This is a genomic window from Brevundimonas sp. GW821-FHT02A10 (genome assembly GCF_059422025.1).
The window spans coordinates 1-55,807 of the sequence record NZ_JBWKWC010000005.1 but is presented as its reverse complement, the minus strand read 5'-3'; the positions used below and the strand labels follow the sequence as shown (position 1 = coordinate 55,807).

General features: G+C 67.6%; 56 protein-coding genes (1 of these 56 cut by a window edge). 29 read left to right on the top strand and 27 right to left on the bottom strand.

All coding sequences use genetic code 11. From position 1 onward, the window contains the following. Together AC07U0_RS14085 and AC07U0_RS14080 are read right to left on the bottom strand one after the other, a co-directional pair. Positions 1–347, bottom strand: partial view of a GDSL-type esterase/lipase family protein gene (locus tag AC07U0_RS14085; RefSeq protein ID WP_494720638.1) — the 5' end (the start) only. The gene continues 466 nt to the left of window position 1, outside the view; 347 of the gene's 813 nt are visible here — the first part of the coding sequence; its start codon is at positions 345–347; its stop codon lies off the left edge, out of view. 26 nt (positions 348–373) lie between these two features. Beyond that, entirely contained in the window at positions 374–1,258 is an 885-nt protein-coding gene (locus tag AC07U0_RS14080; protein ID WP_494720637.1) for an SGNH/GDSL hydrolase family protein, read from the bottom strand. A 480-nt stretch (positions 1,259–1,738) separates the two neighbouring features. On the opposite strand from AC07U0_RS14080, the gene AC07U0_RS14075 reads away from it, so the two are divergent. From AC07U0_RS14075 to AC07U0_RS14065, 3 genes are all read left to right on the top strand, one after another. Continuing rightward, on the top strand, positions 1,739–2,443 hold the full coding sequence (locus AC07U0_RS14075; protein ID WP_492947472.1) for a CoA transferase subunit A: 705 nt from the start codon (positions 1,739–1,741) through the stop codon (positions 2,441–2,443). A 2-nt stretch (positions 2,444–2,445) separates the two neighbouring features. Continuing rightward, positions 2,446–3,096 carry a 3-oxoacid CoA-transferase subunit B gene (locus AC07U0_RS14070; protein ID WP_494720636.1) on the top strand — a complete coding sequence of 217 codons (651 nt, stop codon included), beginning with the start codon at positions 2,446–2,448 and terminating at the stop codon, positions 3,094–3,096. Between the two features lie 171 nt (positions 3,097–3,267). Then, positions 3,268–4,074 carry a toxic anion resistance protein gene (locus AC07U0_RS14065; protein WP_494720635.1) on the top strand — a complete coding sequence of 269 codons (807 nt, stop codon included), beginning with the start codon at positions 3,268–3,270 and terminating at the stop codon, positions 4,072–4,074. Here the strand turns inward: AC07U0_RS14065 and AC07U0_RS14060 are convergent, their stop codons facing one another. The 8 genes from AC07U0_RS14060 to flgK form a co-directional block, all read right to left on the bottom strand. Next, entirely contained in the window at positions 4,075–4,728 is a 654-nt protein-coding gene (locus tag AC07U0_RS14060; protein WP_494720634.1) for an ABC-type transport auxiliary lipoprotein family protein, read from the bottom strand. After that, on the bottom strand, positions 4,725–5,663 hold the full coding sequence (locus AC07U0_RS14055) for an MlaD family protein (protein ID WP_494720633.1): 939 nt from the start codon (positions 5,661–5,663) through the stop codon (positions 4,725–4,727). The genes AC07U0_RS14060 and AC07U0_RS14055 overlap by 4 nt, the downstream gene beginning before the upstream one ends. A gap of 15 nt (positions 5,664–5,678) precedes the next feature. Further along, positions 5,679–6,488, bottom strand: a complete 810-nt coding sequence (locus AC07U0_RS14050; protein WP_494720788.1) for an ABC transporter ATP-binding protein — start codon at positions 6,486–6,488, stop codon at positions 5,679–5,681. Next, positions 6,488–7,606: an ABC transporter permease gene (locus tag AC07U0_RS14045; RefSeq protein ID WP_494720632.1), complete on the bottom strand. Its 1,119-nt coding sequence runs from the start codon at positions 7,604–7,606 to the stop codon at positions 6,488–6,490. Before AC07U0_RS14045 ends, AC07U0_RS14050 begins: the two co-directional genes overlap by 1 nt. Positions 7,607–7,714: 108 nt before the next feature. Beyond that, positions 7,715–9,160, bottom strand: coding sequence for a UdgX family uracil-DNA binding protein (locus tag AC07U0_RS14040; protein WP_494720631.1), 1,446 nt, complete (start codon positions 9,158–9,160; stop codon positions 7,715–7,717). Continuing rightward, complete coding sequence (locus AC07U0_RS14035; RefSeq protein ID WP_494720630.1) at positions 9,160–10,401, bottom strand: putative DNA modification/repair radical SAM protein; 1,242 nt, start codon at positions 10,399–10,401, stop codon at positions 9,160–9,162. The genes AC07U0_RS14040 and AC07U0_RS14035 overlap by 1 nt, the downstream gene beginning before the upstream one ends. A 73-nt stretch (positions 10,402–10,474) precedes the next feature. Next, positions 10,475–11,404, bottom strand: a complete 930-nt coding sequence (locus AC07U0_RS14030) for a flagellin (protein ID WP_494720629.1) — start codon at positions 11,402–11,404, stop codon at positions 10,475–10,477. Beyond that, positions 11,401–13,524, bottom strand: coding sequence for a flagellar hook-associated protein FlgK (gene flgK / locus AC07U0_RS14025; RefSeq protein ID WP_494720628.1), 2,124 nt, complete (start codon positions 13,522–13,524; stop codon positions 11,401–11,403). Before flgK ends, AC07U0_RS14030 begins: the two co-directional genes overlap by 4 nt. Before the next feature lie 395 nt (positions 13,525–13,919). Between flgK and AC07U0_RS14020 the strand changes: the two genes are divergently transcribed. The 8 genes from AC07U0_RS14020 to AC07U0_RS13985 all read left to right on the top strand — a co-directional run bounded on the left by AC07U0_RS14020 (position 13,920) and on the right by AC07U0_RS13985 (position 23,041). Beyond that, positions 13,920–15,740 (top strand): flagellar hook-length control protein FliK, encoded by a 1,821-nt coding sequence (locus AC07U0_RS14020; RefSeq protein WP_494720627.1) that lies wholly within the window; start codon positions 13,920–13,922, stop codon positions 15,738–15,740. Positions 15,741–15,744: 4 nt separating this feature from the next. Then, positions 15,745–16,455, top strand: coding sequence for a flagellar hook assembly protein FlgD (locus tag AC07U0_RS14015; protein ID WP_494720626.1), 711 nt, complete (start codon positions 15,745–15,747; stop codon positions 16,453–16,455). 44 nt (positions 16,456–16,499) lie between these two features. After that, positions 16,500–17,972: a flagellar hook protein FlgE gene (flgE, locus tag AC07U0_RS14010; RefSeq protein ID WP_494720625.1), complete on the top strand. Its 1,473-nt coding sequence runs from the start codon at positions 16,500–16,502 to the stop codon at positions 17,970–17,972. 170 nt (positions 17,973–18,142) lie between these two features. After that, entirely contained in the window at positions 18,143–18,427 is a 285-nt protein-coding gene (sciP, locus tag AC07U0_RS14005) for a CtrA inhibitor SciP (RefSeq protein ID WP_207867961.1), read from the top strand. 143 nt (positions 18,428–18,570) lie between these two features. Next, positions 18,571–19,773 (top strand): tRNA 2-thiouridine(34) synthase MnmA, encoded by a 1,203-nt coding sequence (gene mnmA, locus AC07U0_RS14000; protein ID WP_494720624.1) that lies wholly within the window; start codon positions 18,571–18,573, stop codon positions 19,771–19,773. Then, positions 19,766–20,347, top strand: coding sequence for a hemerythrin domain-containing protein (locus AC07U0_RS13995; RefSeq protein WP_494720623.1), 582 nt, complete (start codon positions 19,766–19,768; stop codon positions 20,345–20,347). Before mnmA ends, AC07U0_RS13995 begins: the two co-directional genes overlap by 8 nt. A gap of 288 nt (positions 20,348–20,635) precedes the next feature. Continuing rightward, entirely contained in the window at positions 20,636–21,856 is a 1,221-nt protein-coding gene (locus AC07U0_RS13990; RefSeq protein ID WP_494720622.1) for an RtcB family protein, read from the top strand. 117 nt (positions 21,857–21,973) lie between these two features. Next, entirely contained in the window at positions 21,974–23,041 is a 1,068-nt protein-coding gene (locus AC07U0_RS13985) for a hypothetical protein (protein ID WP_494720621.1), read from the top strand. 18 nt (positions 23,042–23,059) lie between these two features. Here the strand turns inward: AC07U0_RS13985 and AC07U0_RS13980 are convergent, their stop codons facing one another. From AC07U0_RS13980 to AC07U0_RS13970, 3 genes are all read right to left on the bottom strand, one after another. Beyond that, positions 23,060–24,394 carry an APC family permease gene (locus tag AC07U0_RS13980; protein WP_494720620.1) on the bottom strand — a complete coding sequence of 445 codons (1,335 nt, stop codon included), beginning with the start codon at positions 24,392–24,394 and terminating at the stop codon, positions 23,060–23,062. 86 nt (positions 24,395–24,480) lie between these two features. After that, positions 24,481–25,611 carry a zinc-binding dehydrogenase gene (locus AC07U0_RS13975; RefSeq protein WP_494720619.1) on the bottom strand — a complete coding sequence of 377 codons (1,131 nt, stop codon included), beginning with the start codon at positions 25,609–25,611 and terminating at the stop codon, positions 24,481–24,483. A 33-nt stretch (positions 25,612–25,644) separates the two neighbouring features. Continuing rightward, the gene (locus AC07U0_RS13970) at positions 25,645–26,151 is read right to left on the bottom strand and encodes a winged helix-turn-helix transcriptional regulator (RefSeq protein ID WP_492032096.1); all 507 of its coding nucleotides are present in this window, start codon (positions 26,149–26,151) and stop codon (positions 25,645–25,647) included. A 191-nt stretch (positions 26,152–26,342) separates the two neighbouring features. Here AC07U0_RS13970 and AC07U0_RS13965 point away from each other — a divergent pair, with 191 nt between their 5' ends. The 3 genes from AC07U0_RS13965 to AC07U0_RS13955 all read left to right on the top strand — a co-directional run bounded on the left by AC07U0_RS13965 (position 26,343) and on the right by AC07U0_RS13955 (position 29,048). Continuing rightward, positions 26,343–27,206, top strand: coding sequence for an acyl-CoA thioesterase (locus AC07U0_RS13965; RefSeq protein WP_494720618.1), 864 nt, complete (start codon positions 26,343–26,345; stop codon positions 27,204–27,206). 112 nt (positions 27,207–27,318) lie between these two features. After that, on the top strand, positions 27,319–28,512 hold the full coding sequence (locus AC07U0_RS13960; RefSeq protein ID WP_494720617.1) for a thiolase family protein: 1,194 nt from the start codon (positions 27,319–27,321) through the stop codon (positions 28,510–28,512). Between the two features lie 191 nt (positions 28,513–28,703). After that, complete coding sequence (locus AC07U0_RS13955) at positions 28,704–29,048, top strand: VOC family protein (protein WP_494720616.1); 345 nt, start codon at positions 28,704–28,706, stop codon at positions 29,046–29,048. A 3-nt stretch (positions 29,049–29,051) separates the two neighbouring features. Here the strand turns inward: AC07U0_RS13955 and AC07U0_RS13950 are convergent, their stop codons facing one another. After that, on the bottom strand, positions 29,052–29,597 hold the full coding sequence (locus tag AC07U0_RS13950) for a hypothetical protein (RefSeq protein WP_494720615.1): 546 nt from the start codon (positions 29,595–29,597) through the stop codon (positions 29,052–29,054). Between AC07U0_RS13950 and AC07U0_RS13945 the strand changes: the two genes are divergently transcribed. Then, complete coding sequence (locus tag AC07U0_RS13945) at positions 29,590–29,994, top strand: hypothetical protein (protein ID WP_494720614.1); 405 nt, start codon at positions 29,590–29,592, stop codon at positions 29,992–29,994. The genes AC07U0_RS13950 and AC07U0_RS13945 overlap by 8 nt on opposite strands. 322 nt (positions 29,995–30,316) lie before the next feature. On the opposite strand, the gene AC07U0_RS13940 is transcribed toward AC07U0_RS13945, so the two are convergent. Further along, a complete protein-coding gene (locus AC07U0_RS13940) occupies positions 30,317–31,924 on the bottom strand; it encodes a sensor histidine kinase (protein ID WP_494720613.1) in 1,608 nt (535 codons plus the stop codon). 189 nt (positions 31,925–32,113) lie between these two features. Then, positions 32,114–32,770 carry a thiamine phosphate synthase gene (gene thiE / locus AC07U0_RS13935; RefSeq protein WP_494720612.1) on the bottom strand — a complete coding sequence of 219 codons (657 nt, stop codon included), beginning with the start codon at positions 32,768–32,770 and terminating at the stop codon, positions 32,114–32,116. A gap of 127 nt (positions 32,771–32,897) precedes the next feature. On the opposite strand from thiE, the gene AC07U0_RS13930 reads away from it, so the two are divergent. Both AC07U0_RS13930 and bfr read left to right on the top strand, forming a co-directional pair. Beyond that, a complete protein-coding gene (locus AC07U0_RS13930; protein WP_492032089.1) occupies positions 32,898–33,083 on the top strand; it encodes a (2Fe-2S)-binding protein in 186 nt (61 codons plus the stop codon). Positions 33,084–33,239: 156 nt separating this feature from the next. Next, entirely contained in the window at positions 33,240–33,740 is a 501-nt protein-coding gene (bfr, locus tag AC07U0_RS13925) for a bacterioferritin (RefSeq protein ID WP_494720611.1), read from the top strand. Here the strand turns inward: bfr and AC07U0_RS13920 are convergent. Together AC07U0_RS13920 and AC07U0_RS13915 are read right to left on the bottom strand one after the other, a co-directional pair. Further along, positions 33,737–34,462: an ABC transporter permease gene (locus tag AC07U0_RS13920; protein ID WP_494720610.1), complete on the bottom strand. Its 726-nt coding sequence runs from the start codon at positions 34,460–34,462 to the stop codon at positions 33,737–33,739. The two genes, bfr and AC07U0_RS13920, sit on opposite strands and share 4 nt — an antisense overlap. Next, a complete protein-coding gene (locus tag AC07U0_RS13915; RefSeq protein WP_494720787.1) occupies positions 34,459–35,403 on the bottom strand; it encodes an ABC transporter ATP-binding protein in 945 nt (314 codons plus the stop codon). Before AC07U0_RS13915 ends, AC07U0_RS13920 begins: the two co-directional genes overlap by 4 nt. A 104-nt stretch (positions 35,404–35,507) precedes the next feature. Between AC07U0_RS13915 and AC07U0_RS13910 the strand changes: the two genes are divergently transcribed. From AC07U0_RS13910 to AC07U0_RS13885, 6 genes are all read left to right on the top strand, one after another. After that, complete coding sequence (locus tag AC07U0_RS13910; RefSeq protein ID WP_494720609.1) at positions 35,508–36,008, top strand: DUF2975 domain-containing protein; 501 nt, start codon at positions 35,508–35,510, stop codon at positions 36,006–36,008. Beyond that, positions 36,008–36,244, top strand: coding sequence for a helix-turn-helix domain-containing protein (locus AC07U0_RS13905; protein ID WP_494720608.1), 237 nt, complete (start codon positions 36,008–36,010; stop codon positions 36,242–36,244). The genes AC07U0_RS13910 and AC07U0_RS13905 overlap by 1 nt, the downstream gene beginning before the upstream one ends. A gap of 62 nt (positions 36,245–36,306) precedes the next feature. Then, positions 36,307–36,864, top strand: a complete 558-nt coding sequence (locus tag AC07U0_RS13900) for a tryptophan-rich sensory protein (protein ID WP_494720607.1) — start codon at positions 36,307–36,309, stop codon at positions 36,862–36,864. 114 nt (positions 36,865–36,978) lie between these two features. Then, a complete protein-coding gene (gene efp / locus AC07U0_RS13895; protein WP_494720606.1) occupies positions 36,979–37,548 on the top strand; it encodes an elongation factor P in 570 nt (189 codons plus the stop codon). Between the two features lie 107 nt (positions 37,549–37,655). Continuing rightward, a complete protein-coding gene (locus AC07U0_RS13890; RefSeq protein ID WP_494720605.1) occupies positions 37,656–38,462 on the top strand; it encodes an inositol monophosphatase family protein in 807 nt (268 codons plus the stop codon). 52 nt (positions 38,463–38,514) lie between these two features. Next, positions 38,515–39,570 (top strand): glycerophosphodiester phosphodiesterase, encoded by a 1,056-nt coding sequence (locus AC07U0_RS13885; RefSeq protein WP_494720604.1) that lies wholly within the window; start codon positions 38,515–38,517, stop codon positions 39,568–39,570. 9 nt (positions 39,571–39,579) lie between these two features. On the opposite strand, the gene AC07U0_RS13880 is transcribed toward AC07U0_RS13885, so the two are convergent. The 4 genes from AC07U0_RS13880 to AC07U0_RS13865 all read right to left on the bottom strand — a co-directional run bounded on the left by AC07U0_RS13880 (position 39,580) and on the right by AC07U0_RS13865 (position 43,435). Then, a complete protein-coding gene (locus AC07U0_RS13880; RefSeq protein WP_494720603.1) occupies positions 39,580–40,596 on the bottom strand; it encodes a threonine aldolase family protein in 1,017 nt (338 codons plus the stop codon). Positions 40,597–40,603: 7 nt separating this feature from the next. Continuing rightward, on the bottom strand, positions 40,604–41,596 hold the full coding sequence (locus AC07U0_RS13875; RefSeq protein ID WP_494720602.1) for a mechanosensitive ion channel family protein: 993 nt from the start codon (positions 41,594–41,596) through the stop codon (positions 40,604–40,606). 75 nt (positions 41,597–41,671) lie between these two features. Continuing rightward, the gene (locus AC07U0_RS13870; protein WP_494720601.1) at positions 41,672–42,127 is read right to left on the bottom strand and encodes a MarR family winged helix-turn-helix transcriptional regulator; all 456 of its coding nucleotides are present in this window, start codon (positions 42,125–42,127) and stop codon (positions 41,672–41,674) included. A 15-nt stretch (positions 42,128–42,142) separates the two neighbouring features. Further along, positions 42,143–43,435 carry a S41 family peptidase gene (locus AC07U0_RS13865; protein WP_494720600.1) on the bottom strand — a complete coding sequence of 431 codons (1,293 nt, stop codon included), beginning with the start codon at positions 43,433–43,435 and terminating at the stop codon, positions 42,143–42,145. 162 nt (positions 43,436–43,597) lie between these two features. Here AC07U0_RS13865 and AC07U0_RS13860 point away from each other — a divergent pair, with 162 nt between their 5' ends. Further along, on the top strand, positions 43,598–45,979 hold the full coding sequence (locus tag AC07U0_RS13860; protein WP_494720599.1) for a pectinesterase family protein: 2,382 nt from the start codon (positions 43,598–43,600) through the stop codon (positions 45,977–45,979). 4 nt (positions 45,980–45,983) lie between these two features. On the opposite strand, the gene AC07U0_RS13855 is transcribed toward AC07U0_RS13860, so the two are convergent. From AC07U0_RS13855 to AC07U0_RS13845, 3 genes are all read right to left on the bottom strand, one after another. After that, the gene (locus AC07U0_RS13855) at positions 45,984–46,787 is read right to left on the bottom strand and encodes a pyrroline-5-carboxylate reductase family protein (protein WP_494720598.1); all 804 of its coding nucleotides are present in this window, start codon (positions 46,785–46,787) and stop codon (positions 45,984–45,986) included. Further along, a complete protein-coding gene (locus AC07U0_RS13850; RefSeq protein ID WP_207868002.1) occupies positions 46,787–47,290 on the bottom strand; it encodes a type III secretion system chaperone family protein in 504 nt (167 codons plus the stop codon). The genes AC07U0_RS13855 and AC07U0_RS13850 overlap by 1 nt, the downstream gene beginning before the upstream one ends. Before the next feature lie 99 nt (positions 47,291–47,389). Further along, positions 47,390–47,689, bottom strand: a complete 300-nt coding sequence (locus AC07U0_RS13845) for an accessory factor UbiK family protein (protein WP_492947431.1) — start codon at positions 47,687–47,689, stop codon at positions 47,390–47,392. Between the two features lie 204 nt (positions 47,690–47,893). On the opposite strand from AC07U0_RS13845, the gene lgt reads away from it, so the two are divergent. The 5 genes from lgt to AC07U0_RS13820 all read left to right on the top strand — a co-directional run bounded on the left by lgt (position 47,894) and on the right by AC07U0_RS13820 (position 52,869). Then, the gene (gene lgt / locus AC07U0_RS13840) at positions 47,894–48,808 is read left to right on the top strand and encodes a prolipoprotein diacylglyceryl transferase (RefSeq protein ID WP_494720597.1); all 915 of its coding nucleotides are present in this window, start codon (positions 47,894–47,896) and stop codon (positions 48,806–48,808) included. 44 nt (positions 48,809–48,852) lie between these two features. Then, positions 48,853–49,878 carry a class I SAM-dependent methyltransferase gene (locus AC07U0_RS13835; protein ID WP_494720596.1) on the top strand — a complete coding sequence of 342 codons (1,026 nt, stop codon included), beginning with the start codon at positions 48,853–48,855 and terminating at the stop codon, positions 49,876–49,878. After that, positions 49,875–50,651: a peptidoglycan editing factor PgeF gene (pgeF, locus tag AC07U0_RS13830; protein WP_494720595.1), complete on the top strand. Its 777-nt coding sequence runs from the start codon at positions 49,875–49,877 to the stop codon at positions 50,649–50,651. Before AC07U0_RS13835 ends, pgeF begins: the two co-directional genes overlap by 4 nt. Positions 50,652–50,932: 281 nt before the next feature. Further along, positions 50,933–52,402, top strand: coding sequence for a methyl-accepting chemotaxis protein (locus tag AC07U0_RS13825; protein ID WP_494720594.1), 1,470 nt, complete (start codon positions 50,933–50,935; stop codon positions 52,400–52,402). Between the two features lie 2 nt (positions 52,403–52,404). Next, complete coding sequence (locus tag AC07U0_RS13820; RefSeq protein ID WP_494720593.1) at positions 52,405–52,869, top strand: chemotaxis protein CheW; 465 nt, start codon at positions 52,405–52,407, stop codon at positions 52,867–52,869. Between the two features lie 25 nt (positions 52,870–52,894). Here the strand turns inward: AC07U0_RS13820 and AC07U0_RS13815 are convergent, their stop codons facing one another. Both AC07U0_RS13815 and AC07U0_RS13810 read right to left on the bottom strand, forming a co-directional pair. Beyond that, positions 52,895–55,246 carry an arylsulfatase gene (locus tag AC07U0_RS13815; protein WP_494720592.1) on the bottom strand — a complete coding sequence of 784 codons (2,352 nt, stop codon included), beginning with the start codon at positions 55,244–55,246 and terminating at the stop codon, positions 52,895–52,897. 83 nt (positions 55,247–55,329) lie between these two features. Beyond that, positions 55,330–55,590 carry a DUF3297 family protein gene (locus AC07U0_RS13810; protein ID WP_494720591.1) on the bottom strand — a complete coding sequence of 87 codons (261 nt, stop codon included), beginning with the start codon at positions 55,588–55,590 and terminating at the stop codon, positions 55,330–55,332. Positions 55,591–55,807 lie beyond the last annotated feature (217 nt).

The following is a 55,807-nucleotide window of genomic DNA, read 5'->3' as shown; positions in this document are numbered from 1 at the left end:
TCGACGGGCGCATCCAGCACCGGCAGCGGGTGGTTGGCCAGGTCGGTCAGGGTCACCCCGACCACCCCGATGGGTTCGATGCGGATATCGCGCGCTGGAAACCGTGCCCTCAGCCGGGTCTCCAGCGATCCGGTAATCAGCCGCCCGGCCGTATGGCTGTCGCCGAACTGGACGATCCGCACCACCCCGCCCCAGCGGCCGTCGAGGGCGCGGAACAGGGGCGTCAGCTCGAACGCCTGACACAGACCGTCAGGACACGATCGGCTCTGCGGCGACGGCAGGGGCGTCCATGGCCGTTCCTGCGCCACGGCAAAGCCAGGAACCGCGGCGAACGCGGCCGCTGACAAGACCGAAGCCAGAACCAGCCCCCGGATCACGCCCCGGCGCCGCCCGCGCTCGCTTGAGCCGGAGCCGCAGCCTGCGGAGACGCCAGACCGGCGTCGGCCCTCAGCCGCTCGACCACCGGCTCGCTGATCCGCAGATAGCCGGCCATCGACATGTGGATGCCGTCGTTGGCCCGCATCAGCTGACGGCGGCCGCTGTCATGGGCGGTCAGATAGGCGTCGTAGTCGCCATCCCCGTCCGAGGTGAGGGCGACGGTCGAGATATAGGGCACGTTCAGCGCCTTCATATGGGCGGCGACGACCTCGTTGATCAGGGTCATCTTGGCGTCGAAGCTCTCGCGCTTCATCTTGGGCAGGCCGACCCAGTAGACGGCGATGTCGCGGCTGCGCAGCAGGGCCACCAGATCGTCGACCCGCTTGCCATAGGCGGCCTTCCAGCCTTCGGAGCCGAAGGCGTGGATCTGGCCGTCCACGCTGATGCCCTGGGCGTCGTTGGTGCCGAACAGGATGACGGCGACGTCGACCGGGGTCTCGGCGATCTGGCGCTCGGTCTTGGCCTGGATGTCGACATAGTCGTAGCGCGACAGGCCGGTGGAGACCTCGGAGAACTTGGTCACGGTCACGCCGGGCGCGCCGTTCAGGTCGCGATACAGGCCCGCCCACAGGCCGTCGCCCATGGAGTCCCCGAACACCCCGACGCGCAGCTTGCCGCTGGCCATCCGCACCTTCAGCGGTGTGATGGCCGGGCCAGTCGAAACATTGGCGACCGGCTGGACCGGCGCGCTCACCGGCTCAGGCCCCGCCGAGGCATTGGCGGTCGAGCCGAACAACAGGGTCGGATGCTGCAGCCAGTTGCGACCGTCAGGGGTCAGCACCAGGCCGATGCCCACGCCGACCAGAAGCGCCGCCGTCAAGGAATTGATGTTCGCCCGCACGCCCCACCCGCACGTTTACTGACCCGACAGCCATAACCGATCCCCGGATCGCCGCCCACCGCCTGCGCGTCGCGAGCGAAGAAAAAGGTTAACTGTGGCGTCCGGAACTTTCGGCTTGGCGCCGGGATGTCAGGTGGGGCCTGACCGGGTGCGGGGGCGACGGCCTTTCAGCAGGCACGCCCGAGGGTCGTGCTAGCCTTCTCGACCAACGATCCTGATCGGAAGCGAGACGTTGAGTGGCAGGGTTTGGCAGTCTGTCAGTATGTTTTTGCCGACTGACACTGACATCCTTCGGGAGACGGGTTGGCACGGTTTGGCACGGTTTGGCGCCTGTTTTTCGAGTCACCGTGCCATTTCGCCTTGGCCCCCAGCGGGCTACGATCCGGCTTGCGAAGCGGTTCGGGCCGGACTATTCACCGGACCCAAGAATATTCATCAAAGAGTGAAAAAGGGAAGCGTATGGGGAAGATCGTCGCTGACGCGAAGGCGGCCCTCGAGGGCGTGGCCTTCGACGGCATGACCGTCATGTCCGGGGGCTTCGGCCTGTGCGGCATTCCGGAGAACCTGATCGCCGCCCTGCGCGACAGCGGGGTCAAGGGCCTGACCGTCATCTCCAACAATGCAGGCGTGGACGGCTTCGGCCTCGGCCAGCTGCTGGAGACCCGCCAGATCGCCAAGATGATCTCCTCCTACGTCGGTGAGAACAAGGAGTTCGAGCGCCAGTACCTGGCCGGTGAGCTGCAGCTGGAGTTCAATCCGCAAGGCACTCTCGCGGAGCGCATCCGCGCAGGCGGCGCCGGCATCCCCGCCTTCTTCACCGCCACCGGCGTCGGCACCCTGGTCGCCGAGGGCAAGGAGGTCCGCAATTTCGACGGCCGCGACTACGTCATGGAGACCGGCCTCGTCGCCGACCTGGCCATCGTCAAGGCGTGGAAGGCCGATGAGCGCGGCAACCTCGTGTTCCGCAAGACCGCCCGCAACTTCAATCCGATGATGGCCACCGCCGGCAAGGTCACCCTGGTCGAGGTCGAGGAGATCGTCCCGACCGGCTCGCTGGATCCGGACCAGATTCACACCCCCGGCATCTACGTCGACCGCCTGTTCAAGGGCAGCTTCGAAAAGCGCATCGAACAGCGCACCGTCCGTCAGAAAGAGGTCGCATAACCATGGCCCGTACTCGCGAACAACTGGCCGAACGCGCCGCCAAGGAGCTGCAGGACGGCTTCTATGTGAACCTGGGTATCGGCATCCCGACCTTGGTCGCCAACTACATTCCCGAAGGCATGGAGGTCACCCTCCAGTCCGAGAACGGCATGCTGGGCATGGGCCCCTTCCCTTGGGCCGGTGAGGAAGACCCTGACCTGATCAACGCCGGCAAGCAGACGATCACCGAGATCCCGGAGTCGTCCTACTTCAGCTCGGCCGACAGCTTCGCGATGATCCGCGGCGGCCATATCAACCTGTCGATCCTGGGGGCCATGGAGGTCGCCGAGAACGGCGACATCGCCAACTGGATGATCCCCGGCAAGCTGGTGAAGGGCATGGGCGGGGCCATGGATCTGGTCGCGGGCGTCAAGCGCGTGGTCGTGGTCATGGATCACGCCAACAAGCACGGCGAGTCCAAGGTCCTGAAGGCCTGCACCCTGCCCCTGACAGGCACGGGCGTGGTCAGCCGCATCATCACCGACCTGGCCGTCTTCGACGTCAAGCCGGACGGCGCGGGGCTGGAGCTGATCGAACTGGCCGAGGGCGTAACCCTCGACGAGGTCGCGGCGAAAACCCAGGCGGCCTACACCGTCTCGCCTTCCCTCACGTAAGCGTTCCTTCGCCTAACCGCCTGACGTTTAACCAAATCTCGCAACTGGCACGCGATCCCGCTTGGCAAACGGGCCGTTCCCTGACGATAGTGGTTAAGGGAGATGGGCGGCATGTCGGCAACCAATACGCATCGAATCTGGCCGGGTCTTCCCGCTCCGGATGAGGCGCGCGTGGCCCAGCTCTCGCCCGAGGCCGTCTCCGACGGTTTCGGCGAGGACGCCCGCAAGGGTCTCGCGGCCCTCGCAGACCGGGTCCGGGCCGAGATGCGCAGCGGCGAGCTGACCGAAGCCCTGGCCGTCATCCATCACCTGCGCGCCGGTCTGGAGAGCCTGAACCCCGCCGATCTGGAGCCCCGCAAGGGCCTCGGCGGCCTGTTCGACAGCCGCAAGCGCCGCCTCAAGGCCTTCCGCGACCGCTTCGCCGAGGTGACCCGCACCCTGGCTGAATCCCTGGACGACCTGCAGGTCCGGGTCGGCGCCGTCGCCCGCCGCTCGGGCACCCTCGAGCAGCTCTGGACCGACATCCGCCACGGGGTGCTGGAGATGGACGACTTCGTCGCCGCCTGCCTGAGGAAGATCGCTCCGGTTCAGACGACCGAACCCGGCGCCCAGCCGGTCCTGCATCCGGTCCACCAGCGCGGCCACCGCCTGGCCGACGCCCGCGACGCCGGCGTCCGCCTGCTGCCCCAGGTTCGCGTGGGCCAGAACGCCGACGGCCAGGCCGCGCGGCGGCTCAAGATGGCCTGCGACGCCATGATCGAATGGCACCACGAATGGGCCGACAACCTCGGGGTCCGGGCGCTCGGCGTCAAAGGCCCGAAGAAGACAAAGAAGGTCGCGCCCGATCAGGCCCGCCTGACCACCTCGCGCCAGACGGTGCTGGCCATGCTCGACGCCGCGGCCCGCGAGGTCGAGACGGCCCGCCAGCGCCGCGTCGAGGCCGACGGCCGTATCGAGGCCGCCCGCAAGGCGATCTGACTATCGGGCAGTCGGGCGCGCCGCCGGGGTCGCCACGGCCGCCGGAGCGCTGTTCGCGGTCCAGTCCACGATCTGGTTATCCAGATCCCGCGAGGCGATGTCGAAGGCGTCGACGATGGCCGAGACCCGGTTCTCCGTCGCCGGCTGGGAGACGGTGAACACCTGCTCGCTGGTCACATTGCGCTCGGGCAGCACCGTCAGCCGGGCCCGGGCCGTGATCACCACCGTCGGGTTGCCGCCCGGGGCGTCATAGCGGGCCTCGAACTTCGTCACGTCCACGGTCAGGACCCGGGTCGCCACGCCGGGCTCGCGCCGCCCGATCAGCCGCACCCGGGGATGGGCGTTGAAGGCCTCTTCCAGGGCGTCGTTGAACAGGATCTCGGCCGGAGAGACCCAGCGCGCGCCCTTGATATAGGCCGTCTCATTGCCCGTGACGCCGAGGATGCGGTCGCCCTTGGAGGCTTCGGGGAAGTCGATACGGCGCAGGGCCACGGGGATCGGCGTCGTCGCCCCGGGCGCGACCGCCGCCGGCTCCGCGCCTGTCCCGCCGAACCGGTAGAGCTGCACCGGCTTGGGCGAGGACAGAAGCGCGCAGCCTGACGCCACAAGGGCAAGGCCGGCGATGGCGAGGATACGGATCGGGTTACCGGTCACGGCTGGACCTCCATTTCCTTGGATGCGGGACGGCCGATGAAGTCGCGCGGGCTGGCGCGCACGTCGTCGATCAGGCTCTGCAGTGAGGCCGTGGCCTCGTTCAGTTCCTCGATGGTCTGGGTCAACTGCGGCAGGCCCGTGGTCGAGAACTCGCCCAGCGGCCGCTCCAGCGCATTGGCCGACCGGTTGATCGAGGCGATCGCCGTGCGGGCGTCCTCGGTCGCCTTGTTGATGTTGGCGATGGCTTCCCGACCATCGCCATTGACCACCGTACGGGCGTCGACGGCCAGCTGACGGTATTCCTCAACCGCCGCATTGGCCTTGGCGAGGGCGGCTTCCAGCTCCTTGAACATCCCCTTGCGGGCCTCAAGCTCGGTCGACAGGGCCTCGATGTTCTTCAGACTGGTGGAGAAGGAGCGGATGTTGTCGTCGGACATGACCCGGTTGATCCGGTTCAGGGCATCCACCGTCTGGGCCAGCACTGTGCCCGAGCCGGACAGCAGTTCGGCGATCGGCGACGGCTGGCTCTGGATCACCGGCACGACGTTCTCGGGGTACTGGCTCTTGAGCAGGGCGCTGCCTTCGGTCCCGGCGGTGATCTGGATGTAGTTCAGGCCGGTGATGCCCTGCGGCTCCAGCTGGGCGCGCGAGGAGACCCGGACCGGGGTGGTGCCGTTCAGGCGGACCCGGGCGATGACCTGATCGCCCTTCTTGGGATCGAGGTTCAGATCGGTGACCTCGCCAACGCGTATGCCGTTGAAGTGGACCTCGCCGCCCTCCGACAGGCCGCGCACGGGCCCGTAGAAGACGATGTCGTAGACGTCGTAGTCCTTGTTGAACTGCAACCGAGCCATCCAGATCGTGAACAGCGCGAGGGCCAGCAACAGGAAGACCGTTGCGATGCCGACGGCGGCGTAGTGTGCGTCTCTTTCCATAGTCGTCCGCTCTCCTCAGGCGGCCTTTGTGGCGGCGCGACCGCGCGGCCCCAGGAAGTATTCCTTGATCCACGGATGATCGGAACGCTCCAGTTCCTGAACCGTGGCCTTGGCGACGATCCCCTTGTCGGCCAGCACCGCGACCTTGTCGCAGATGGCGTAAAGGCTATCGAGGTCGTGTGTGATCATGAAGACGGTCAGGCCCAGGTCGTCCGACAGGGTGCGGATCAGTTCGTCGAAGGCCGCGGCGCCGATCGGGTCCAGCCCCGCCGTCGGTTCGTCCAGGAACAGCAGTTCGGGATCGAGCGCCAGGGCGCGGGCCAGGCCGACGCGCTTGCGCATTCCGCCTGACAGTTCGGCCGGCTTCTGATGGTGCGACTCCGGCTTCAGACCCACCATGGCGATCTTCATCTCGGCCAGTTCGCGGATGGTCTCGCGCGGCAGCTTCGTATGCTCCACCAGCGGCGAGGCGACGTTGTCGAGCACGCTCAGCGACGAGAACAGGGCGCCCTGCTGGAACAGGGTCCCGGTCCGGCGCTCGATGTCGGCCGATTGGTCCGAGGTCAGGTCCGAGGTGTCGTGACCGAAGATACGGATCGTGCCGCCGTCAGGCTCCTTGAGCCCGATGATGGTGTTGAGCAGCACCGTCTTGCCGGTGCCCGACCCGCCGACCACGCCCAGGACCTCGCCGCGCTGGACGTCGAGATTCAGGCCGTCATGGATGACCTGATCGCCGAACTGGCTGACCAGACCGCGCACCTCGATGAGGTTGTCGGGCGTCTTGTCGTTCGCGGACGCTTCGGCCTCAGGAGTCTTCGCCTTGATCACAGGTTCAGCTCCAGGAAGATCAGGGCGAAGACGGCGTCGAGCAGGATGATGGCGAAGATGGCCTGAACCACGGCCGCGGTGACGCGCCGCCCCAGGCTCTCGACGTCGCCGGCGACCGCCATCCCCTGCCGGCAGCCGATGGCGGCGATGACGATGGCGAAGACCGGCGCCTTGACCATGCCGACGAACAGATGGGTCGCCATCGTATTGTCCTGGCCCAGTTGCTGGATGAAGAAGGCGGGCCCGTAGCCGAGCTGGCTCCAGGTCACCAGCATGCCGCCCAGCAGGCCCGTCAGGATGCCGACGAAGGTCAGGAGCGGCATCATCACCAGCATGGCGGCCAGCCGCGGAATGACCAGGGCCTGGAAGGGATTGACGCCCATGACCTGCATGGCGTCGACCTCCTGGTTCATCCGCATCGAACCGATCTCGGCCGCGAAGGACGAGGACGAACGCCCGGCGAGCAGGATGGCGGTGATCAGGACCGCCAGTTCGCGCAGGGTGGCGACGGCGACCAGCTGTACGGTGAACACGCCGGCCCCGAACTGGGTCAGCAGGTTCGCGCCCAGGAAGGCGATGACGGCGCCGATGAAGAAGTTGGTCACCGCGATGATCGGAATGGCGTCCAGGCCCGAGCGTTCGCCCTGGCTGAACCAGGCGGGCCAGCGGATGTCGGAGGGATGGCGCACGGCCGTTCCGGACGCGGTGATCAGACGGCCCAGGAAGGCCATCGACAGGATCATCTCGCCGCCGATGTCGTACACGCCGTGGCCGATCTTGGCGAAGGTGCGGGTGAAGGCGTCGGGGCGTTTCGGCGGTGGCGCGCTCTCGCGCTCCAGCTTTTCGACCATCGTATAGATGCGGCCCGCCTCGGGTCGCGAGGACCAGGCGTCGGCCGGCAGGGACTTGTCCGTCGCCTGGGCGATGATCAGGGCGCCGGCTGTGTCGAACCGCCCCAGATCCGAGATGTCGATGCGCGAGACCGTACGGCCGGACAGCTGGTCGCTGAGCCGGCGCGCCGCCTGGCCCAGACCGCCCGTGGTCCAGTCCCCGGTGAGGCGCAGAACCGCGCTGTCGCCGCCCGACTCATCGATCTCGAAATCCGCTGCGCTCATCCCCTCCCCTTTAGCCGAGCCCGCGCCGAACGCCCATGGCGAAGCCGGTCCCGAGGCCTGTGAACGCCCATATGGTCAAGTTGTTCAGTCGACCGTGGCAGTTACGCGTCACAGCAGCTGACGGACGCGTTTCAGATCCCGGATAAAGGCGGCATGTTCACGGCCTTTCGCGGCTTCGTCCGGCAGCCGCAGCAGATAGGCGGGGTGAACGGTAATCATCGCGCTGGACCCGTCGGTCAGGGGGATCGGCATACCCCGTTCCTTCGTCACCGCGACCTTGCGGCCCAGTACGCCCAGGCTGGCCGTAGAGCCCAAAGCCAACACGACCTTGGGCCGGACCAGCTTCCGTTCGTGATCCAGCCACCAGCGGCAGGCGGTGACCTCGCTGGTGGTGGGGGTGCGGTGCAGGCGGCGCTTGCCACGCGGCTCATGCTTGAAGTGTTTGACGGCATTGGTGACGAAGGCCTCGTCGCGGTCGATGCCGGCCTCACGCAGGGCGTCGTTGAGCAGCTTGCCCGCCGGGCCGACGAAGGGACGGCCGGCCAGGTCCTCGTGATCCCCCGGCTGCTCGCCCACGATCATCAGCTTCGCCCGCGACGGGCCCTCGCCGCAGACGCCTTGGGTCGCGTCACGCCACAGCGGGCAACGGCGGCAGGACTGAACCCCGTGGCGCAGCTCGTCGAGGTTCGACGGCGAGAAGCCCTCCTCGAAGGCGCCGTCACGGTTGTGACGGAAGATGGCCTTGGCCAGCCGGGCGTTAGGTTCGGAGTGCGGGGTGGCGACCATGACATCGGTGCGAACCGCCGAGGCGGCGACCAGTTCCGGGATCAGGGCGGCCTCGGGCAGGTTCTTCCAGTATCGCTTGGGCATCTCGCCCTGCATGGTCTTCGTCTTCAGACGGGCCGGGTTGAAGGTGAAGGCATAGTAGGTCTTCCAGAACTCCTCGATCTCGTCTTCCTGCGGCGCGTCGGCGGCCTCGGCGGGCGGGCCGAAGCTCATGGCCTTGCCGTCCCAGAAACAGGAACCGTCGGGCGTCAGGATCGTCCAGCGCATGGTGGTGAAGCGGTTGGCGAAGAAGGGGGCGGTGCGGGCCAGCACCCGATGGGCGGGCTCGAACCAGGCGACCCAACACTCCCCTTCCTCGTCGAACGCCTGACGGAAGCGGACGAAGGCCTTCATCTTGTGGCCGGCGCGGCTGACGTTGCGTTGTCGGTCCATGGCGTCGGAGACGTCGCGGTCAGACGACACCCGCATCAGGTCCGGCTCGGCCTGAAGCCGCCAGAGGATGCGGTACAGCAGGTCGAAGCGGTCGGCGGTGCGATGCAGGACGACGTCCTGGGCCATATCCATGAAAGCCTGCGGAACGCGCAGGGACCGAGGAGCGGGCGCCGCCTCCAGATCCTGGGCAGGAGCGGCGTCGAACAGTCCGCCCTGAAGGTCTTCGCCCACCACGAACCGCGCTTCCCCCGGCGGCACGCCCTCCAGCCGGAAGGCCCGCGCGGCCAGACGCCAGCCTTCGAAGTCGGTCTCCGAGGCCAGGACCGCGACGCGCATCAGAACAGGCTCAGCTGGACGGGCTGGACCGTCGGCGTCAGCCGGGCGCGCAGGTCGATGGCGTCGGTAAGCCCGCCCGGCGTCCAGTCCAGGGCGGTGATAAAGGGCCGAACCTTGTCGATGCCCCGGCACAGCCGCGCCACATCCTCCAGCCTCAAGGTCCGGTAGCGCCGCACCCCGATCATCCGGTCGACCGACTTCACCCCCAGCCCCGGCACGCGCAGCAGGGACTCGCGGTCGGCGGTGTTGACGTCGACGGGAAACAGCTCGCGCTTGTTCAGGGCCCAGGCCAGTTTGGGATCGACGGCGAGGTCCAGCATCCCACCGGTCGTCGCCTCCCCGATCTCGGGGGCCGAGAAGCCGTAGAAGCGCATCAGCCAGTCGGCCTGATACAGCCGGTGCTCACGCATCAGCGGCGGCTTCGACAACGGGAGGGCGGCGCTGGAATCCGGTATCGGGCTGAAGGCGGAATAATAGACCCGGCGCAGGCCGTAACCGCCGTAGAGCGAGGCGCTGCGGTCGAGGATTTCCGTATCGGGCGCCCCGTCGGCGCCGACGATCAGCTGGGTGCTCTGGCCGCCGGGTGCGAATTTGGGCGGCTTGATCCGGTCCTTCTTCTGCGGCTTGGCGGCCTCGACCCCGAGCCGGACCTGGCCCATGGCCTTCTTGATGACCGCGAGACTCTTCTGCGGGGCCAGCCGGGTCAGGGCCTCCTCGCGTGGGACCTCGATATTGGCCGACAGCCGGTCGGCATACAGCCCCGCCTCCTCCACCAGCCGGGGATCGGCCTCGGGGATCAGCTTCAGATGGATATAGCCGCGGAAATCGTGGTCCAGCCGCAGCGACCGGGCCACCCGGACCAGTTCCTCCATCGTATAATCGCCCGAGCGAATGATGCCCGAGGACAGGAACAGGCCCTCGATATAGTTCCGGCGATAGAAGTTCAGCGTCAGGTCCACGACCTCTTCCACCGTGAACCGCGCCCGCTGCACGTTCGAGGACACGCGGTTGATGCAGTAGGCGCAGTCGTAGATGCAGAAATTGGTCAGCAGGATCTTCAGCAGGCTGACGCAGCGCCCGTCCGGCGTATAGGCGTGGCAGATCCCCATGCCCTCGGTCGAGCCGATCCCCTTGCCGCCGATGGAGTTTCTTTTCGCCGTACCGGATGAGGAGCAGGAGGCGTCGTATTTCGCCGCGTCCGCCAGGACCGCCAGCTTTCCACGAAGATCAAGTTGAACCATGTTCTCCTTATGTTCCGTTTGGGAACACAGGTCCAGCGTGGCCATAAAATCAATGTGGATAAGGACTTAGCGTCTACCGCAGGTAGTTCAGCAGGGAGGTGTCCTTGAGCTGGCTGATCACCTGGGCCGAGGCCTGGACGGCGAGCTGGGCCAGCTGGATGTCGGTGACCGCCTTGGCCATGTCGGCTTCGGTCTTGGTGTTCACCATCTCACCGAGCTGGTCGGCCTGGGCCTTATGGCTGACGTTGGTGCTGTCGACCTGTTTGGCCAAGGCGCCATTGCGCGAGATGACCTCGATCGTCGCGGCGCTGGCCCCGTCCAGTCGGCTGAGCTGGGCGGTCAGGAAGGTCTTCTGGGCATCAGTGGGCTTGCCCGTCAGAGGGCCGGTCGCCGGGTCGTCGTTGTAGGCCTGGATGTCCTTGAAAATCTGGAAGATCGTCGTGCCGATGTCGTCGGCCAGATAGCCCGTGCGCACGGTGGTTTGTTCGCCGAGACGAGAGGTCTGGGGCAGGCTGTCATTGGTGAAGGTCGAGGCGACGCTGGGCGCCGCGTTCAGCTCGGCCATGGTCGAGACGTTGACCGGCGCCTTTGACGTATCGGAGCCCGCGAACAGATAGTTGCCCTGGTGCTGGGCGTTCAGGCCGTTCTGGATCGACTGGAATTGCCCCTGCAGCTCCAGCATCAGGGTGTTGATGTTCTCGGTGGCCAGGGCGCTGCCGATGGCCGCGCGCGCGCCCGTGACGCCGTCGCCGACCTGGTTCAGGGCCAGATCCTGGCTTTCCAGACGATCGGCGACCGCCGTGCCGGTGTCGATGAAGCCCTGCACCCGGTTCTGCGCGGCCTTCAGGGCGGTCAGGCTCTCGGCCCCGCGCCCGAAGCCTTTCATGTCGGTGGCGATCTTCTGGGTCGACAGCCGGGTCTGGGCCTCGTTCTGCTGGGCCTGTGCCGACATCAGGTTCAGCAGGGCGGACTGGTAGTTGCCCGTGGTCGAAACGCGGCTCATTGGACCATCCCCAGAAGCGTGTCGTACATATCCTTGACCGCCTGAATGAGGCGGGCGGAGGCGTTAAAGGACTGTTGGAAGGTGGTCATGTTGACCAGCTCCTCATCGAGATTGACGCCCTCATAGGCCGTCTGGCGCGTCTGGGCCTCGGTGTGGACCGCGTCGGCGCTGGCGGCGCGGGTCTTGGCCGCCGCAGCCCGGGCGCCGATGTCGCCCGAGAAGTCCGAGGCATAGCGCGACACCGACTGCGAGCCCGCAGCCGAACCGCCACTGGCCTGGAAATTGACCGTCTTCTGACCGGCGTCGGCCAGCCCGAGGGCGCCGCGGCCGTCTCCAGACGCCAGGGCCGTGGTTCCGGCGGTCGCCGACAGATTCAACTGGGCCAGGGACAGTTTGTTCGGATTGCCGGAAATATCGGCCCGGACGCTGAAGCCGTCGGCGCGAGAGGCGCGGACTCCGCCGCCCAGACCGAACAGCTCGGTCATGGAGACGCCGGACGGGACCTGGGTCGTGGTGTCCTTGATCACGCTCATCGTCGCGGCCGGGTCGGTATTGCCCTTGAAGACAACCGACCCGCTGGGGTCCAGACTGAAGGTCCCGTAGCGCCCCGCACCCGTCAGGGGGTTGTTCATCGCCGTCAGCAGTTCGGACATCGTGCCCGTTCCGGTGGGCACGGTGATGGTCAGGTCGCGCAGGCGCGTGCCGTCCGGCTCGGCAAACCTCAGGCTCACGGTCTCGCCCGCCGTGAAGCCATGCAGCGACGTCGCCGACAGGCCGATGTCATAGGTCGCCGAACGATCCGTAGTGATCAGATCGTTCATCCCGAAATAATGGGAGAAGCCCCTGCCCGCCTTGCTGCTGGGCGAGGTCGCATCGTCGGCGATGACGACGCCGTCGGTCGCATTGGCCGCCGTCAGGGTCAGCTTGCCGTCGGTGAAGCTGGCCGTGGCCGCCCCGCCGAGTTGGGCGTTCAGCGTCGTCAGGAAGGTCGCGGGCGTCGCGGCGACGCCGTTGATCGTCATGGTTCCGCCGGAGAAGACGATCGGAACCCGGGTGGTGATCACCCCCGCGGCATTGGTCACCGCGATATTGGTCGTGCCCGTGAAGCCGGCCAGCGCCGTCTCCAGCGTCTGGCCGACATTCTTGCCGGTCAGGGTCTGGGGCGCGGGGACCGAGGAATTGGCGTTATGTGCGCGGTTCAGCTCGTCGGCGACATGGGTCATCAGCTCGCCCAGACGCTCGGCGGCGGCCGGGGCCTCGATATCGCGCGTCTCCAGCAGGCCCTTGATCTCGCCCGAGACCATGCCTTCGGTCAGGGACCGCTTCTGGCCGCCCGGCTCGGTGATATAGATGTCGTCGAACTTGCTCTCGGCATTGACCGAGCCGGCCGCGCGATACTCGATCTTCGCCGCGCCCGCGCCCGCCAGCAGCAGGCCCGAAGTGGTGCGGACGGTGACGCCGCCGTTGTTCCGCTGAACCACCTTGATGTCCATCAGCGACGACAGCTGCCCGATCAGGGTCGCCTGGGTCGTTTCCGAACCCGAGGCGTCGCCGTTGGTGGCCTTGGCCTTGGCGATGTCGGTGTTCAGGGTCTCGATCTGCTTGAGCAGGTCGTTAGCCTTCTCGACCGCCGTCTGGATGCGGCCGTCGGCGTCTTCGCGCACCGACTGGATCTGACCCGCGATGCGGGCGGATTCGTCGAACAGGGCCTGGGTCTTGAACAGGGCCTCCTGCCGCAGCGGCGAGGAGGTCGCGTTCTCGGCCGTGGCGGCGAAGGCGGAGAAGATTCCGTCGATCTGGGAGAAGAAGCCGGTATCCCCGCCCGGGTCGCCGAACAGGGTCTGGATCCGGTCGTAGAGTTCGTACTTCACGTCCTGGCGGTTGGCCTCGGCGCCCGAGTTCAGGCTCGCGGCCTGAAGGAAGCGGTCGGTGGCCAGACGAACGCGCGCGATGTCGACGCCCGAACCGACGCCCTCTGTGGTCAGGGCGACCTGGTCGGCGATCTTGCGGACATAGCCGGGCGTGTTGACGTTGGCGACGTTGTCGGAAACGACCCGCAGCTGGGCCTGGGACGTGGCCAGACCGCTGTTGGCGATATTGAGGATCGAGCTGAGCGACATCGGCCTATGCCCCCTTCACCAGAACGCCGCTCGGCAAGCCCTGCCTGCCGGCGCGCGTTTTTTGCCCGGCCACAGAAAGGCTACACCGCTGTAATGCGTTGAAACCAAAGACAATCGTGGATCGCGCGTGAATCATGATGTCTATGGAGCGCAAACACCGGGCCAGGCTTTCAGCCGTGAAACGAATGCCTCGCGAGCCGGGCAAAAAACGGCGAAGGCGCGGCAAGTTTGGCCGCAGGTCGCGAAGTGCCGGGCGGGCCGACCCGGAACATTATTCCGGTTTTTCAATACATTGGCGACGCAATCGGAACTGGCCCGACCTTTGCGATGGAGGCTTCGAATGACCCGGACGCAGCAGGCGTCGACATCACCCCTTCAGAGCCGCCTGCAAACGCATGTCTCTTCCCTCGGCCGCCATTGCCTCACTCGTCCCTCCCGCCCCCACCCGGGCGGCGAAGACGGCCGCCTCGGCCACGGGCAACGACTTCAGCGCCCTGATGGCCGCCGACGCGGATGACCGGGACACCGCCGCAGCCGCCTCGAAACAGGCCGCTTCAAAGAAGGCGGCCGCCAAGGCTGACGCCAAACAGGACGCGGCCAAGACCGAGGCCGCGAAGGCTGACGCCGCCGACCAGGACAAGGACGCTGCGGCCACGCCCCCGGCGGACAAGCCCGCCCAGGCCGCGAACGACGACGCGGTCGTCGCAGACGCCACGGCCGACAGGACCGATGAAGCCGCCACGGACGACGCCGCCGGCCTGCTGAACGACGCGGCCCCGAGCCCGGTTGAGCCCGCGCCCCAAGCCCCCGTCCCTGCCCTGCCCCTTCAGGTCGCCGCCGTGACCACCGAGGCCGCGCCCTCGGGCTCCACCGATACCGATATCGACGTCGCCCCCCCGCCAACGCCCGTGCAGGTTCAGCCTCAACCGGCCCAGGCCGCGGTCGAGGTTCCGGCGCAGACCGCCGCCCAGACCACCACCCAGCCCGCCGCCCAAACTCCGGCGCAACCGTTCGCCGAAGCCGTGGGTCAGGCTGCCGCCCAAGCGCTCTCTGCCGCGACGACGGTTGACGCCGCCCCGGCCCAGACCCAGACCCCGACACCTGCCGAAGACGCCGCCGTCGCCGCCGCGACGGCCGCCATCGAACTCGCCCAGGCCGCGGCCGAAACCGCCGGTCCGGTCGCCGGGGCGGTCGCCGACGTTGTGGGCGACCTACTGGCCTCGGCGCTGAAGCCGGACGCCAAGGCCCAGACGCCCGCGCCCGTTCAGGCCGCCGTCGCCGCCGAAGCCGCGCCCCTCAAGGACGCGTCGGCCTCTCAAGCCACGCCGCAGCCGACGCCCAAGGCCGACGCTCCCATCGCCGAACCAGTCGCCGTCGAAGCGCAACCATCAGCTCCGGCCATCCAGACCGCCTCTCAAGCGCCCGCCGAGACCCCGGCCCCGGTCTCGAATGAGGCCGCCCCGCGCGTGCCTGCGCATCTGCGTGGCGAGACGGTCTCCGTCGCCCCCGTTCGCGCCGAAGTGACCGAGGGCGCCGCGACCAGGGCGCTCGCCACGGCCGACGCCGCCGTGACGCCGGAGCAGACCCCCGCCATCGCCGTCTCCGCCTCAACCTCGGCCTTCGCCGCCCAGGTTCAGGCCCAGGCGCAATCGCAGGACGTCGCCGCGCCGCTCGCCCTGGCGCCCGACACCGTCCCGACGGCCCAGACCGGCTCGACGACCCAGGCCGCCGCGACCACGACCACGCCCGCCGCCGTCGCCCAATCCAGCCTGTCGCGCGCGACGCTTGAGACCACCGTCCAGATCGCGGCCCAGATCACCCGCCAGCTCGCCGGCCGCTCGACCCGGTTCGAGATGGGGCTGACGCCGGAAGGTCTGGGCAAGGTCAATGTCAGCATGGACATCGACGCCAGTGGCCGACTGACGGCCCAGCTGGCCTTCGACAATCCCCTGGCCGCCGCCGACCTGCGCGCCCGCGCCGACGAGCTGCGCAGCCAGCTTCAGGACGCCGGCTTCACCCTGGCCGACGACGCCCTCAGCTTCACCCAGCAGGACGCCTCGTCCTCGAACGGCAACGACCGGGGTTCGGAACAGCGTCAGAGCCGCGCCTTCGCCTCGGCCTCGCGCATCTCTGACCAGGCCGACACCGTCCCCGCCGTTCCCGCCGCCTGGGTTTCCCTGTCCCTCACGCCTCGCGGCGTGGATATGAAGGTCTGATCCGATGGTCGCCGCCGTCACCACAGTCGATTCCGCCGCCGCTAACGCCAACTCCGCCCGGACCAGCCTGGCGACGAACTTCGACACCTTCCTGACGCTGCTGACCGCCCAGCTGAAGAACCAGGATCCGCTGTCGCCGATGGATTCGACCGACTTCACCGCCCAGCTGACCCAGATGACCGGCGTGCAGCAGCAGCTGCTGACCAACGATCTGCTCACCAGCCTGCTGGCCGCCCAGAACGGCGGCGGGCTGGCCAACGGCTCCAACTACATCGGCAAGGAAGTCACTGCGGTCTGGTCGGCCGACAAGCTGACCGACGGCAAGGCCAGCTGGAGCTACGAACTGGGCGCTGACGCGACCAAGGCCACGCTGTCCGTTCTCGACAGCACCGGCAAGGTCGTCTGGACCGGCCCGGCGACGGAGCTGAAGACCGGCACCCACGACTTCACCTGGGACGGCAAGACCACGGCCGGCGGCCAGATGTCCGACGGCGGCGTCTACACGCTGAAGATCGCGGCCACCAACGCCAAGGGCGACGCCATCTCGAGCCAGGTCCTGATGACCGGCACCGTGAGCGGCGTCGAGCTCTACGACAACGTCCCCTACCTGAACGTCGGCAACACCATCATTCCGCTCAGCACCGTCATTTCGCTGCAGCAGAAGGCCGCCGCGGCTGCCGACCCGAAGACCGACACTCCTTCCACCGACGCCTGACCCCTTCCCCGACCTCCACAGTTTAGTTTCAAGGAACACACGCCATGAGCATCAACAGCGCCCTTCTGGCCGGGGTCTCGGGCCTCTCGGCCAACTCGGCCGCCCTGGCCGCCATCTCGCAGAACATCGCGAACGTGAACACGATCGGCTACAAGCGCGTGTCCAGCGAGTTCTCGACCGTGGTCAACAGCCAGACGCGCGGCGCCGGTTATTCGGCGGGCGGCGTCCTGTCCAACACCCGCAACTACATCTCGCAGGGCGGCCAGCTGCAGCGCACGACCGAGTCGACCGACCTCGGCATCTCGGGCTCGGGCTTCTTCGTCACTACCCAGAAGGCGGAAGGGCTCGACCCGACCGATCCGCGCCTGTTCACCCGCGCCGGCGCCTTCCGCGTCGATGAGTTCGGCTATCTGAAGAACACCGCCGGTCTGTACCTCCAGGGCTGGCCCGTCGACAGCAACGGCAACCTGAACACCGACCCGTCGGATCTGGGCCGCCTGCGCTCGATCAACGTCGGCTCGGTCGGCGGCACCGCCGAGGCCACCACCCGCGCCCAGCTGAACGCCAACCTGAAGTCCAGCCAGCCCGTGTCGGCCGAGGCCAAGGCGGCCGCCGCCTATGCCGCCAACCCGCTCGATCCCGCCGGCGCAGGTCGCTACGACCCGACGACCAACTCCATGGCCATGTACGATCCGGACACCCTGACGGGGACCAAGCCGGACTTCGAAATGACCGTGCCGGTGTCGGACTCCAAGGGCGGCCAGCGCACCGTCGCCGTCTCCTTCCTGAAGAGCTCGGTTCCCAACCAGTGGTACGCGGAAATCCGCGCCGTCCCGGCCAGCGACGTCATCACCGGCGCCCCGCTCGCCAACGGTCAGCTGAAGAGCGGCCTGGTCGCCTTCACCCAGGACGGCCGCCTCGACGTCGACGCCATGACCGCCCTGGGCTCGGCGGCCCTGTTCACCGATGTGAGCGACGCCACCATCTCCTTCGGCGCCTCGAACTCCGCGACGCCGGCCGCCGGCGAGATCAAATGGGCCGACGGCCTGGGTATCGACCGGCAGAACCTGACCTTCAACCTGAACGCCTCGGCGGGCGGCCTGACCCAGTACGACTCCGACTCCGTCGTCCAGGCCGTGGTCACCAACGGTACGGCCTTCGGCAACCTGTCGAACATCGAGATCGACGAGAACGGCTTCGTCACCGCCATCTTCGACAACGGCGTGACCCGCAAGATCGCCCAGGTCGCCATCGCGACCTTCACCAGCCCGGACAGCCTGACGCCCGCCAACGGCAACGCCTTCAAGGTCAGCCAGGGGTCCGGAACCTACAACCTCAAGGCCCCGGGCAGCGGCGGCGCGGGCTTCATCGGCGCCTCCCAGCTGGAAGCCTCGACCGTCGACCTGTCGGCAGAGTTCACCGGCCTGATCACCACCCAGCGGGCCTATTCCGCCTCGTCAAAGATCATCACTACCGCAGACGAGATGCTCGCCGAGTTGATCAACGTCAAACGCTGATCGGCAAGTAATTAATCATTAGTGTCAATGAATCGTCGCTTAAATACTGGCCTGAAGGGCTTGGCGGAAGGGTCCGATTTTATCGTTTCCTTCACCACGAGCTTTAAACGGCCTTTAGCGCTGCGTGGCTATTGTCTCATCAACGGTGATTGGTGATGAGGCAAAAGCCCATGTTGCAAGAGCGACGCCTGAATAACAAAGGCGAACAATACGTGGTCGGACCGACTGGCACGCCCCTGACGCTGCGCGATCTGCCGCCGGCGAATACCGACCGGTGGGTCATCCGCCGCAAGGCCGAGGTCGTCGCCGCGGTTCGCGGCGGTCTCCTCTCGCTGGAGGACGCCCTTTCGCAATACCGTCTGACGGCGGAAGAGTTCATCGCCTGGCAGAAGGCGATCGACAAATGGGGCATGCAGGGTCTGCGTACGACGCGGATCCAGAGCTACCGCTCCTAGGGATTTCCCTATCAAGGGAAGACTGACGGCCGCTCCCGGCGACGGGGGCGGTCGTTGTCGTTTGGGCCGCCTGAAAGACACACTGCGACGTCACCTGCGGGCCAGACCTCGAAATTGTACACATTCCGCACTAGATGGCGGCGATGAGTTTGGCTGAAGACTTCTGCCCCGTTCCCGACATGGCCCCCGCTGACATGGATCAGGCGGTCGAGGCCGCGCGTCTGGCGGTCGGGCTGCCGGTGGGATCGCGGATCGTGGCGGCCATGTCGGGCGGGGTGGATTCCACCGTGGTCGCGGCCCTGCTGCACAAGGCGGGCTATGACGTCGTCGGCGTGACGCTACAACTCTACGACCACGGCGCCGCGCTCAAGAAGAAGGGCGCCTGCTGCGCGGGCCAGGACATCCACGACGCCCGTCTGGCGGCCGAGACCCTGGGCATCCCCCACTATGTCCTCGACTATGAAAGCCGCTTCCGCGACGCGGTCATCGACCAGTTCGCCGACAGCTATCTGGCGGGCCAGACGCCGGTCCCCTGCATCCGCTGCAATCAAACCGTGAAGTTCCGCGACCTGCTGGACGTCGCCCGCGACCTGGGCGCCGAAGCCATGGCCACGGGCCACTATGTCGGCCGCGCCGTCGGCCCGGACGGCCGCGCCCAGATGCGCAAGGCCATCGATCCCTCGCGCGACCAATCCTACTTCCTGTTCGCCACCACCCCGGCCCAGCTCGACTATCTGCGCTTCCCGCTGGCCGGCCTCGAAAAGCCGCAGGTGCGCGGCGTCGCGGCCGAATTGGGCCTCCGCATCGCCGCCAAGCCCGACAGCCAGGACATCTGCTTCGTTCCGTCCGGCGACTACCGCACCCTGATCGACCGGCTGCGGCCGCAAGGGCGTGAGGCGGGCGAGATCGTGCACATGGACGGCCGGGTGCTGGGGAACCACTCGGGCATCACCGACTACACCATCGGCCAGCGCCGCGGTCTGAACGTCGCCGTGGGCGAGCCCCTGTTCGTGACCAAACTGGATCCCGCACTTCGTCGCGTCATCGTCGGCCCGCGCGAGGCCCTGCTGACCGCCAGCCTGACGCTGGACGAAACCAACTGGCTGGGCGACGAGGCCGACATTCAGGCGGCGGCCCTGGCCGGAACGCCGGTGCTGGCGCGCGTCCGCTCGACCCGTCCGCCCTCCCCGGCCCGGCTGACCCTGATCGACGGTGTTGTCGGCGTGGCCTTCGACGCTGGCGAAGAAGGCGTGGCGCCGGGTCAGGCCTGCGCCCTCTACGACCCGGCCGATCCCGACCGCCTGCTGGGCGGCGGCTTCATCCAGACGACGACGGCTGTTGTCTGAAACACCGACAGACCGGCTCCACCTGAGCACCCGCGCCGGCCTGCCCGAGGACATGCGGGTGCTGCTGGCCGACTATCCGCGCGAGCGTTGGGGCGAACCGACCCTGGCTGAGATGGCGCGCTTCTGGCTGGGCGTGCACGAGAATTTTCGCCGCCACCACGCCCATATGGTCGCCATCGCCGATCACTGGCGGAACGGCCATTCCGACCTGCGCGGCCTGCACGGGCGGCTGATCCCCTCGGTCGACCAGTTCCTGCAGCATCTGGACATGCATCACCGCATCGAGAGCGGGCAGTATTTCCCGATCTTCCGCCGGATCGAGCCGCGCATCGCCCACGGTGTCGATCTGCTGGACCGCGACCACGACGCCGTGCACGCCGATCTCGAGGCCCTGCTTCAAGCCGCCGTCGCCTTCCATCAGGACATCCAGACCGACGCACCCGCCGCCGGCGACACCGCGTCTCGCCTCGCTGACGTGCTGAACGCCATGGGCCCGCGCGTCCTGCGTCACCTCCACGACGAGGAAGAGATCGTCATCCCCCTGATCGCCACCCGCGCCGACGAGATCGGTTAAAGGGGGCTGGTCAGGCACGGCCGACCTGTGTATCAGGCCGCCTCCGAAGACGAGCGACCCATGTTCTTGAAACTCGCCAACTCGTATCTGCCTTGCAGCTTCGACCGCCAGCCGGTCGAGGGCATGGGCGCGTGCGTGGAGGCGATGTAGGAACGAAGGCCGCAAGACTTCGGATTTCCAGCAACCCCTCCCGCCACCGGCCGGAGGGGTTTCTTGTATCCGCCAAGGATCATCGAGAGACGCCTCCCCTGCCGGTCCGAGAGGATTATCAGAAGAGGAGAAGCCACGATGCGTGGCTACGACGTGATCGAAACCCCGGACCATGTGCCGATCAAGGCCTGGACCCGGGGCGTGCCCATCGAGGATGCGGCGCTGAAGCAGCTGAAGAACGTGGCCTCGCTGCCGTTCATCCACAAACACGTGGCGGTGATGCCGGACGTGCACTGGGGCATGGGCGCGACGGTGGGATCCGTGATCCCGACGGTGGGAGCCATCATCCCGGCCGCCGTAGGCGTGGACATCGGCTGCGGCATGATGGCGGTGCGGACCTCGATCCGCGCCGAACACCTGCCCGACGACCTGTCAGCCATCCGCTCCGCCATCGAGGCGGCCGTTCCGCACGGCCGGACCGACAACGGCGGGCGCAACGACAAGGGCGCCTGGGCCGGCGAGCCCCCGGCCTCGGCGGTCACTCGCTGGGCCGACCTCAAGGCCGGCTATGACGCCGTGATCGAGGCCCATCCCAAGGCGGCCCACCCGCGTGGCTTCGGCCATCTGGGGACGCTGGGGACGGGCAACCACTTCATCGAGCTCTGCCTCGATGAGGCGGGCGACGTCTGGGTGATGCTGCACTCCGGGTCTCGCGGCGTGGGCAACCGGTTCGGGAGCTACTTCATCGAACGGGCCAAGCACGAGATGCGCCGCTGGCACATCAACCTGCCGGATCAGGACCTCGCCTACTTCCCGGAAGGGACGGACGGCTTCGTCCACTATGTCCGGGCGGTGTCGTGGGCCCAGAAGTACGCGCGGGCAAACCGTGAGGTGATGATGGACTCAGTGCTGGGCGTGCTTAAGCGCATCTGGCCCGATCTGGAGACGACGCAGGAAGCGGTGAACTGCCACCACAACTACGTCTCGAAGGAGCGGCATTTCGGCAAGGACGTCTACCTGACCCGTAAGGGCGCGGTGTCGGCCAAGGTCGATGAGCTGGGCATCATCCCCGGCTCGATGGGGGCGAAATCCTTCATCGTGCGCGGCAAGGGCAATGCGGAAAGCTTCTGCACCTGCTCGCACGGCGCCGGTCGGGCCATGAGCCGGACCGCGGCCAAGCGCCGCTTCACGGTCGAGGACCATGTCCGCGCGACCGAGGGCGTGGAATGCCGCAAGGACGCCGAGGTGATCGACGAAACACCGATGGCCTACAAGGACATCGACGCGGTCATCGCGGCCCAGGCCGACCTGATCGAGGTCGTGCACACCCTGCGTCAGGTGGTGTGCGTCAAGGGATGACGGGAGCCGGTTTCGCCGCAAGGTGGAGCCGGCTTTCGTCGTTTCAACCGATCCTCTTCACAAGCTTCGCCGTTTCGGGCACCTCTTGGAGCAATCAAAAACGTCTGGGGGGACTTCATGAGACATTTCAACAGCGCGGTCTGTGTGGTCGCGATTCTGCTGGTCGCGCCGATGGCGGCGCACGCCGAACCGGCGCCCGCGGTGCAGTCCGAGACACCTCAGGATCAGGCGGCGATGCGCCAGTGGCTGGCTGACACCGCGCGCTGGACCACGCAGCATAACCAGGTCCTGATGGCGCGCGCCCGCCATCTTACCGGCCTGGGCGGCGGAGCGGCGCCGATCCAGCAACTGGTGATGGCTGGCGACAAGGCCGGGGCCGCCGCCGCGGCCGGACGGTGGAAGACCGAACAGCTTGCGCTTCTGGCCGGCGACCGCACCGCGATGACGGCTATCCCGCCCGTCACGCCGCTGGCGGTGAACCCCGCCCTGCTCGCACGGCCGGATATTCACGAGGCCCTCGCCGGCCCGATCGCCCACGTCGAGGGCCTGCCCGCGCGATACGCCGCGTTCATGGATATGTCCGACCGTCAGGCCGCGGACTATATGGACACCATCGCCGACGCCGCCGCATCGCGAAATCCGGAACAGGCGTTCCAACTCGCCAAGATCGACCTGATGATCGCCCTGCTGGACAGCGAGGGCGTCCTGCTGGACACCACCTCGCAACAGGTCGGCGCGCAGCGGTTCGTCAGCGCGGCCAACATCCAGTCGGACAAGGCTCTGGGCCAGTGGTTCCGCCATCTCCGCGATCTGTGGAACCAGGCGCCGCTGGATCGGCCAGGCCGAGCCGCCGCCATTCACGCCTCCGCCGCCGAAATCCGGCTCGACGCCGACCGGATCGTGGACGCCGCGAGGCAGCAGGAGGCTGAAAACCGAAGCAACCCGGTCCTGTCCACCCCGGCCCAGCAGGACTTCCTGACCCGCTACACCGCCGGGTTCGAGGAAGGCGCTGGCATTGAACGCGAGATGGCCGCCCTCCTCGACCAGTTGGCCGACAAGATCACCGCGGGCGAGGACGAGGCCGCTATGGCTCTGGCGGACCAGACAGGCGCCATTTCGCGCCGCCGGACCGCCTCACAGATGCAGCGCGACGGCCTGCTGCAGCAGTTGGCCCCGTCGGCCTGACCGAGGGGGACGCGGGGGTCAGGCCGCTGTGTGCCGGCCCCGCGTCAGCCACCAGCCCACGACCGTCAGCACCGCGAGGGCCGCGAAGGCCTCGAGCGAGGTGACCGGGTCCTCGCGCACGAAGGCGACGAAGAGGGCGAGGTTGATCACAAACGCGACGATGGCCGGCAGCGGATAGAGAGGCATCCGGTACGGCCGCTCCAGATCGGGCTCCTTGCGGCGCAGGACGATAACGGCCGCGTTCACCGCCACGCCCATCAGGGCGAGAATGGAGGTCGAGAAGGCCAGAAGCGTCTCATAGACCCCGATCAGCGCCAGGCCCCCGCCCACGACGACCGTGGCGATCAGGGCCATGATCGGCGTCCCGGCGCGGGTCACCCGGGTAAGAGGCGCGATCTCGAACTCCCGCGCCATGGCGAAGAGGACGCGGGGGAAGACCATGACCATGGCGTTGATGATGGTCACCAGGGCGATCAGGCTGATGCCGGTGACGATGGGATCGGCCGCGGCCCCGAATACCCGCTCCGCCGCATCGGCCGCGACCAGGTTGGAGCCCGCCATCTCGGCCGGGGTCATGACGTGCAGCAGGGCCAGGTTGACCAGCACATAGATGCCCGTGACCACGCCGATGCCGGAGAAGGTGGCGCGGGCGATGGCCTTGCCCGGATCCTTGACCTCCTCGCAGAAATAGGCGGCGGAGTTCCAGCCCTGATAGGTGCCGAAGATGGCGCGCAGGGCCACCACGATGCCGCTGAGCGTCAGGGCCGTGGCCATGCCGGGCGAGACCGGGGTCGCCACCGGCTCGCCGCGCGGCGCCAGCAGAAGGCCGCCGATCAGCAGCAGGAACAGCACCGCCTTGATCGCACTGCCGACCTCCTGCGACCGCCCGCCGATCCTGGTGCCCAGCGACTGCACGACCCCGACCACGCAAACCAGCATGAGGGCGATAATCCCCAGCGGCAGGCCGGTCGCGATCCCCAGCCGGTGCAGATATTCGGCGAACACCACCGAGACGAAGGCGATGCCGCCCATATTACCCAGCCAGTCGGCGATCCCGACGGCGAGACCGCCCATTGAGCCATAGGCGCGGCGGGCGAAGATGAAGGGGCCGCCGGTCTTGCGGATCGAGGAGGCCAGCTCGACCGTCGACATGGCGTCGATCCAGGCGATGGCGCCGCCCAGCAGCCACAGGCCGATGATGACGAACGGCGTCTTGCCGCCTTCGGCGACCACGCCGGGACTGCGCAGGATTCCCTGCCCTATGGTGCCGCCGACGATGACGGCCACCCCGAAGGCCACTCCCAGCACGCGCAACAGATGGCCGCGGTCAGCCCCACCGTCTTCGGTCGTCATTGATCTATCCCCGGCAAGCCCCACTCGCCTGCGGTCGATAGATCACCGATGCGGGGACGGATCAATGCATCCGACCGTCGGGCCGGTCAGTCCAGAGAGGGATTGATCAGATACTTCTCGCCCGTGGCGCGGCGGTTGTAGACGGCGATGACCTCGGGTTTGAGCACGTCGCGCAGGGAGATCTCACCGGCATAGGCGCTGGCGAAGGTCGTCTTCAGCTCCGCCACCACGCGTTGGCGCAGGGCGCCGCGACGCTCGGCGGGCAGACCCGCATAGCGCGGGGTCAGCAGCCAGCCGCCGACGCCCCACGACAGGCCGAACGCCCGGTTCAGCTCGGTCGGGCTCGTGTCCAGCGCCCCGTAGATATAGACCTGTTTGTGCACCGAGGAGCCGTAGCGGCTGTAGGTTGTCGCCGTGCGATTGGCCGCCGCCTCCATCCCGGTCAGGATCTGGCCCGCGAGCTTGCCGCCGCCGATGGCGTCAAAGGCCAGGGTGGCGCCGGTCGCGACCAGAGCCTCGATCAACTCGCTCATGAAGTCCGGCGAAGTCGAGTTGACGATCCAGGGCGCGCCCAGCCCGCGCAGGATATCTGCTTGCGCCTCGCTGCGAACGATATTGACCAGACCGATACCGTCCTTGAGGCACAGCTTGTTGAGCATCTGGCCGAGGTTCGACGCCGCTGCTGTATGGACCAGGGCCGTATGACCCTCCGCCCGCATGGTCTCGACCATGCACAGGGCCGTCAGCGGATTGACGAAACAGGAGGCGCCGTCGGCCGCCGTGGCGTCGGCGGGCAGCGGCAGGGCCGCGTCGGTGCGCAGGGTGCGGTACTGGGCGTACATCTCGCCGCCGAGGATGGCGACCGTCTTGCCGATCAGGGCCTGGGCCGCTGGATTGTCGCCCGCCGCCACGACGACGCCCGCGCCCTCATTGCCGACCGGCATGGCCTCACCGAGCCGACCGGCCATGGCGCGCAGGCCCTGCGCCGGAACGTCGGCGACGGTGATCTCGCCCTCGACGCGGGCCGTGCTCATGTCCGCCGCCCCGACCAGCAGGCCGAGGTCTGACGGGTTGATCGGCGTGGCCTCGATCCGCACCACGATCTCGTCCGGGCCCGGCGCAGCGACCGGAACCTCGACCAGCGACAGCTCCAGCCGTCCGTCAGCCGTGATCAACGACCGGAGCTGAAGCCCGGTCGCGGGAAGGGTCTGGGTCATGGAAACTCCGGTTGAAAGCCGACGCCGAAAGCGTCAGGCGGCTTCTTCGTCCGCGGTCACGTCTTTCGGCATGACATCGCCGACGGTGGGGCGGTTGGCCTTGCGGGTCAGGACGATGTCGCGCCCCTTCACGATCTCCTCGCAATGGGCGCAGGCGATGCGGGGGTTCAGGGTGTGGCCGCAGGTCTTGTGGACCAGATCCACGCCGCTGTCGGTGTCGCCATAGACGTGTTTGTTGCCCCAGGCGTGAAGCGTCACCAGCACCGCCGACAGGTCCTTGCCCTTGGCGGTCAGGACATATTCGTTGCGCGGCGGGCGTTCGGAATACAGGCGCGGCTCCAGCACCCCGTGCTGGACCAGGGTTTTCAGCCGCGCGGCCAGGACGTTGCGGGCCACGCCCAGCCGCTCCTGCCACTGCTCGAAGCGGGTCAGGCCCTGAAACGCGTCGCGGATCACCAGCAAGGTCCACGGATCGCCGATCACTTCCAGCGTCGCGGCGATGGAACAGCTTTGTTTCGAATAGTCTGCGGTACGGCCCATAGGCGGAAGGTGACCTCGCGTCAGGGTTTTTGCAAGTGGGTTGCCAAACCGAACCCTCTGCGTCAGTCTCGTTTGGCAACGGACGTGGCGCAAAATCCCCAGCGGACTTCGCGGCGTTTCCTGCATTCCTCGACTGACGCGGGCGGAGGCCAGTCTTCCGCCCGTCTCCTTTGGACGCTAATCCGCCTGTCATGACCCTGCCCTCCCTCGCCGACGCCCTGACCCTGACGCCCGGCCCGGAGGGGCTGACCGGCGCGGTCGACGGCGAGTTCTCCAACGGTCCCATCGCCATGCCGCCGGAGAAGGGCTTTCCTTTCGGCGGCCTGCTCGCGGCGCTGTGCGCCAACGCCCTGCGTCAGGGCTTAAGCCTGACCGCCCCGCTTCGCAGCCTGTCGATCCAGTATCTGGCCGCGCCCGCCTATGACGCCCCCATCGTCTTTACGCCCCGGCTGATGCGCGGCGGGCGCAGCGCGGCCTTCGCCGGACTGGATGTGCGTCAGGGCGAGCGCCTGACCCACCACGCCCAGGCCACCTATGGCCAGGACGACGCAAACGCCCCGGTCACGCCGGGCCCGATCATCCCTCCGCCCCCGCTGGATAGCATCGACCCCGCCCGCACCCTTCACGGGCCGTTGGCGCCGCGTTTCTCCCGCTTCGTCGACTATCGCCTCGATACTGGTCCCAGCCTGCTGCAGGGCCTGCCGGGCGACAAGGCCGGAGAGCGGCTGTGGATGCGCACCAACGACGGCGCGCCGCTGGATGAGGCCCGCCTCTGCTATCTGATGGACGCCCTCTATCCCCCGGCCTGGACGGCGATCACCAAGCCCCTGGCCATGGCGACGGTCGATCTGCGCTACGACTTCATCGCCGACCTGACGCCCGAGACCGCGCCCGACGGCTGGGCCTTCTTCGAATTCACCCTCGTCGATCTCGGAGGCGGCTGGACCGTGGACGATCTGATCGTGCGCAGCGGCGACGGCCGTATCCTCGCGCTCGGCCGTCAGCGGCGCAAACTGGCTCCGGTCCGCCCGCCCCGCCCGGCCCCTGACGCCTGAGGACAAAGTCTTGACCCCGCGACGCTTTGGCTGTGCCTGACGCCGCGACGCTTGAACCCGACGGCCAGACCGACGATCTAGGCCCCAACACTTCTCCGCAAGGAAACACCCAGTGACCGCTTCTTCCAACGATCCCGTCGTCATCGTCTCCTTCGCCCGCACGCCGATGGGCGGTTTCCAGGGCGCCTTCGCGGGCGTGAAGTCGACCGAACTGGGCGCCACCGCCGTCAAGGCCGCGGTCGAACGCGCCGGCGTCGCACCGGAGAAGATCGACCAGATCTATATGGGCTGCGTCCTGCCCGCCGGTCTGGGCCAGGCTCCGGCGCGTCAGGCGGCCCTCGGCGCCGGCCTGCCGAAGTCGGTCGAGGCCACGACCCTGAACAAGATGTGCGGCTCGGGCCTGCAGGCCGTCATGATGGCCTCAGACAGCCTCGCCGCCGGATCGGCCGACATCATCGTCGCGGGCGGGATGGAATCCATGACCGGCGCTCCATTCCTGATGAACAAGCACCGCGCCGGGGCTCGCATCGGCCATGACGTCATCGTCGATTCCATGATGATGGACGGGCTGGAGGATGCTTACCAGGCCGGCAAGCCGATGGGCTCCTTCGCCGAGGACAGCGCCCGGACCTATCAGTTTACGCGCGAGGCCCAGGACGCCTATGCGGTCGAAAGCCTGAACCGCGCCGTCGCCGCCATCGCCTCGGGCGCCTTCAAGGCCGAGATCACCCCGGTCGAGGTCGCGGGCCGCAAGGGGACCGTCACCGTCTCCGAGGACGAACAGCCCGGCAAGGCCATGCCGGAGAAGATCCCGGGCCTGAAGCCCGCCTTCGCCAAGGACGGCACCATCACCGCCGCCTCCTCGGCCTCCATCAGTGACGGCGCGGCTGCTCTGGTCATGACGCGCGAGAGCGTCGCGAAAGCCATGGGCCTGCCGATCGTCGCGCGCGTTGTGAGCCACTCGGCCCACGCCCACGAGCCGGGCCTGTTCACCACCGCCCCGGTGCCCGCGATCCAGAAGGCGCTCAAGAAAGCCGGCTGGTCGGTCGAGGACGTCGATCTGTGGGAGGTCAATGAGGCCTTCGCCGTCGTCCCCATGATCGCCATGCAGGAGCTTGGCATCGACCACGCGAAGCTGAACGTGAACGGCGGCGCGACGGCTCTGGGTCACCCCATCGGCGCATCCGGCGCCCGCGTCCTGGCGACCCTGTTGGGGGCGCTTCAGGCCCGGGGCGGTACGAAGGGCGTCGCGTCCCTGTGCATCGGCGGCGGCGAGGCCGTGGCCATGGCGGTCGAGCTGGCCTGATCTTTTGACGGCAGGCTGGACCCGCAGCCTGCCGTACGGTCCGCCTCCATGAGGCGGCTGAGGGCGTGGGGTCCGGTGGCCAGCACGATCATCACGGCGACTCTGCGACTGCGAATAGTTCTCAAGATTGCGCGTAGGCGCTCCGTGTGGCAAGCCCCTTTTCGGCGGCTTTTTCAGAACGGAATGAGAACATGCGTGAAGACGGCAAGCTGGACTATCTGGAATTCCCCGCGACCGACGTCGGTCCGCTGAAGGCCTTCTACGGCTCGGCTTTCGGCTGGAAATTCCAGGACTACGGCCCTGAATACGCCGCCTTCAGCGAAGGTCTGGACGGCGGCTTCAACGCCGATCCGGGCGTCGACGCCATCACCGCCCCCCTGCCCGTTCTCTTCGCCCACGACCTCGAGGCCCTGCTGGCCAGGGTCGAGGCCGCGGGCGGGACCGTGGTCAAGCCGATCTTCGCCTTTCCGGGCGGACGGCGCTTCCACTTCAAGGACCCCGCCGGCAACGAACTGGCGGCCTGGTCCGAGACCTGAGGCTTATTTGGCGTCGACAGACTGGGCGATCCGTTCGCCCAAGGCCTCGTCGGCGCTTTCCAGGCTGGAGACCCAGACGTGGATCTCCTTCGGCGCGGTGGAACGCTGGAACAGATGCTCCATCGCGTGCCTCTGACCGCCCTCGTTGACGACGATCGAGGCGCGGCCGCCGGCCTGGACCATCTCGCCGTCATAAATCGGGAACTGCGATGACGGCCCGACATAGACCATGACGAACGGCTGATCGCCGCGCCGGATCGTATAGACGTTGAAGTCCGGGCCGGGCCGGCTGGTGGTGATGCGGAAGCCCGCAGGTAACTCCACCCGGAACGGCAGGGCCGCGACGGCGGGCGCATTGAGCACCGTCATCGGCGGCGGAGGTTCGGCCGGCGCGGGCATGGCGGCGGAGGGGGGCGCGGCCGCGGGCAGAGCCGGCGGAGTCGCGGCAGGCTGGCTACCGGGCAGGACCGGCGGCGCATAGATCCGTCCGCCCGGAGCCGGGGTCGTCGTCGGGACGGAGGCGGGCGGCGTCGGCCGGGGCGTGACCACAGGCGCCGTAGCGGGAGCCCGCGTCGTCGGCGGCGTCGTGACGGGCGCTGCTCGCGTCGGAGCCGGAGCCGTCGTCGGCGCCGTGGTTCTGGGGGCGGTCGTTGCGGGCGCTGTCGTGGGAGCGGTGGCGCGAGGCGACATCGTCGCGGGCGCGGTCGGACGCGCAGGCGCGGGCTGCGGCGTATTGGAGCGGGTGGCAGGCGCGGTGGCCGTGGATGGCGTCGTGGCGGGCGGCGCGGCGCGGGTGGGCGCGGGCGCCGTCCGCGTTGGAGCCGGAGCCGGAGCCGTCGGACGAGATGTGGTCGCAGGCGACGTGGTCGTCGGCCGCGCCGGCGCCGTTGTGGCGGGGCCGGACGGCGGCGCTGTGGTCGCCGGAGCAGGCGGCGGCGCCAGATAGTCCGTCCGCGCCGGCGGGGCGCCGTTCAGGCTGCGGGTCAGGTCGCTGCCCGGACGCGCGGCAGGCGGCGTCTGTGTCGAAGGCGCCTGCGTCGGAGTCCGTACGGGCGCGGCATTGAGGACCGAGGTCGCTGTTGACGGATTCGTCGTCCGGGACGTCGAGGTCTGGGCAAAGGCAGGGGCCGCCGAGAAGGCGACCGCGCTGGAGGCGAGCAGCAGGGAAACACGAAGGGTACGGGCGGTTTTCATGGGCCGGACCATCGCCTCTCGGCGGACGGACGGCAAGACCGGAAAGCCGCTTGGCGAAGCCTGTGATCAGGCGCTCAGGGCGTGGGCAGTTCGACCCAGAAGGTCGCGCCGTGGCCCGGAGTGGATTCCACCCCGATCGTCCCGCCCTGAAGCTCGATCAGCCGCTTGGCCAGGGCCAGGCCGATGCCGTGCCCCTCGACCGTGGAGCGTTCCAGCCCCAGGCGATTGAACGGCTCGAACAGCTGGGTCTGCTTCTCGGGGGACAGGCCCGCCCCCCGGTCGGTGACCTCGATGCGCACACCCTGGAACACCCGCGAAACCCGGAAGGTCACGCTGCCGCCAGAGGCGCCGTACTTCACGGCATTGGTGGCCAGATTGTCGATGACCTGGCTCAGGCGCTGGGAATCGGCCAGGGCGACGAGGCCCTCCCCGTCCCGCACGACCTCCAGCCTCAGGCTCAGGGCCTCGGGCCGCAACGCGGTCGCGCGACGGATGTCCTCAACCAGACCCACGACGTCGGTGGGGCGCAGCTCGACCTTGACCGCACCGGACTCGGCGCGCGCCACATCGAGCAGATCGTGGGCCAGGGCCTCGACCTGACGGGCGGTCTTGACCAGCATCTCGGCCATTTCCTTCTGGGTCTCGGTGACCGGTCCCAGCTGGCCGCTGGACCACAGCTCACCGATGCCGATGACGCCGCCGACCGGGCTCTTGATCTCATGAGCGACATTGGCCAGCAGGCGCGACTTGGCCTCCGACGCCAGTTCGGCGCGCTTCTGGCCAGCCTTGGCCCGCGCCGACAAGCCGTCGAGCTGGGTCAGCAGGGCCGCCGCCAGCATGAATGGCAGGGCGACGGAAATCATCATCAGCTGGGCGTTCAGAATCTGCGTCGCCGACGCGGCCGATTCAGCGCCGGGATGCCCGTGCAGCATGGCCATGAACATCAGGATGCTGGCGCTCAGGATCGCGATGGTCACCCCGGCCATGCGCAATCTGGCGGCGATGACCACCAGCAACATGTTCAGGAAGAAGGTGACGAAGGTCACGCCGTGGAAGTAACGCCCATAGGCCACCGCAACGAGCAGACCCAGCAGGACCACCCACTCCAGCATCCTCAGGGGCTGCTTCACGAGGGCGAAGGACTGGCGGTTGATCGACAGGATCAGCGGCACGACCAGCATCATCGCCAGCGCATGGCCGAACCACCAGACCTGGAAGCTTTGCAGCAGGGGCGCGCCGCGGATAACGGAGAACACCACCGCACCGGCGGCGGCGGCGATCAATGGGGCCGCAATCGCGACCAGGCTGACCAGCCGCACCGTCGACTTGACCGTCTGTAGCGACATATCCGGCGCGAAACGTCGCACCAGGGTGACCGCGGCCACCATCTCGAACAGGTTCACCGCCGTCAGCATCACGGTATTGGCCAGGGTATGGCCTGCCAGGATTTCGCCGCTGGCGACGGCCGCGGCCATCAATGCGCCGAAGCAGAGGTCGAACGAGACGCCGCGCCCCGATCTCAGCCAGACCCCGACGGCGACGGCATTGGCCAGCCACATGACCACGACGCCGTCCGAGGACCGGCCGAACTGGATCGAGAACACCGTCAGCAGCAGCACCGAACAGACCGTCGCCAACGGCGCCATCGGCTGGCTGAACAGGCGCGCAGCGTCAGTCGTCACGGCCGAGGCCGTGGAAAGCGCCGCGGAGGGACGAACAGGGGTCGTGGCGAGACCTCCAGACCGGGTTTCCAGCACAGGGCTGAGCGACATAGACGACGACTCGAGGATACAGAGATGCGTCAGCTAAGCCCTTGCTCCCTAATATCCCGTGAAGTTAACGCCACGGAACAAGGGGTCGAGCGGGAAATGTCAGCCGCCGGACAGTTCCGCATTGAAGGCCGCGACGGCCGCCGCCGGGCCTTGCAGATGGTTCCAGACCCCGGCGCTCACAGCGACGAAGTCGGCCCCGGCGGCAGCCACCGCGCGTGCCGTCTCCACCGTGATGCCGCCGATGGCGACGCAGGGCACCTCGACCGTCTCCTGCCAGATAGTCAGGATGTCGAGATCGGGCCGGTGGGTCGTTTCCTTGGTGTCGGTCGGGAAGAAGGCGCCGAAGGCCACGTAGTCAGCGCCAGCCTCGGCCGCCTCCATGGCCAGGTCGCGGCTGTCATGGCAGGTCGCGCCGATCATGGCGTTGGGGCCCATCAGCCGCCGCGCCGAGGCCACCGAGGCGTCCTCCTGCCCCACGTGCACGCCGTCGCAATGCAGCCCCGCCGCGAGATCGGGCCGGTCGTTCAGAATCAGGGCGACGTCGTACTTGCGCGCGATCGGCCCCAACCGCTCGACAGCGGCGCGGATCTGGTCCTCGGTCGCGGGCTTCAACCGGATCTGCAAGGCCGCGACGTCGCCGGCGCCCAGGGCGGACTCCAGATCGGCGGCGAAGGCCTCCAGGTCCGGGATGGCGGACGGGGTGATCAGATACAGACGGGTCGCCGGACGATCGGGGATTTGGGGAGCACGAGCCATGGCCCCGCCCTGCCCCCTGCATCGCCTCGCGTCAACGGTCGCGTCTTGCGAACGCGCATGCGAACCAGTTGCAACCGTCTTCATATGTGTTACAGAGAACCATTCTCAGTTCGACTTGGGTCGCCTCTTGTACGTCTGCAACTGTAACGGCCTGCGCCAGCGTGACGTCGCCCTCGCCATCGAGGCCGGCGCGACCCGCCCCCGTGAAATCTTCGCCCGCAACCAGTGCCAGGCGCAGTGCGCCAAATGCGTCTGCGAGATGCGCCAGATGATCGACGACAGCCGAGAAGCATTCGCACTCGCAGCCGAGTAGTCGCGGCCAAAAATCACTCGCAATATCAATGTGCGTGATAAATACTCTCAAATAAACAAGAACCGATTTCCTGTGCTAAACGCCGTTTGAACAGACGGCGGATGAGTCTGGACGCGCCCCGGCGTCCCGTCCGCGAGACGAGCAAGGACCATGGCCATGAAGGGCGATCCCGCGATCATCCGCACCCTCAACGCGGTGCTGACCAACGAACTGACGGCGGTGAACCAGTACTTCCTGCACGCCCGCATGTTCGAGAGCTGGGGCTTGGCCCACCTCGGCAACGTGATCTACGAGGAATCGATCGGCGAGATGAAACACGCCGATATGCTGATCAAGCGCATCCTCTTCCTGGACGGCCTGCCCAACCTGCAGGACCTGCACAAGCTGAAGGTCGGCGAGCATCCGATCGAATGCCTGGGCGCCGATCTGCAACTCGAGCTCGACAGCCGCGTCACCACCTCGGCCGCCGTCACCCAGTGCGAGGAAGCCCGCGACTACGTCAGCCGCGACCTTCTGATGAAGATCCTCGCCGACACCGAGGAGCACATCGATTTCCTCGAAAACCAGCACAAGCTGATCGAACTGATGGGCGCCCAGAACTATCTCCAGTCGGCGATGAAGGAGATCGTCACCGACGGCGCTGCCACCGGCGGCTAGAGCACTTCGCGCCGGGACAGGTGGGCGATCGCGAGCAGCAGCACGACGGTCCCCGCCCCTCCCCCCAGCGTCAAGGCCGTCGCCGCACGCCACGGCTCTGACGCCAGCATGTTCACGGGCATCTGCCAGGGGAAAAAGACCCCCTGTTTCGCCGCCGTGGCCACCACCGAAAAGAAGGTCCCGCCGATCCCCAGCGCAAGCGCCGGGACGAAGCTGGAGAACCTCAGCGCGGTCCACAGTTGGATCGCGATCAGCAGGATCGCCGCCAGCAGCACCTTGCCCATCAGGATGACCTGGGCGGCGACGTCCAGCGTTCCGGTCGGCATGATCGCCGGCTTGACCCCCGCCGCGCCGTAGATGGCGCCCAGCGACAGGGCGAGATTCAGCAGGCTCATGGCCGCAACCACCGCGATCACACAGATCGCCTTGGCGGCATAGAGTTTCCAGCGCGCCACCGGCAGGGCGCGCAGATGATCCCAGGCGCGCGGCCCATGCTCCATATGGGCGACCAGGGCGGTCAGGGCCGTGACGCTCATCGGCAGCATGAAGAAGGCCCAGATGCCGGTCGAGGACTGGGTCCACATCTCCCACGGCTGGGGCTTGCCGCCCCTCAGGAGGTTGAAGAACAGGAAGACGGCGATCAGGCTCGGCGCGGCCACAGCCAGCAGGGCGGCCAGCGACCGGTTCAGCTTGCGCGCTTCGACGGTAAGGACGGCGATCATCGGACGGTCTCCGGTTGGCGTTGGGTGGCGGACGGCTTCGACACGTCGCGATAGATGCCCTCCAGCGAACGGGCGCGTGGCCCGATAGCGAAGACCGACAGGCCGGCCTGGATCAGGGCGCGGTTGAGCTCGGCGGACCTGCGGTCTGCATCGTCACCGGAGCGCAGACGCGCGGTCAGGCCGTCGTCTCCGTCAATGACCGTCAAGTCCCAGCCGCGCAGTATCTCTGCCGCTCGCATGGGATCGTCGGTGCGCACCGCGATCTCGGGCGCGAGGTCGGACTTCAGCCGCGATAGCTCCCCCTCCAGCACCAGCCGCCCTTCATTGACGATGCCGATGTGGGTGGCGGTCTGTTCGATCTCGCCCAGCAGGTGGCTGGACAACAGGACCGTCGCCCCCGTGCGTTCCGGCAGGGCCTTGAGGAAGCGGCGCATGTCGGCGATCCCGTCGGGATCCAGCCCGTTGGTCGGCTCGTCCAGCACCAGCACCGGCGGCGCGCCCAGCATGGCCCGGGCCAGCCCCAGCCTCTGGCGCATGCCCAGCGAATAGTCGGAGACCCGTCGCGCCGCATTCTCGCGCATCTCGACCACCTCCAGCACCCGATCGACCTCGGTCGCCGGGACGCCCAGCAGGGTGCGGGTCAGGTCGAGGTTCTCGCGCCCAGTCAGATTGACGTAGAAGCCGTGCGCCTCCAGCAGCGCCCCGACCCGCCGGGCCGCGCCCATCCGGTCGCGCGCCACATCGACGCCGTCGACGAAGGCCGATCCCGCGCTCGGCCGGATCAGGCCCAGCAGCATCTTCAGCGTCGTCGTCTTGCCCGCCCCGTTGCGGCCGAGGAAACCATAGACGGCCCGCTCCGGCACGCTCATCGACACCCGGTCGACGGCGGTTCGCGCCCCGAAACGGCGCGTCAGATCCCGTGTTTCGATCGCCATGGCCATGCTCACCGCCCTCGTTTCCGTTTAACTCTTAGATAAAGTTGCGGACGGCGCGTCTTTAAGTCAAGATTAAAGACAAGACAGGATTCGACCGGACCTCCGCCGCCATGAGCAAGACCGACACCGCCCGCTTCCGCCGCCTGTGCGGCCAGTTTCGCTGGTTGGCGGTCTTCATGGTCGTCAGCGTGGGGGCGGTGCAGGCCCTGATGTATCTCATCGCCCCCACCGTGCTGGGCCTGCGCGGGACCCTGCCCGATCCCGGCATGCGGATTCTGACCGGCCTGATCATGGGCGCGCCGTCCTTCTGCTACCTTTACGGCGTCTGGGCCATCGGCCGGGCCATGGGCGAACTTCAGAAGGGCCGGCTGATCCAGCCGACGCTGGCCGGCGCCCTGCGCCGCGTCGGCCTTGCGCTCGGCATCGGCGGGGTGCTGCAGGTCTTCGTGGTCACCAACCTGCTGCGGTTGATCGGCGAGACCCGTGGCGGCTATCTGCATTTCGACGTCGCGGCCATGAGTCTCGGCATGATCGGCGGAGCCCTGTTTCTGCTGGGCCGGGTCGCGGACCAGGCCGACTATGTGCAGGGCGAACTGGACGAGATGATCTGATGCCCGTCCGCGTGACCCTCGACGCCCTGATCGTGAAGAAGGGCCTCAAGGCCCGCGACCTCGCCGCCGAGGTCGGCCTGTCCGAGACCCAGCTATCCCTGTTCCGCTCGGGCAAGGTGAAGGGCATCCGCTTCCGCACCCTGGCCAAACTCTGCGCCGCCCTGGACTGCCGCCCGGGCGACCTGCTGGACTATGCCTTTGATCCGGACGACCTTCAGCAAGCCGATGACGAGTAAGCGGAACTGATCCGGGTCCCGCCCATTGCTCCGTCGGGATAGCCGGGCTGAAGGACATGGGCATGAGCGCCATCGACGAACTCATCGACGACGTACAGGACCAGGCGACGGACCTGCTCAACTCCCAGGGACGTTCGGGCGCCCACGTCGCGACCGGCATCGTCCTGACCGTCGGCTTCGCCCTTCTGGCCACCGCCCTGGCCTCCAATACGCTGAAGCCCAAGCGCACCGAGCGCCATTTGCTCGACCGCGCCGCCCCGGTGATGGAAAAGCCGCGCGGCGCTTTCAGCCTGATCCTGCCCGCCGTCTTCTCGGCGACGACCCTGTCGGCCGTGCGGGTCTGGAACGCCCCGGCCAGCCGCGAGCGGTCGCTGGCCATGGGTCTGTGGTTCGCGGCCCAGACCATCAACGCCGTCTGGCTGGGCCTGCGCCCGGCCTCGATGCGCAGCCAGATCGCCGCCGCCATGTCCTCGGCCGGCCTCGCCGCCGCCTTCGCCTTCGAGGCCCGCAAGCTGGATGAGGGCGCGGGCAAGATCGCCGCCCCGATCGGGAGCGGAACCCGCGTCGCCAATTACATCCAGCGCAAGACCGAGTACGTCACGGGCCGCACCCTGCACTAGGTCAGCCCCATGGTTTTGGCCCGGGTTGCCCTTTCGGGCGGCTTCCTCTAGGGATCGCGCCCTCTTTCGCGCGCCCGTCACGGGACCGGCTGCGCCACTCAAACAGTGAATCTCATGGCGAAGATCAACGGCAACACCATCAAGCCCGGCATGGTGCTCCAGCACAACGGCGGCCTGTGGGTCGTCACCAAGGCCAGCCACGTCAAGCCCGGCAAGGGCGGCGCCTTCGCCAACGTCGAGGCCAAGAACCTCGAGACCGGCAACAAGCTGAACGAACGCTTCCGTTCGGAAGACAAGGTCGAGCGCGTCACGCTCGAGCAGAAGGACTTCTCCTACCTGTACGAACAGGGCGACGCTTTGGTCTTCATGGACGACGCCACCTACGAGCAGATCGAACTGCAGAAGGACTGGGTTGGCGAAGACTCCATCCCGTACCTGCAGGACGGCATGAAGGTCATCATCGAGATGCACGAAGGCCGTCCGATCGGCCTGGAGCTGCCGGAACAGGTCACCCTGACCGTCGCCGAGACCGAGCCGACCGTGAAGGGCCAGACGGCCTCGTCGTCCTACAAGCCCGCCATCGCCGACAACGGCGTGCGCATCATGATCCCGCCCTATATGTCGGCCGGCGAACGCATCATCGTCGACACCTCGACCGGCGAATACGTCCGCCGCGCGGACTAAGACGACCTCGACTGACCGGAGGCGCACTCCCGCGCCCCTTTTGAACTTCTCCGTCTGTCCGGGCGCTTCCGCCTTCTCAAGGACAGACGGACCAGGAGATTCCGACCATGGCCCTCGCCTCCGCCCTCGTTTCCGTCATGATTGACGCGGTCCGCAAGACCGCCCGCCCGATGCTGCGCGACTTTGGCGAAGTCGCCCATCTGCAGGTCTCGCGCAAAGGCCCCGGCGACTTCGTGACCCAGGCCGACATCAAGGCCGAGGACACCCTCTTCGAACTGCTGATGAAGGCCCGCCCGGGTTACAGCTTCCTCGGCGAAGAGCGCGGCCTGATCGAGGGCACCGACAAGTCGCACCGCTGGATCGTCGATCCGATCGACGGCACGACCAACTTCATGCACGCCATGCCCCACTTCGCGATCACCGTGGGGCTGGAGCGTTTCGCCCCCGATGGCTCGTCCGAGATCGTCGCCGGCGTGACCTACAACCCCGTCATGAACGAGCTGTTCTGGGCCGAGAAGGGCAAGGGCTGCTATCTGAACGACCAGCGCGTCCGCGTCGCCGGCCGTCGCGACCTGTCCGAGAGCCTGATCTCGACCGGCCTGCCCTTCATCGGCAAGTCGGGCCACGCCCAGTCGATCAAGGACATCCACGCCATCGGCCAGCGCACGGCGGGCATCCGCCGTCTGGGCTCCGCCGCCCTGGACTTCGCCTGGGTCGCCTGCGGCCGCTACGACGCCTTCTTCGAGCGCAACCTGAAGCCCTGGGACGTGGCCGCGGGTATCCTGTTCGTCACCGAGGCCGGCGGTCTGGTCACGACCATCGAACAGGACGGCGACCCCAAGACCGGCTCCACCGTCCTGGCCTGCAATCCCGAACTGCACCCGCAACTGCGCAAGGTGCTGCAGGCCGCCTGATCCGGAGCGGCAGGTTCACCAACCTGTCGCGCCCCTGCCCTACCCATGGGCCATGATCCGCGCCATCCTGACCGCCATCCTTCTCCTGCTGACGGGAGCGCCCGCCCTGGCCCAGTCTACGGCACAGAACCATCCCGTCGTCATCGCCCACCGCGGCGCCTCGGGGCTGAGGCCGGAGCACACTCGCGCCGCCTATGAACTGGCCATCGAACAGGGCGCGGATTTCATCGAGCCCGATCTGGTCATGTCGAAGGACGGCGCCTTCGTCGTCCGGCACGAGAACGAGATCGGCGGCACGACCGACGTCGCGGCCCATCCCGAGTTCGCCGACCGCAAGACCACCAGGGTCATCGACGGCGTCTCGACCACCGGCTGGTTCACCGAGGACTTCACCCTTGCCGAACTGCGGACGTTGCGCGCCAGGGAGCGGCTGCCCGCCTTCCGCCCGGCCAACACCGCCTTCGACGGCCAGGACGGCATCCTGACCTTCGATGAGGTGGTCGAGATCGCCCGGGCCGGGTCGGTTCGCACCGGCCGGACGATCTCGGTCGCGCCCGAACTCAAGCATCCGTCGTATTTCGCGTCCATAGATCTGCCGATGGAGGACGGCTTCGTCGCCATGCTGGAGCGGCTGGACCTGAGCGGCGCCGAGGCCCCGATCCTGATCCAGTGTTTCGAGGTCGGGCCGCTGGAAAGGCTGTCAGCCCGTATCCGCTCGCCCCTGCTGCAGCTGATGTCCGGCGGCGGCGGGCCTGCGGACCGTGCAGACCTGACCTATGCCGCCATGGCCACGCCCGAGGGGCTGAAGGCCATCCGCGCCTATGCCGGGGCCATCGGGGTCGAAACGGCGATGATCGTTCCGCGCGGGTCCGACGGTGTCTCCCTGCCCGCCACATCTCTGATCCCGGACGCCCATGCGGCAGGACTGAAGGTGGTGTCCTGGACCTTCCGCGCCGAGAACGCCTTCCTGCCGCACGAGCTTCAGAGGGGCGAAGGCTTTGCCGCGCACGGCGACCTGGCCGCGCAGTTGCGCCAGTTCCGCGATCTGGGCGTCGACGCGGTCTTCTCGGACTTTCCGGGGATCGCCGTGGACGCGTTCAGACCTTAGCTCCCGACCTTAGGAAAGCGTGGCGATCGCCTCGATCACCTCGTCCACCACCGCCTCCTCCGTCTGCCACGAGCAGACGAACCGCACCGAGCCGTCGTCGAAGCGGTAGCAGGCCCAGCCCAGCGCGTTCAGCCGCGCATGGGCCTCCTCCGGCATGCGGACGAACACAGCGTTGGCCTCGACCGGGTGGGCCAGGACGAAGGGCGAGCGCGCCTCGATACCGTCGGCCAGCCGCTGGGCCATCAGATTGGCGTGGGCGGCGCCGTCCTCCCAGGCGTTGCTCTCCAGCAGGCCGAGGAAGGGTGCGGCCAGGAACCGGCCCTTGGAGGCCGTTTGCCCCGCCTGTTTCAGCCGATTGTCCAGACGCCGGGCCAGCGACTTGTCGAACAGGACGATGGCCTCGGTCCCGTTGGCGCCGGCCTTGGCCCCGCCGAAGACCAGGATGTCGACGCCGAGGCGCGGGATCTGGGTCAGGTCGAAGCCCGCCGCAGCAGCATTGGCCAGCCGGGCGCCGTCCAGATGCACGCCATACCCTTGTGCCTTCACCGGCTCGATCAGGTGGCGCAGCTCTTCCTCGGTATAGACGGTGCCGTATTCGGTGGACTGGGTCAGGGACAGGGCGGCTGCGGGCTGGCGGTGACCGACCACCGGCTCGGCCAGAGCCGCCTCCAGCGCGCGCTGATCGATCTTGCCCGACAGGCCCGGCAGGCCGATCAGGCCGACGCCCTGACCGAAGAAGCCGGGGGCGCCCGTTTCGTCGGTGCAAACGTGGGCCGCCTGATGGGCCAGCACCGCCTCGAACGGGAAGGCCAGCATCGACAGGGCGATGGCATTGGCCGCCGTGCCCGAAAACACGAACCGGATCTCGGCGTCCGCATCCAGCCGCTGGCGGATCTGGTCGGCCGCGCGGGCCGTCGTCTCGTCCGCGCCATAGGCCCGGGCAAAGCCGGTGTTGGCCTCGATCACGGCCTGAAGCGCCGCCGGGGCCATGCCGGCGGTGTTGTCGGATCCGAAGTCGTAACGCATGCCCGCCCTAGCCTTCACTCTGGTCTGCGCCGCGGGTGTCCGCCGACGTCTCATATGTGGGTTTGCCGGGCTTACGCCTCCGCGCCGCGGCTGTCTCGTCATACTCGGGCGCGCCCTCATCCGGCGTGTAGGGCACGGCGACCTGATGCGGGAACGGGATCTCGATCCGGGCGTCGTCCAGCGCCTCCTTGGCGGCCTGAAGCACATCGGCCTTGGCCTGCCAGTAGTCGCCCGACAGGGTCCAGGCCTGCAGCGTCACCTCGACCGAACTGTCCAGCAGACTGGTCACCCCGGCCCAGGGCGCGGGATCCGGCAGCACCTTCTCGTGGGCGGCCGCAGCTTCGGTCAGGACGTCGCGCACCTGGCTGAGATTGGCGCCGTAACCGACGCCGATCTTCAACTCCATGCGCCGCGTGCGCTGGCCCGACAGGTTCAGGATGGTGCCGTCGAACACCTTGGAGTTGGGGATCACGATCTTGACGTTGTTGGCGTCGATCAACTGGGTCGTGAACAGATCCAGCCGCTGCACCTTGCCGGTATTGCTCGACAGATTGATCAGGTCGCCGACGCGATAGGGCCGCAGCACCAGCAACATGACGCCCGCCGCGACGTTCGAGAGTGTCCCCTGCAGGGCCAGACCGACGGCCAGCGAGGCCGCGCCCAGCACGGCGATGATCGATGTCGTCTGCACGCCCAGCCGCTGCAGCACGGCGATGACGCCGATCAGCAGGACCAGCACCCGCACCACCTGCACGGCGAAGCTGAGCACCGTCGGATCGTGACGGAAGCCCCGCACCCGTCCCAGAGCCCGCCGCGTCCCCGACGCCGCCCAGCGTGAGGCGAAGACGGTGGCGATCAGGATCAGGATGGCGATGACCGCGCTGACGGCGAAGTCGCCCGCCATGTCGGTCAGCTTGGCGACCATGGCGGCGTCCATGGCGACGACCTTTTGTCCGGCGGCGACGGCGTGATCGAGGGGATTGGTCAGGGCTGAGCTCATTGAGCCGGGTCTAACGCCTCAGCTTCGATTTGGAACCCTCGAAGGTATTTCATTTCAGCGGTCGGCGAGGCGCGCTCAGATATCCATGCGGTCGATCAGGGGCTTGGCCCTGAGCGCGAGAATGGCGCGATTGAGTCCGTCGAACACCGGACCAGCCTCCTCCTCCATCCCCGCGTAGGCCCGCTCAAACGCCTGCGTCAGACCATCGAGCAAGGCGAGTTGCTCGCGTCCCTTGTCGGTGATCTCGATCAGGACAGCGCGCTGATCCCCGGGATCAGGCCGGCGCGTGACCAGACCCAGAGCCACCAGCTTGGGCATCTTCTGCTGGATGAGCTGGTGCGACCGGTTCAGGGCGCGCACCAGATCGGAGATCGAAACCGGCCCCAGCGAGGCGACGGCGCCCAGCAGGGAGGCGGATTTGACCGGGATGACGAGACCCGCGCGCCTGAACACTTCAGCCGACTGCTGCTCGATCAGATCGCTCAGCTGTTCGCTAAGAAGGCCGAGAAAGGTGCGGCTCAACTCGGTCATTCGGCCAACGGCTCCTCAATCCAGACGGCGATAGCTGACCTTGTCGCCGGACTTGAACACACGTTCCAGACCGCTGACACGGCCGTTTTCGCGCGCGAGATGGAACCGGTAATCATCCGTTCCCTGAACCGCAAACCAATCCTCGCCGATCGGATCCAGCGCCAGAACGAAATGGCCGCGCCAGTGATAGGCCAGACCAGTCGGGGTGCGAACGAGGGTCCGCCCCTCATAGGCTCCGACAGCCTCATCGACCTTCGTGGCGCTGACGGCTCCGCCCGAGGTGGCGAACGCGACCGGGACCAGAGCCCACCTGGCCTCCGCGTCGCCCGCGTCAGCCCGGCTCTGCAACAGGAATTTCTGCGCCGTAAGCAGGGCGTCCGACGCCGGCACGGCGATGTCCGGGGCGACGCCGACGCCCTCGAAATCCTTGCCGTCGACGGGATCGCGGATCAGGCCGATCGGGACCTGCAACATGAACCGGTCATCGATCGGCACGCTGTCGACGGGGTGCGCGCCGCCGGCGGTCCGCTCACCGATCAGGGTCGCGCGACCCAGCTTCTGCAGCGAGAACGCCATCCATTCGGCGGCGGAGAAGGACGTCGATCCCGTCAGGACCACGACGGGAACATCCCCGCGCCGCTGCCCCGGAACGGCGGCCAGGCTCCACTGGCTCCGCTCCACGCGAACCCCGTCCTTGTTGTAGAAATAGTCGAAGAATTTCTGCTCTTTCCCGGCAGGGTAGAGATAGCTCATCAGCAGTTGGGCCGTCTCCAGGACCCCGCCATTGTTGTAGCGAAGGTCGATGATGATCCCCTTGGCGCCTTCGGTGAACCGCATGGCCCCGACGGCGGTGTCCTGCGCGTACTGGGGGTCGGCGAAAAAGTCGAACCGGATATAGGCCAGCCCGCCGTCGAGAAGACGCGCATCCCGGAAGCCGAAATTGGCCGCCCGCTCACTGTCGCGCTGGGCCTGGGTCGTTTCCTCCCCGCTCGCCTTCGCCGCGCGTTTGGCGGCCACAGCGTCAGGATCGAAAGCCACCGAGAAATGCAGATCGTCGCTCGCCTTCACCAGTCCTTGCGCAAGACTGGCGGCAAAGGGCGCGCTTTCCACGGGCCCGGACTGAACCCGCCTGTCCAGTTCGGCGGCGATGGCCGGGACACGGTCCGGGAAGACATAATTCTGCTGCAGCGCCGCCTCGAGCCGCGACACGACCTCCCGCTGCGCCTCGCGATCCAGGGTCTGGGCGTTGACCGAAACGGGAGCCGCAATGGCGAGCGCCAACAGGGGAAGAAAAGCTCTGACAGACATACGCCACTCCGTTTTGAAATATGTTGCGCAACATATTGTATAAAAGCTTTGCGTCAACCGGGTCGAGGCGCCGTGCGTCCCGAACAGGAATGAGCTAGCCTACCCTTCGACGGGACAAGATCGGCTTGAAGCTGACACCGGTGTCACAGGGAAGGAAGCAGGATGCGCAGAACAATGCTGGGCGGGCTGATGCTCGCCATGATCGTCGCCGCCGGCCAGCCGGTGCTGGCCCAGGACACGCTCGTCGGGCTGGGCCCCGTACGCGGCTATACGGACGTGGTCTTCGACACGAGGGCAGAACGGTATGACATCCTCGTCGACGCCTCGCGGCCGGAGGATCCGGCGGCGTACCGCTACCAGACCCTTCAGGCCGCCTATGCCGCCGCGCCAGAAGGCACGCGCGAGCGGCCGACGGTGATCGGTCTGATGCCCGACGTCTATCAATTGCACGGCACGGAAACCGAGACGGGCCTGACCATCACCAAGGCCAACATCACCCTGATGGGTCTGACGCGCGACCGGCGCAGCGTGGTCATCGCCGACAACCGCGGCAACAAGCAGGGGGCGGCCAACAACGGCTTCACCATGATGGTCGACGCCGACGGCTTCTCGATGATCAACCTGACCATCCTGAACTACTGCAACCTCGACTACGACTACCCCGGCGATCCGTCGAAGAGCCTGAAGAAGCGGTCGGACGTGATCACCCAGGCCGTGGCCATCCAGATGCAGGGCGACCGCCACGTCTATTCCCACGTGGCTATCCTCAGCCGACTGGACACCATGTTCAACCGGACGAAGCGGTCGTACTTCACCCACGCCTATCTCGAAGGCACCGACGACTATCTCGGCGCGCCGGGCGGCAGCGTCTGGGAGGATTCGGAGATCAACTTCATCGAGGGCGGCGGCATCCTGTTCGCGGGCGGCACGACCTTCTTCCGCACCCGCTTCCGGGCGACCAAGCCGATGACCTTCTACAAGGTGCCGGTCGCGCCCGTGGCCCTGATCGAGTCGACCCTGCCCGATGTGCCGGTCGCCTGGTTCGGCTGGGCGGCGCCCGAGTGGTCGAGCGAATATTCCCTGACCTATCACACGACCACCGAGAGCGGCCGGCCGGTGGACATCCTCGACAGCGTCGTCGGCGAACCGCGCCGGACGCTGACGCATGAGCTGTCGGACGTGGAAATCTTCGCCTTCAGCAGCTTCAACCTGCTGCGCTGGACGCCTGAGGGCGTCGATGACGGGTGGGACCCCGGGGCTTTCGTGGCGCGCTATGGCGGCGGGGTAAACCGTCCGCCCGCCCTGCCCTTCCGCATCAAGCTGACCAATGGCGTGTCGCGCATCCGCACGGACGAGGCGCCGGTCGAGGTTTCGGCGCAGGTCTTTCCGGCCTCGGGGACGACGGTGACGCACTGGACATCGGAGTCGCCCCTGGTCCGGCTCAGCGCCGCACAGGGCGACAAGGTCACGGTCACGGCGGCGAACCACACCGACCAGACCCAGACCGTTCCGATACGGGTCTCGGCCGACAACGGCTTTTCCTCGACCGCCTGGATCACCGTGGATCCGGCGTACCGCCCTGCCCCCGCGCTGACGCGGCAGCCGGTGCTGACCCGCACGCCCGACGGCCTGCGGCTGGACTATGATCTGACCCTGCCCGAGGGGCGCGAGGACCGGTCGCGGATCACCTGGTTCGCCTGTCCCGACGCCACCTGCGCCCGCCCTGAGCAGCTGGCGATGACCCGTGGCGACGCCCCGTTCCGGGAACTGCCGGTCTCCGGCAATCTGGAAGGCCGGTATGTGATGGCCTCGATCGCGCCCGAGCATGACCTCAGCCTGCCCGGTCAGGTATGGTCCAGCGATCCGGTCCCGGCGCCGGTCGATGTCCACGCCCCCGGCGGTGGCGTCGACCTGCACAGCCTGCCTGACACCACGGTCGAACGCCGTTGGGAGGGCGACTGGAAACTGACCGGCGCCTGGACCTCCGAGACGCCCGCCTCGCCCGAAGGCTCCTGGGGCATGCGCGTCGGCGGCGAGGACTCGACCCTCCTCTACGTCGGTCACCCGGAGGCGGGCGACATGGACGTGATGGTCGAGATGGACACCGACAAATACGAGGGTCAGGGCTTCGCCATCCCCGGCTCGCCCAGCGATGTTCCGGACGCGACGGGCAAGCGGGGCCCCTATTCGGAGATCCTGTTCAAATACGATCCGGCGACGCGGACCGGCTATTCCCTGCGATTCTGGCGTTCGACGCGTTCGGCGACGGCGGTCGTGTTCCAGCTCTACCGCATCGTCGACGGCCACGGGACGCCGATGGGCGAGGACCGGCTGACGGGCGTGATCAAGCCGACCACCACGATCCGCATCCGCACTCACGGATCGGCGGTCGAGGTCACGGGCTCCAATACGAAAGATGAGGAGACACTGGCGCTGACCGGGACGATCGAGCCCAACCGCTTCGGCGGCGCGGGCTTCTTCTGGACCGCCTCGCGGCCCAGCGGCTCGGTCGTGCTGAGGGGGCTGCAGGTCAACTACCCCTGAGCGGTCAGTCCTTCGACAGCTCCCGCGCCCTGAGCAGGGCGGCGATGACGGCGGCCTCGACCGCTTCGTCCAGTTCGCCGTTCTGGTTCAGGGCCTTGAGCCCCGCTTCGGTGGTGCCGCCGGGTGAGGCGACGCGGGCGATCAGGGCGTCGAGGCTTTCGGAAGGGTCAGCCGAGGCGGCGGAGCGGACGGCGCCGCGCGCCAGCTTCAGGGCGCTGTCGGGATCCAGACCGGCCTCCTCCCCCGCCGCCGCAAGGGCGCGGGTGAAGGCATGGACATAGGCGGGGCCCGAGCCGGCGACGGCGGTGGCGACATCCATGTGCCGCTCCTCGTCCAGATCGACGACTTCGGCCAAGGGGGCGAACAGGGCGTGGGCGGTCTCGCGGGCTCTGTCATCCCCGGACCAGACGGCGGCGATGCCCTGGGCCGCAGCCACGGCGGTTGTCGGCATGACCCGCGCGATGCGCCGGGGCGACAAGGCGGCGGCGAGCGCAGCAGTGCGCACTCCGGCCATCACGGAGACGATGTGCGCGTCCTCCGGCAAGGCGGAAGCCAGGGGCTCGACGGCGCCCCTCCAGTAGGCCGGCTTGACCGACAGGACGGCGGCGCGGGCATTCGCCATCGCCTCGAGCGGCGGATTGACCCGCGCGCCCCTTGCCCGCGCGGCTTCCGCGACGGGCTTTTCAGAAGGGGTGAGGATGATCAGCTCGGCGGGATCGACCGCCCCGGTCAGGAGCCAGCCCTCGACGATGGCCGAGCCCAGCCGGCCGCAGCCGACCAGGACCACCGGCCTGCCAGTCGCCGCCATCAGGCGGTGCCGACGGTCTCGAACAGGCAGGCGTCGATCGCGTCCTGCGGCTTCTTGTTGCCGCGGATCATGAAGTCGAAGGCCGGGTAGTAGCGGTCGGCGGTCTCGACGGCGGCGTCGATCATCGACGCGGCCTGGGCCAGGGTCGGACGCTCGCCGTGCGGCAGGGCGAGGGAGTGGCGGAAGACGATCTCGCCGTCCTCGGACCAGACCTCGAAATGGCCCATCCAGGTGCGCTGGTTGACCAGCGAAACCAGCTCATAGGCAGCGCCGCGGCGCGCCTTGGTGGCGCGCAGGTCGAGCGCGCAGCACAGCTGCAGGCAGTCGCCCTCGGGACGCCAGGCGAACCACAGCTCATAGTCTTTCCAGTCGCCGGCCAGGGCGAAGGCGAGATCGCCGTCGTCCGTGCGGTCGAACGGCAGGTTTTCAGCGTTGAGCACGTGTTCGACTACGTCCAGCGGATCGTAGGGAACATCGACCTCCTCAGGCCTCACGGCGTCCATTCGTATTCCCCGATCAGCAAGAGAGAGCCCGACCGACCAGCCGCGCCTGTCGCGACTCATCGATCATGGCGGGACGGTAGACGTGTTCGCGGATTCGGCTCAACCGGCTGCGTCCGGGGCGGGAGTTCCACCTGTGGACGTTCCCGTGGCAGGCTTCTTCGCCGCCTTTTTCTCAGTGGTCGGAGCGCCTTTCAGGGTCGCGATCTCGGCCCGCAGGGCGGCGATTTCGGCCTTCAGGGCGTCGAACTCGTCGCGACGGACCAGGTCCATCTCGGCGGCGACGCGGTCGGTCTGGGCGCGGAAGGCGGCCTTGGCCTCCTCCCCTGCTGCCTGGGCCAGGCCCATGGCGCCGGTCGTCAGCTTGGCGAACTCGTCGAGGATGGGATTGCGGGTCTGCATGGTCGTCTCCGCCCCGGATGAATCGCCCCGGGAGTCGTTAATGAGGGTTACCGGATATGGTGAACGAAACCTTTCCGTCCATGCGGCTTATAGCGCCCAAAAGGCGGAAATCGAGCAGCCGTGAAGCCGCCGTGATTGAGAGGGAAGACGGCGTCAGCGACGCTTGCTAAACCGCAGGCCTGAAAACGGCTGGAGCTGCCCTTCGTGATCTTTCCCGATTTTGACCCGGTCTGGTTCCACATCTGGATCATTCCGATCCGCTGGTACGCCCTGGCCTATGTGGCGGGCATCGTTCTGGGCTGGTGGTACGCCGGCGTCCTGATCAAGCGGGCCTCGCTGTGGTCGCCGCGCCGCGCGCCCCTGTCGACGATTCAGCTCGACGATCTGGTCCTGTGGATCACCTTGGGCATCATCCTGGGCGGCCGTCTGGGTTACGCCCTGGCCTACAAGCCGGTGATGTATCTGCAGCTGTTCACCGGCCATGGCTGGGGCGAACGGCTGGAGCTGTTCCAGCTGTGGACCGGCGGGATGTCGTTCCACGGGGGACTGGCCGGCTGCACCATCGCGGTCGTCGTCTATGCCTGGCGCAACAAGCTCTCGACCCTGAGCATCGGCGACATGGCCCTGGCCACCGCCCCGCTGGGACTGTGCTTCGGACGGCTGGCCAACTTCATCAACGGCGAGCTCTGGGGCCGCGAGACGACGGTCCCCTGGGCCATCCGCTTCTGCAACGAGACGATCCAGAAGGCCTATGGCATGTGCCCGGCCGGCGATGTGCCGCGCCACCCCAGCCAGCTCTATGAGGCGGGTCTGGAAGGCGTGCTGCTGTTCGGCATCCTGGCGCTGGCGGTGTGGAAATTCCGGCTGCTGGCCAAGCCCGGCTATGTCACCGGCCTGTTCCTGCTCGGCTATGGCCTCATCCGCGCCTCGCTGGAGAATGTGCGCCAGCCCGACGCCGGCTTGGACCACCTGCCCTTCGGCCTGACCATGGGGATGATCCTGTCGACCCCGATGATCCTGATCGGCGCCTGGCTGATCTGGCGCGCCTGGAAGACGGCGCCCGTCGCCGCCCCGGAAGAGCCTGATACGGAACCGGAAGCGGAGAAGGTCGCGGCGTGAGCCTCAAGGCCAGTCTGACGCGGGAAATCACCCTGACGGGACCAATGACGGTCGCCGATTATGTGACCCGCTGCCTGCACGATCCGGCCGGGGGCTACTACTCGACCCGCCCTGCGCTGGGTGAAGGCGGCGACTTCATCACCGCCCCCCTGATCAGCCAGATGTTCGGCGAGCTGCTGGGCCTCTGGGCCGCCGAGACCTGGCACAGGCTGGGCGCGCCCGAGAAGGTGCGGCTGGTCGAGGTCGGGCCCGGCGACGGGACCCTGATGGACGATGCGCTCCGCGCCCTGCGACTGGCTCCGGACTTCCTCGAGGCCTGCGACCTGATCCTGATCGAGCCCAGCGCGCCCCTGCGCAAGGAACAGGAACGACGGCTGGCCGGCGCCGACATCTCGCCCCGCTGGCTGAGTTCGCTCAACCAGATCGAGACCGACGCCCCGGTGATCCTGATCGCCAACGAGGTGCTCGACTGTATGCCGGCGCGTCAGTTCGTGAAGACGGACGACGGCTGGTCCGAGCGGCGCGTCGGGGTCAGCGATGACGGGCACGACATCCTGTTCGGCCTCAGCAACATCACCGGCGGATTCGAGAAGCCCGACTACGACGTCGAGCCCGGCCAGATCGTCGAGATCTCGGACCAGCAGGCCATCTTCGGTCGCGACTTGGCGGTGCTGATGGCGGAGGCCTCGGGCGCGGCCCTGCTGATCGACTACGGTCGTGACAAGCCGGGCCCCGGTGACACCCTTCAGGCCCTGCACAGACACGCCAGGGTCGATCCGCTGGCGCATCCCGGCGCCGCCGACCTGACCATGTGGGCGGACTTCCCGCGCGTGCTGGAGGCCGCCGTCCGCGCCGGCGCCGACGTCACCGGCTGCAAGGGTCAGGGCGAATTCCTGCGGCTTCTGGGGATCGAGGCGCGCGCCGACCGGTTGATACAGGGACGGCCCTCGGCCGAGGCGGTGATCCGCCGCCAGCTTGAGCGCCTGACCGCCGACGACCAGATGGGGACCCTGTTCAAGGTCGCCTCCATCTTTTCGCCGCGCAGCCTGACCGTCCCGGGATTCGAATGATGAGCGACCTGCTGACACCCATTACCCACCCGCTGCTGACCAAAGCCGGGGTGCGTCACGGCTTCTTCACGCGCCAGGGCGGGGTCTCGACGGGCATCTTCGAAGGGCTGAACGCCGGCCTGGGCTCCAGCGATGATCCCGCCGCCGTCGCCGAGAACCGCCGCCGCATCGCCGAAGCCATGGGCGGGACGTCGGACGACCTGGCCGCCTGTTACCAGATCCATTCCGCCATCACCCGCGTCTCCGACGGCCCGTGGAATGGCCAGCGGCCCGAGGGCGACGCGGTGGCCACGGCGACGCGCGGCGTCATCTGTGGCGTCCTGACCGCCGACTGCGCCCCCGTGCTTCTGGCCGACGCCGAGGCGGGCGTGGTCGCGGCCGTCCACGCGGGCTGGAAGGGCGCGCTGGGCGGGGTGGTCCATTCGGCGGTGGCGGCGATGGAGTCCCTGGGCGCGAAGGCCTCGCGCACCGTCGCCGTGGTCGGCCCCCTGATCGCCCAGGCCAGCTACGAGGTCGGCGCCGACTTCGAGGACCGTTTCGCCCATCACGACCCCGGTTCGGAACGCTTCTTCGTCGTCGGAGACACGCCCGACAAGCGCCGCTTCGACCTTCCCGGCTTCGTCCTGTGGCGGCTGGAGCAGGCAGGAGTCGGCGAGGCGGCCTGGACCGGCGACGACACCTGCGCCGACGAGGTTCGCTTCTTTTCGAACCGCCGCGCCTTCCAGCGCTCCGAGCCAGACTTCGGCCGGCTGATGTCGGCGATCGCACTATAACTTTAGTTATAAAGACCGACCCGAACCTGTGTCGGGTACACGACATTATGTCAAAAAGCTCAACGTTTACACCGCAGGTGTAAAGGACGAGAGAAGTCTTCCGGTATTCAACTGAGTAGCAGTCCCCAGCGCGACATAAAGGCGCGGGTAACCAATCGCGCCTTAGCTGCCTCAAGGGGAGCCTTACCACCGAGGGCTGTCTCCGGGGGAAAGACATGTTTGCGCGTTTCAAGAAGCTCGATGCTGAGTCAGCAGCAGCGGCTCACGATCTCGAAAGCAAGATGGCCGCCATCTCGCGATCCCAGGCCGTGATCGAATTCAATCTCGATGGCACCATCATCCAGGCCAATGAGAATTTCCTCGGCGCCCTTGGCTATTCGGCCGATGAGATCGTCGGGCGCCATCACAGCCTGTTCATGGACCCGGCCGAGGCGGCGACCGAAGGCTATCGCGCCTTCTGGCAACAGCTGAGAAGCGGCCAGTTCGTAGCCCGGAAATTCCGCCGCCTCGCCAAGGGCGGGCGCGAGATCTGGATCCAGGCCTCCTACAACCCGGTCCTCGACCCCTCCGGGAAGCCTTACAAGGTCATCAAGCTGGCGGTGGACATCACCCAGGCCGAGCAGGACGCGGCTCGCAGCGAGCGGGCTCGCCACCTGGCGGAAGAGACCCAGAACGATCTGGTCGCGGCCCTCGCCAACAGCCTCAGCCGCCTGTCGGACGGCGATCTGACCGCCCGGCTCGAGGGTGACCGCCAAGGCGCGCACAAGACGGTTCAGGACGACTACAACTCGGCTGTCGAAAGCCTGCGCCAGACGCTGGACTCGGTGCTGCAGAGCATCGGCTCGATCCGCTGCGGCTCCGACGAGATTTCCGGCGCCTCCGACGATCTGGCCCGCCGCACCGAGCAGCAGGCCGCCAGCCTCGAAGAGACCGCCGCCGCCCTCGACCAGATCACCGCCACCGTCCAGCGCAGCGCCGCTGGGGCCAAACAGGCGGCTGGCGCCGCCGGCAGCGCCCGGGCCGACGCCGAACAGTCCGCCGAAGTCGTCCGCGAGGCCGTCGCCGCGATGGGCGAGATCCAGCGCAGCTCCAACGAGATCGGCCAGATCCTGGGCGTGATCGACGAGATCGCCTTCCAGACCAACCTGCTGGCCCTGAACGCCGGGGTCGAGGCCGCGCGCGCCGGCGACGCCGGGCGTGGTTTCGCCGTCGTCGCCCAGGAAGTTCGCGCCCTGGCCCAGCGCTCGGCCGAAGCAGCCAAGGAGATCAAGTCCCTGATCACCGCCTCGACGGCCCAGGTGGCCCGGGGCGTGAAACTGGTCGACGACACGGGCGCGGCCCTGACGTCGATCGCCGGTCGGGTCGCCGAGGTCGACGGCCTGATCATCGAGATTGCGGGCTCGGCCCAGGAGCAGTCCACCGCCCTGGCCCAGGTCAACTCAGCCATCAACCAGATGGATCAGGTGACCCAACAGAACGCGGCCATGGTCGAACAGGCCACCGCCGCCTCCGCCAGCCTGCGCTCGGAGGCCGGCCAACTGGCCCAGATGGTGCAGCGGTTCAACACCGGATCGCGCGCCGCCGATGACGTCCGCCAGCCCAATCCCGTCCGCGCCGCCCAGGCCCGGATCGAGGCTTTCGCCCAAGGCGGGCCCCGCAGTGGCATCGCAGCGCAACCCGCCGTACACTCCCCTCCGCGCTCGATGGGCGCGACGGCCCTGAAGGTCGTCAACGAGTGGGAAGAGTTCTGACCATGACCTCGCCGAACACCGACGCAGACGGGATTCTGGAGCTGATCTCGTTCGCCATCGGCGGTCAGGAATACTGCATCGACGTCCGTTCGGTGCGCGAGATTCGCGGCTGGACCCCGGCGACGCCGATTCCCCAGACGCCGAACTACATCCTTGGAGTCATCAATCTGCGCGGCGCGGTCATGCCGGTGCTGGACCTTCGCCAGCGCCTCGGCGTCGGGCCGACCGAGCCCTCGCCGCGCCACGTCATCGTGGTCATCGAGCACGGCTCACGCATGGCCGGCGTCCTCGTCGACGAGGTTCAGGAGACCTTCCAGCTGCCGGCCAGCCTGCTTCAGGCTCCGCCCGAAATGGGCGCCGGCGGCGAGGCGTCCTTCGTCGACGCCATCATCCCGCTGGAAGGCCGCATGCTCTCGCGCCTGGTCATCGACGCCCTGCTGCCCGTCAGCCAGACCCAAGCCGCCTGAGACCGCCCCTGTCAGACGCCCCACCTTATTCGTGAGTGTCGGCAAAGGCGGTCTGCATGGAATGCAGCTTCGCCTCGTCTTCCGGGCTCAAATCACGCGGCCCCAGCTCGATGTCGACCTTGATCACCTTGCCGGTGAAGGGGAACGGCGCTGTATAGCTTTTCCCGACCGGTGAGCCGGTGTCTGAGCCCAGGCCGAAGGTATCGATGCCGAACCGGCCCGCCACTGTGTTCTCGATCCGCTTGCGGCCAGCCTCCTTGCCGTTGACGCCGATCGTCACCTCCCCGCCCTTGCCCAGCCCCCCGCCGTCATAGGCGAACTCGACAGAGACGGTGGAGCGCCCGGGCGGCAACGGCGTGTCGGAGACGACGTCGGTGCGCTCCCGTTCGAACCAGTTGTAGTGGTAGACCAGCCGTCCCTCCTGGACGTAGAGGGCATATCCCGCCGAAGCGCCGCCGGCGGCCAGGATCACCCCCTCGCCGCCGGTGTCCGGTATCTCGATCTCGGCGGTGATCCGGTGCGACCGGTTCTTGGTGTTGGGCGAAGCCGTCTCGGCCAGCCGGAAGGCGCCGGGATAGTAGGTGAAACGGGTGCGGTTCGGGTCGGCCCCGCCCGGCGACGGCTTGGGCGTGGCCAGCCGGCCTGAGCCGCGGTCGTCGAACGGATAGATGTTGTTCTTGCGGGCTTCCTCGTCGAACAGGGCTTTCATCTCCGCCAGCTTGTCCGGCATGGCCTCGGCCAGGTCGTTGGCCTCGGAGAAGTCCTCGTCCAGATTGTAGAGCTCCCAGCGGTCGTTCTCCCAGTGGCCGGGGGCCAGGTCCTGTCGCCAGGGCAGGGTGTGCTGGGCGCAGGCGATCCAGCCCTTGTCGTAGATGGCCCGGTTGGTGAAGACCTCGAAATACTGCCGCTCGCGCACCGGCTTCGCCTTCGGATCGGCGAAGGTCGGGGTGATGGGCACGCCGTCCAGCGGCTTCTGCTCGACCCCGTCCACCGACGTCGGCGCCGGGATGCCCGCGATGTCCAGAACGGTCGGCATGATGTCGATCAGGTGGGTGAACTGGTCCCGAATGCCGCCGTGGTCCTTGATCCCCGCGGGCCAGGCGGCGACCATCGGATTGCGCGTCCCGCCAAGATGCGAGGCCACCTGCTTGACCCACTGGAACGGCGCATTGCCGGCCCAGGCCCAGCCCAGCGGATAGTGGGGCTCGGTGTCCGGCCCACCGATCTCGTCCAGCATGGCCAGATTGTCCTCCAGCCGCGAGGCCACCCCGTTCAGGTTCATGATCTCATTGACCGTGCCCGAGAAGCCGCCCTCCGAACTCGCGCCGTTGTCGCCGACGATATAGAGGATCAGGGTGTTATCGGCGTCGGGCAGGGCCTCGATCGCCTCGATCAGCCGGCCGCATTCGCTGTCGGCATAGGCCAGGTAGCCGGCGAAATTCTCCATGAACCGCGCATAGAGTTTGCGCTCGTCGGCCGGCAGACTGTCCCAGGCCTTCACCCAGTCCGGACGCGGCGTCAGCTCGGTCCCGGGCGGGATGATCCCCATCTCCAGCTGGCGCCGATAGGTCGCTTCGCGCACGGCGTCCCAGCCGGCGTCGAACTGGCCCGCGAATTTCTCGCGCCATGCCTTCGGCGCATGGTGCGGCGCATGCGCGGCGCCGGGGGCGAAATAGGTGAAGACCGGCTTCCGGGGCGCCACGGCCTTCGAGTACCGGATCCAGTTGATGGCCCGGTCGGTCATATCCTCCATGAAGTGATAGCCCTCTTGGGGCGACCTGTTCGGCTCCACCGCCACCGTGTTCTCGAACAGCACCGGATAGTACTGGTGCGTCTCCCCGCCGATGAAGCCGTAGAAATAGTCGAAGCCCATGCCGGTGGGCCAACGGTCGAACGGCCCGGCGACGCTGCTCTCCCAGTCCGGGGTGTTGTGGTTCTTGCCGAACCAGGAGGTGGCGTAGCCATTGCCCTTGAGCACTGCGCCGATGGTCGCCGTGCTGCGCGGGATCATGTTGTTGTAGCTGGGAAAACCGGTCGCCCATTCGGCCAGGAAGCCGACGCCGCAATTGTGGTGGTTGCGCCCGGTGATCAGGGCCGCACGTGACGGCCCGCAAATGGCCGTGGTGTGGAACCGGTTGTAGCGCAGGCCGCGCGCGGCGAGCTTGTCGAGGGCGGGGGTCGGAACCGGACCGCCGAAGGTTGAAACCTGACCGAAGCCGACATCATCCAGCAGAATGACCACCACATTGGGCGCGCCCTCGGGCGGGGTCGGGACCTTTGGCCAGTCTTCTTTCGAGTCGAGATAGGTCTTGCCGATGACCCCTTTGAACTCCGGTTCCGGAAGGGGAAGGCGCGAACGATTCTGGTCGGCAGGCATGGGAGCTCCTCGGGAAGCGGGTCTTCCCGAGGCTATCCGGCTGACTTTGTGTCGCTATCGGGTCTAACCCGATGAGCTGGCGCCTATTCCTCGACGGGGGCGTCTTCGGCGCTCTGGAAATAGGGTTCGACCACGCCCTGCAGCTTGATGGTCAGCTGGTTACCTTTGCGGTCCACGGCCTTGCCGGCGGCCAGGCGAACCCAGCCTTCCGAGACGCAGTATTCCTCGACGTTGGTCTTTTCCTCGCCCTTGAAGCGAATGCCGACGCCGCGTTGAAGCACGTCAGCGTCGTAGAATTTGCTGCTCGGGTTGACCGAGAGGCGGTCGGGGGGCGTGTCGGACATGGTCGAAAGCCTGAAGGCGAAAGAGGAGGCGCGTGCATAGCCCCCCTCGCCCGCCCTGCCAACCGGGGAGTGCGCCCCGGGCTTGTCGAACCGCCTTACTGAACCGACTGGCGCGGCGCGGGGCTAGCGGCGGGGGCCGAGGCGCCGGCGGCGTAGGGCTGGGGTCCGGACGCGGCGGGCGTGGCGGCGGGCTGGCGCGCGGGCGTGCGAGCCGGGG

Bases quoted from the DNA above. Each gene is read 5' to 3' on its own strand.
- AC07U0_RS14075 (WP_492947472.1), top strand. From the start codon at position 1,739: ATGGGGAAGATCGTCGCTGACGCGAAGGCGGCCCTCGAGGGCGTGGCC.
- AC07U0_RS14070 (WP_494720636.1), top strand. From the start codon at position 2,446: ATGGCCCGTACTCGCGAACAACTGGCCGAACGCGCCGCCAAGGAGCTG.
- AC07U0_RS14055 (WP_494720633.1), bottom strand. From the start codon at position 5,663: ATGGAAAGAGACGCACACTACGCCGCCGTCGGCATCGCAACGGTCTTC.
- AC07U0_RS14045 (WP_494720632.1), bottom strand. From the start codon at position 7,606: ATGAGCGCAGCGGATTTCGAGATCGATGAGTCGGGCGGCGACAGCGCG.
- AC07U0_RS14040 (WP_494720631.1), bottom strand. From the start codon at position 9,160: ATGCGCGTCGCGGTCCTGGCCTCGGAGACCGACTTCGAAGGCTGGCGT.
- AC07U0_RS14035 (WP_494720630.1), bottom strand. From the start codon at position 10,401: ATGGTTCAACTTGATCTTCGTGGAAAGCTGGCGGTCCTGGCGGACGCG.
- AC07U0_RS14030 (WP_494720629.1), bottom strand. From the start codon at position 11,404: ATGAGCCGCGTTTCGACCACGGGCAACTACCAGTCCGCCCTGCTGAAC.
- flgK (WP_494720628.1), bottom strand. From the start codon at position 13,524: ATGTCGCTCAGCTCGATCCTCAATATCGCCAACAGCGGTCTGGCCACG.
- AC07U0_RS14020 (WP_494720627.1), top strand. From the start codon at position 13,920: ATGTCTCTTCCCTCGGCCGCCATTGCCTCACTCGTCCCTCCCGCCCCC.
- AC07U0_RS14015 (WP_494720626.1), top strand. From the start codon at position 15,745: ATGGTCGCCGCCGTCACCACAGTCGATTCCGCCGCCGCTAACGCCAAC.
- flgE (WP_494720625.1), top strand. From the start codon at position 16,500: ATGAGCATCAACAGCGCCCTTCTGGCCGGGGTCTCGGGCCTCTCGGCC.
- sciP (WP_207867961.1), top strand. From the start codon at position 18,143: ATGTTGCAAGAGCGACGCCTGAATAACAAAGGCGAACAATACGTGGTC.
- mnmA (WP_494720624.1), top strand. From the start codon at position 18,571: ATGAGTTTGGCTGAAGACTTCTGCCCCGTTCCCGACATGGCCCCCGCT.
- AC07U0_RS13990 (WP_494720622.1), top strand. From the start codon at position 20,636: ATGCGTGGCTACGACGTGATCGAAACCCCGGACCATGTGCCGATCAAG.
- AC07U0_RS13985 (WP_494720621.1), top strand. From the start codon at position 21,974: ATGAGACATTTCAACAGCGCGGTCTGTGTGGTCGCGATTCTGCTGGTC.
- AC07U0_RS13980 (WP_494720620.1), bottom strand. From the start codon at position 24,394: ATGACGACCGAAGACGGTGGGGCTGACCGCGGCCATCTGTTGCGCGTG.
- AC07U0_RS13975 (WP_494720619.1), bottom strand. From the start codon at position 25,611: ATGACCCAGACCCTTCCCGCGACCGGGCTTCAGCTCCGGTCGTTGATC.
- AC07U0_RS13970 (WP_492032096.1), bottom strand. From the start codon at position 26,151: ATGGGCCGTACCGCAGACTATTCGAAACAAAGCTGTTCCATCGCCGCG.
- AC07U0_RS13965 (WP_494720618.1), top strand. From the start codon at position 26,343: ATGACCCTGCCCTCCCTCGCCGACGCCCTGACCCTGACGCCCGGCCCG.
- AC07U0_RS13955 (WP_494720616.1), top strand. From the start codon at position 28,704: ATGCGTGAAGACGGCAAGCTGGACTATCTGGAATTCCCCGCGACCGAC.
- thiE (WP_494720612.1), bottom strand. From the start codon at position 32,770: ATGGCTCGTGCTCCCCAAATCCCCGATCGTCCGGCGACCCGTCTGTAT.
- bfr (WP_494720611.1), top strand. From the start codon at position 33,240: ATGAAGGGCGATCCCGCGATCATCCGCACCCTCAACGCGGTGCTGACC.
- AC07U0_RS13920 (WP_494720610.1), bottom strand. From the start codon at position 34,462: ATGATCGCCGTCCTTACCGTCGAAGCGCGCAAGCTGAACCGGTCGCTG.
- AC07U0_RS13915 (WP_494720787.1), bottom strand. From the start codon at position 35,403: ATGGCCATGGCGATCGAAACACGGGATCTGACGCGCCGTTTCGGGGCG.
- AC07U0_RS13910 (WP_494720609.1), top strand. From the start codon at position 35,508: ATGAGCAAGACCGACACCGCCCGCTTCCGCCGCCTGTGCGGCCAGTTT.
- AC07U0_RS13905 (WP_494720608.1), top strand. From the start codon at position 36,008: ATGCCCGTCCGCGTGACCCTCGACGCCCTGATCGTGAAGAAGGGCCTC.
- AC07U0_RS13900 (WP_494720607.1), top strand. From the start codon at position 36,307: ATGAGCGCCATCGACGAACTCATCGACGACGTACAGGACCAGGCGACG.
- efp (WP_494720606.1), top strand. From the start codon at position 36,979: ATGGCGAAGATCAACGGCAACACCATCAAGCCCGGCATGGTGCTCCAG.
- AC07U0_RS13890 (WP_494720605.1), top strand. From the start codon at position 37,656: ATGGCCCTCGCCTCCGCCCTCGTTTCCGTCATGATTGACGCGGTCCGC.
- AC07U0_RS13885 (WP_494720604.1), top strand. From the start codon at position 38,515: ATGATCCGCGCCATCCTGACCGCCATCCTTCTCCTGCTGACGGGAGCG.
- AC07U0_RS13880 (WP_494720603.1), bottom strand. From the start codon at position 40,596: ATGCGTTACGACTTCGGATCCGACAACACCGCCGGCATGGCCCCGGCG.
- AC07U0_RS13875 (WP_494720602.1), bottom strand. From the start codon at position 41,596: ATGAGCTCAGCCCTGACCAATCCCCTCGATCACGCCGTCGCCGCCGGA.
- AC07U0_RS13870 (WP_494720601.1), bottom strand. From the start codon at position 42,127: ATGACCGAGTTGAGCCGCACCTTTCTCGGCCTTCTTAGCGAACAGCTG.
- AC07U0_RS13865 (WP_494720600.1), bottom strand. From the start codon at position 43,435: ATGTCTGTCAGAGCTTTTCTTCCCCTGTTGGCGCTCGCCATTGCGGCT.
- AC07U0_RS13860 (WP_494720599.1), top strand. From the start codon at position 43,598: ATGCGCAGAACAATGCTGGGCGGGCTGATGCTCGCCATGATCGTCGCC.
- AC07U0_RS13855 (WP_494720598.1), bottom strand. From the start codon at position 46,787: ATGGCGGCGACTGGCAGGCCGGTGGTCCTGGTCGGCTGCGGCCGGCTG.
- AC07U0_RS13850 (WP_207868002.1), bottom strand. From the start codon at position 47,290: ATGGACGCCGTGAGGCCTGAGGAGGTCGATGTTCCCTACGATCCGCTG.
- AC07U0_RS13845 (WP_492947431.1), bottom strand. From the start codon at position 47,689: ATGCAGACCCGCAATCCCATCCTCGACGAGTTCGCCAAGCTGACGACC.
- AC07U0_RS13835 (WP_494720596.1), top strand. From the start codon at position 48,853: ATGACGGTCGCCGATTATGTGACCCGCTGCCTGCACGATCCGGCCGGG.
- pgeF (WP_494720595.1), top strand. From the start codon at position 49,875: ATGATGAGCGACCTGCTGACACCCATTACCCACCCGCTGCTGACCAAA.
- AC07U0_RS13825 (WP_494720594.1), top strand. From the start codon at position 50,933: ATGGCCGCCATCTCGCGATCCCAGGCCGTGATCGAATTCAATCTCGAT.
- AC07U0_RS13820 (WP_494720593.1), top strand. From the start codon at position 52,405: ATGACCTCGCCGAACACCGACGCAGACGGGATTCTGGAGCTGATCTCG.
- AC07U0_RS13815 (WP_494720592.1), bottom strand. From the start codon at position 55,246: ATGCCTGCCGACCAGAATCGTTCGCGCCTTCCCCTTCCGGAACCGGAG.
- AC07U0_RS13810 (WP_494720591.1), bottom strand. From the start codon at position 55,590: ATGTCCGACACGCCCCCCGACCGCCTCTCGGTCAACCCGAGCAGCAAA.